General features: G+C 62.5%; 52 protein-coding genes (2 of these 52 running past the window's edge). 17 read left to right on the top strand and 35 right to left on the bottom strand.

Annotated features, from left to right (window positions below; all coding sequences use genetic code 11):
• Positions 1–1,029: the 3' portion of an acylating sulfoacetaldehyde dehydrogenase gene (gene sauS / locus EK416_RS12275; RefSeq protein ID WP_127077886.1), read on the top strand. It extends 396 nt beyond the left edge of the window; 1,029 of the gene's 1,425 nt are visible here — the last part of the coding sequence; its start codon lies beyond the left edge, outside the window; its stop codon occupies positions 1,027–1,029.
• A 339-nt stretch (positions 1,030–1,368) separates the two neighbouring features.
• Positions 1,369–1,908, top strand: a complete 540-nt coding sequence (locus EK416_RS12280; RefSeq protein ID WP_164730009.1) for a hypothetical protein — start codon at positions 1,369–1,371, stop codon at positions 1,906–1,908.
• Positions 1,909–1,938: 30 nt separating this feature from the next.
• Here the strand turns inward: EK416_RS12280 and trmD are convergent, their stop codons facing one another.
• The 9 genes from trmD to EK416_RS12325 form a co-directional block, all read right to left on the bottom strand.
• A complete protein-coding gene (gene trmD / locus EK416_RS12285) occupies positions 1,939–2,637 on the bottom strand; it encodes a tRNA (guanosine(37)-N1)-methyltransferase TrmD (RefSeq protein WP_127077890.1) in 699 nt (232 codons plus the stop codon).
• A gap of 1 nt (position 2,638) precedes the next feature.
• A complete protein-coding gene (locus EK416_RS12290) occupies positions 2,639–3,100 on the bottom strand; it encodes a metallophosphoesterase family protein (RefSeq protein WP_127077892.1) in 462 nt (153 codons plus the stop codon).
• The gene (gene rimM, locus EK416_RS12295) at positions 3,097–3,672 is read right to left on the bottom strand and encodes a ribosome maturation factor RimM (RefSeq protein WP_127077894.1); all 576 of its coding nucleotides are present in this window, start codon (positions 3,670–3,672) and stop codon (positions 3,097–3,099) included. The genes EK416_RS12290 and rimM overlap by 4 nt, the downstream gene beginning before the upstream one ends.
• Positions 3,669–3,902: a hypothetical protein gene (locus EK416_RS12300; protein ID WP_127077896.1), complete on the bottom strand. Its 234-nt coding sequence runs from the start codon at positions 3,900–3,902 to the stop codon at positions 3,669–3,671. Before EK416_RS12300 ends, rimM begins: the two co-directional genes overlap by 4 nt.
• Before the next feature lie 96 nt (positions 3,903–3,998).
• Positions 3,999–4,355, bottom strand: a complete 357-nt coding sequence (rpsP, locus tag EK416_RS12305; protein WP_127077898.1) for a 30S ribosomal protein S16 — start codon at positions 4,353–4,355, stop codon at positions 3,999–4,001.
• Positions 4,356–4,447: 92 nt separating this feature from the next.
• Positions 4,448–5,965 carry a signal recognition particle protein gene (ffh, locus tag EK416_RS12310; RefSeq protein WP_127077900.1) on the bottom strand — a complete coding sequence of 506 codons (1,518 nt, stop codon included), beginning with the start codon at positions 5,963–5,965 and terminating at the stop codon, positions 4,448–4,450.
• Positions 5,966–6,239: 274 nt separating this feature from the next.
• The gene (locus EK416_RS12315) at positions 6,240–7,511 is read right to left on the bottom strand and encodes a multidrug effflux MFS transporter (RefSeq protein WP_127077902.1); all 1,272 of its coding nucleotides are present in this window, start codon (positions 7,509–7,511) and stop codon (positions 6,240–6,242) included.
• Positions 7,512–7,641: 130 nt separating this feature from the next.
• Complete coding sequence (locus EK416_RS12320; RefSeq protein ID WP_127077904.1) at positions 7,642–8,994, bottom strand: EipA family protein; 1,353 nt, start codon at positions 8,992–8,994, stop codon at positions 7,642–7,644.
• Positions 8,995–9,245: 251 nt separating this feature from the next.
• Positions 9,246–10,637 (bottom strand): carotenoid oxygenase family protein, encoded by a 1,392-nt coding sequence (locus EK416_RS12325; RefSeq protein ID WP_164730010.1) that lies wholly within the window; start codon positions 10,635–10,637, stop codon positions 9,246–9,248.
• Between the two features lie 126 nt (positions 10,638–10,763).
• On the opposite strand from EK416_RS12325, the gene EK416_RS12330 reads away from it, so the two are divergent.
• A complete protein-coding gene (locus EK416_RS12330) occupies positions 10,764–11,273 on the top strand; it encodes an NUDIX hydrolase (RefSeq protein ID WP_127077906.1) in 510 nt (169 codons plus the stop codon).
• Between the two features lie 15 nt (positions 11,274–11,288).
• Here EK416_RS12330 and EK416_RS12335 read toward each other — a convergent pair whose 3' ends face one another.
• From EK416_RS12335 to EK416_RS12410, 16 genes are all read right to left on the bottom strand, one after another.
• Positions 11,289–12,542 carry an acyl-CoA dehydrogenase family protein gene (locus EK416_RS12335; RefSeq protein ID WP_127077908.1) on the bottom strand — a complete coding sequence of 418 codons (1,254 nt, stop codon included), beginning with the start codon at positions 12,540–12,542 and terminating at the stop codon, positions 11,289–11,291.
• An 8-nt stretch (positions 12,543–12,550) separates the two neighbouring features.
• A complete protein-coding gene (locus EK416_RS12340) occupies positions 12,551–14,353 on the bottom strand; it encodes a DUF262 domain-containing protein (protein ID WP_127077910.1) in 1,803 nt (600 codons plus the stop codon).
• A 34-nt stretch (positions 14,354–14,387) separates the two neighbouring features.
• Positions 14,388–15,437, bottom strand: a complete 1,050-nt coding sequence (locus tag EK416_RS12345) for a phosphotransferase (protein WP_127077912.1) — start codon at positions 15,435–15,437, stop codon at positions 14,388–14,390.
• 5 nt (positions 15,438–15,442) lie between these two features.
• Positions 15,443–16,216 carry an SDR family NAD(P)-dependent oxidoreductase gene (locus EK416_RS12350; RefSeq protein WP_127077914.1) on the bottom strand — a complete coding sequence of 258 codons (774 nt, stop codon included), beginning with the start codon at positions 16,214–16,216 and terminating at the stop codon, positions 15,443–15,445.
• A 97-nt stretch (positions 16,217–16,313) separates the two neighbouring features.
• Entirely contained in the window at positions 16,314–18,401 is a 2,088-nt protein-coding gene (locus EK416_RS12355) for a 3-hydroxyacyl-CoA dehydrogenase NAD-binding domain-containing protein (protein WP_127077916.1), read from the bottom strand.
• A gap of 178 nt (positions 18,402–18,579) precedes the next feature.
• Entirely contained in the window at positions 18,580–20,250 is a 1,671-nt protein-coding gene (locus EK416_RS12360; RefSeq protein ID WP_127077918.1) for an ABC transporter ATP-binding protein, read from the bottom strand.
• Between the two features lie 4 nt (positions 20,251–20,254).
• Entirely contained in the window at positions 20,255–21,397 is a 1,143-nt protein-coding gene (locus EK416_RS12365; RefSeq protein WP_127077920.1) for an ABC transporter permease, read from the bottom strand.
• Between the two features lie 3 nt (positions 21,398–21,400).
• The gene (locus tag EK416_RS12370) at positions 21,401–22,504 is read right to left on the bottom strand and encodes a microcin C ABC transporter permease YejB (protein WP_127077922.1); all 1,104 of its coding nucleotides are present in this window, start codon (positions 22,502–22,504) and stop codon (positions 21,401–21,403) included.
• A gap of 442 nt (positions 22,505–22,946) precedes the next feature.
• Positions 22,947–24,806 (bottom strand): extracellular solute-binding protein, encoded by a 1,860-nt coding sequence (locus EK416_RS12375; RefSeq protein ID WP_127077924.1) that lies wholly within the window; start codon positions 24,804–24,806, stop codon positions 22,947–22,949.
• Positions 24,803–26,722: an extracellular solute-binding protein gene (locus EK416_RS12380; protein ID WP_127077926.1), complete on the bottom strand. Its 1,920-nt coding sequence runs from the start codon at positions 26,720–26,722 to the stop codon at positions 24,803–24,805. Before EK416_RS12380 ends, EK416_RS12375 begins: the two co-directional genes overlap by 4 nt.
• A gap of 150 nt (positions 26,723–26,872) precedes the next feature.
• Entirely contained in the window at positions 26,873–27,646 is a 774-nt protein-coding gene (locus EK416_RS12385) for a ferredoxin--NADP reductase (protein ID WP_127077928.1), read from the bottom strand.
• Positions 27,647–27,802: 156 nt separating this feature from the next.
• Positions 27,803–28,420, bottom strand: coding sequence for a TPM domain-containing protein (locus tag EK416_RS12390; protein WP_127077930.1), 618 nt, complete (start codon positions 28,418–28,420; stop codon positions 27,803–27,805).
• Between the two features lie 12 nt (positions 28,421–28,432).
• Positions 28,433–29,398 (bottom strand): TPM domain-containing protein, encoded by a 966-nt coding sequence (locus EK416_RS12395; RefSeq protein WP_245434039.1) that lies wholly within the window; start codon positions 29,396–29,398, stop codon positions 28,433–28,435.
• Between the two features lie 9 nt (positions 29,399–29,407).
• Positions 29,408–30,037, bottom strand: a complete 630-nt coding sequence (locus EK416_RS12400) for a LemA family protein (RefSeq protein ID WP_127077932.1) — start codon at positions 30,035–30,037, stop codon at positions 29,408–29,410.
• A gap of 332 nt (positions 30,038–30,369) precedes the next feature.
• A complete protein-coding gene (locus EK416_RS12405) occupies positions 30,370–31,116 on the bottom strand; it encodes an outer membrane protein (RefSeq protein ID WP_127077934.1) in 747 nt (248 codons plus the stop codon).
• Between the two features lie 322 nt (positions 31,117–31,438).
• Positions 31,439–32,164 carry an outer membrane protein gene (locus EK416_RS12410; protein WP_127077936.1) on the bottom strand — a complete coding sequence of 242 codons (726 nt, stop codon included), beginning with the start codon at positions 32,162–32,164 and terminating at the stop codon, positions 31,439–31,441.
• A 669-nt stretch (positions 32,165–32,833) separates the two neighbouring features.
• Between EK416_RS12410 and EK416_RS12415 the strand changes: the two genes are divergently transcribed.
• The 4 genes from EK416_RS12415 to EK416_RS12430 all read left to right on the top strand — a co-directional run bounded on the left by EK416_RS12415 (position 32,834) and on the right by EK416_RS12430 (position 36,609).
• A complete protein-coding gene (locus tag EK416_RS12415) occupies positions 32,834–34,090 on the top strand; it encodes an efflux RND transporter periplasmic adaptor subunit (protein WP_127077938.1) in 1,257 nt (418 codons plus the stop codon).
• A gap of 143 nt (positions 34,091–34,233) precedes the next feature.
• A complete protein-coding gene (locus EK416_RS12420) occupies positions 34,234–35,013 on the top strand; it encodes an ABC transporter ATP-binding protein (RefSeq protein WP_245434040.1) in 780 nt (259 codons plus the stop codon).
• Complete coding sequence (locus EK416_RS12425) at positions 35,010–36,218, top strand: ABC transporter permease (protein WP_127077940.1); 1,209 nt, start codon at positions 35,010–35,012, stop codon at positions 36,216–36,218. The genes EK416_RS12420 and EK416_RS12425 overlap by 4 nt, the downstream gene beginning before the upstream one ends.
• 115 nt (positions 36,219–36,333) lie before the next feature.
• A complete protein-coding gene (locus tag EK416_RS12430; RefSeq protein ID WP_245434041.1) occupies positions 36,334–36,609 on the top strand; it encodes a hypothetical protein in 276 nt (91 codons plus the stop codon).
• An 84-nt stretch (positions 36,610–36,693) separates the two neighbouring features.
• On the opposite strand, the gene EK416_RS12435 is transcribed toward EK416_RS12430, so the two are convergent.
• The 5 genes from EK416_RS12435 to gloB form a co-directional block, all read right to left on the bottom strand.
• Positions 36,694–37,494, bottom strand: a complete 801-nt coding sequence (locus EK416_RS12435; protein ID WP_127077944.1) for an MBL fold metallo-hydrolase — start codon at positions 37,492–37,494, stop codon at positions 36,694–36,696.
• Complete coding sequence (locus EK416_RS12440; protein ID WP_127079754.1) at positions 37,491–38,291, bottom strand: TatD family hydrolase; 801 nt, start codon at positions 38,289–38,291, stop codon at positions 37,491–37,493. Before EK416_RS12440 ends, EK416_RS12435 begins: the two co-directional genes overlap by 4 nt.
• A gap of 91 nt (positions 38,292–38,382) precedes the next feature.
• Entirely contained in the window at positions 38,383–39,954 is a 1,572-nt protein-coding gene (gene metG, locus EK416_RS12445; RefSeq protein ID WP_127077946.1) for a methionine--tRNA ligase, read from the bottom strand.
• 49 nt (positions 39,955–40,003) lie between these two features.
• Positions 40,004–41,068 (bottom strand): DNA polymerase III subunit delta', encoded by a 1,065-nt coding sequence (locus EK416_RS12450; RefSeq protein ID WP_127077948.1) that lies wholly within the window; start codon positions 41,066–41,068, stop codon positions 40,004–40,006.
• 55 nt (positions 41,069–41,123) lie between these two features.
• A complete protein-coding gene (gene gloB, locus EK416_RS12455) occupies positions 41,124–41,927 on the bottom strand; it encodes a hydroxyacylglutathione hydrolase (RefSeq protein ID WP_127077950.1) in 804 nt (267 codons plus the stop codon).
• A 92-nt stretch (positions 41,928–42,019) separates the two neighbouring features.
• On the opposite strand from gloB, the gene EK416_RS12460 reads away from it, so the two are divergent.
• Together EK416_RS12460 and EK416_RS12465 are read left to right on the top strand one after the other, a co-directional pair.
• Positions 42,020–42,811 carry a methyltransferase domain-containing protein gene (locus EK416_RS12460; RefSeq protein WP_127077952.1) on the top strand — a complete coding sequence of 264 codons (792 nt, stop codon included), beginning with the start codon at positions 42,020–42,022 and terminating at the stop codon, positions 42,809–42,811.
• 185 nt (positions 42,812–42,996) lie between these two features.
• A complete protein-coding gene (locus tag EK416_RS12465; protein WP_127077954.1) occupies positions 42,997–44,400 on the top strand; it encodes a hypothetical protein in 1,404 nt (467 codons plus the stop codon).
• A gap of 64 nt (positions 44,401–44,464) precedes the next feature.
• Here EK416_RS12465 and EK416_RS12470 read toward each other — a convergent pair whose 3' ends face one another.
• Entirely contained in the window at positions 44,465–44,710 is a 246-nt protein-coding gene (locus EK416_RS12470; RefSeq protein WP_127077956.1) for a cysteine rich repeat-containing protein, read from the bottom strand.
• 75 nt (positions 44,711–44,785) lie between these two features.
• On the opposite strand from EK416_RS12470, the gene EK416_RS12475 reads away from it, so the two are divergent.
• The 3 genes from EK416_RS12475 (at position 44,786) to EK416_RS12485 (ending at position 47,741) form a co-directional block, all read left to right on the top strand.
• Entirely contained in the window at positions 44,786–46,354 is a 1,569-nt protein-coding gene (locus EK416_RS12475) for a S10 family peptidase (protein WP_127077958.1), read from the top strand.
• A gap of 130 nt (positions 46,355–46,484) precedes the next feature.
• Entirely contained in the window at positions 46,485–46,805 is a 321-nt protein-coding gene (locus EK416_RS12480) for a hypothetical protein (protein WP_127077960.1), read from the top strand.
• 99 nt (positions 46,806–46,904) lie between these two features.
• Complete coding sequence (locus EK416_RS12485) at positions 46,905–47,741, top strand: class I SAM-dependent methyltransferase (protein ID WP_127077962.1); 837 nt, start codon at positions 46,905–46,907, stop codon at positions 47,739–47,741.
• Between the two features lie 24 nt (positions 47,742–47,765).
• Here EK416_RS12485 and bluB read toward each other — a convergent pair whose 3' ends face one another.
• The 3 genes from bluB to EK416_RS12500 all read right to left on the bottom strand — a co-directional run bounded on the left by bluB (position 47,766) and on the right by EK416_RS12500 (position 49,489).
• Entirely contained in the window at positions 47,766–48,416 is a 651-nt protein-coding gene (bluB, locus tag EK416_RS12490; RefSeq protein ID WP_245434042.1) for a 5,6-dimethylbenzimidazole synthase, read from the bottom strand.
• Positions 48,417–48,424: 8 nt separating this feature from the next.
• Complete coding sequence (locus EK416_RS12495) at positions 48,425–48,925, bottom strand: protein tyrosine phosphatase family protein (protein ID WP_245434043.1); 501 nt, start codon at positions 48,923–48,925, stop codon at positions 48,425–48,427.
• A 147-nt stretch (positions 48,926–49,072) separates the two neighbouring features.
• Positions 49,073–49,489, bottom strand: coding sequence for a protein tyrosine phosphatase family protein (locus EK416_RS12500; protein ID WP_127077967.1), 417 nt, complete (start codon positions 49,487–49,489; stop codon positions 49,073–49,075).
• A 276-nt stretch (positions 49,490–49,765) separates the two neighbouring features.
• Between EK416_RS12500 and guaB the strand changes: the two genes are divergently transcribed.
• The 4 genes from guaB (at position 49,766) to guaA (ending at position 55,299) form a co-directional block, all read left to right on the top strand.
• A complete protein-coding gene (gene guaB / locus EK416_RS12505; RefSeq protein WP_127077969.1) occupies positions 49,766–51,262 on the top strand; it encodes an IMP dehydrogenase in 1,497 nt (498 codons plus the stop codon).
• A gap of 431 nt (positions 51,263–51,693) precedes the next feature.
• Positions 51,694–52,992: an RsmB/NOP family class I SAM-dependent RNA methyltransferase gene (locus EK416_RS12510; protein ID WP_127077971.1), complete on the top strand. Its 1,299-nt coding sequence runs from the start codon at positions 51,694–51,696 to the stop codon at positions 52,990–52,992.
• Positions 52,993–53,240: 248 nt separating this feature from the next.
• Positions 53,241–53,453: a hypothetical protein gene (locus EK416_RS12515; protein WP_245434044.1), complete on the top strand. Its 213-nt coding sequence runs from the start codon at positions 53,241–53,243 to the stop codon at positions 53,451–53,453.
• A gap of 268 nt (positions 53,454–53,721) precedes the next feature.
• Positions 53,722–55,299 (top strand): glutamine-hydrolyzing GMP synthase, encoded by a 1,578-nt coding sequence (guaA, locus tag EK416_RS12520; RefSeq protein ID WP_127077973.1) that lies wholly within the window; start codon positions 53,722–53,724, stop codon positions 55,297–55,299.
• 208 nt (positions 55,300–55,507) lie between these two features.
• Here guaA and EK416_RS12525 read toward each other — a convergent pair whose 3' ends face one another.
• Positions 55,508–56,545 (bottom strand): LysR substrate-binding domain-containing protein, encoded by a 1,038-nt coding sequence (locus EK416_RS12525; protein ID WP_245434045.1) that lies wholly within the window; start codon positions 56,543–56,545, stop codon positions 55,508–55,510.
• Between EK416_RS12525 and EK416_RS12530 the strand changes: the two genes are divergently transcribed.
• A protein-coding gene (locus EK416_RS12530) for an MFS transporter (protein ID WP_127077977.1) crosses the window boundary here: on the top strand, positions 56,537–57,342 show its 5' portion. It continues 376 nt past the right edge of the window; the window shows 806 of its 1,182 coding nt (coding positions 1–806); its start codon is at positions 56,537–56,539; the stop codon falls past the right edge of the window. The two genes, EK416_RS12525 and EK416_RS12530, sit on opposite strands and share 9 nt — an antisense overlap.

A 57,342-nucleotide genomic window follows, 5' to 3' on the forward strand; every position in this document is an offset into this window, starting at 1 on the left:
AAGGGAATGATGGCGATCAAGGGCCGCAATGCCATGATCGTCGCGCCGTCGCCGCTCGGCTACACGACGACCGCGCGCGCCGTGGCCCTCATGCGCGAGGGACTCGCGCGCATCGGCCTGCCGGAAGATCTGCTTCAGGTCTTGCCGCAGCCCGTCACCAAGCATCTCACGCAAGCGATGATGGAGGCGGTCGACCTCGTCGTCATTACCGGCTCGCAGGACAATGTGCGGCGCGGCTACATGAGCGGGACGCCCGCCATCGGCGTCGGCACGGGCAACGTGCCGGTGATCGTGGACGAGACGGCCGATCTCGACGCGGCGGCGGCGAAGATCGCGCAATCGAAAATCTTCGACAATTCCACGTCCTGCTCGTCGGAAAACGCGGTTGTGATCGTCGACGCGGTCTACGAGCGCGCGATCGCGGCGCTGGAGCGGGCGGGAGCGTATCTCTGCGCGCCGGGGAAAAAAGCCGATATCGAAACCGCGCTATGGCTGGGCCACAAGCTCAACCGCCATCTCATCGCGAAGGATGCACGCGTGCTGGCGCGTGCGTTCGGCCTGCCTCGCGATGCGGACGCAGCGCGGTTTTTTCTCGTGGAGGAAACCGGCATCGGGCCCGATTTTCCGTTGTCGAGCGAGAAGCTCTCGCTGGTGCTGACGGTCTATCGCGCGCAAGATTTCGCGGACGCGAAGGATATCGTGCGGCGCATTCTCGATCATCAGGGACGCGGTCACTCGCTCGGCATCCACACCGCGAACATGGACCGCGCGCGCGAACTCGCCGCCGACCTCGACGTGGTGCGCGTGCTCGCGAACTTCGCGCACACCTTCGCGCATGGGGGCTCGTTCGATTCCGGGCTGCCGTTCACGCTCAGCATGGGCTGCGGGAGCTGGCAGAAGAATTCGATCTCCGAAAATCTCAATTACAAGCACTTCCTGAACATCACGCATCTCGTGACGCCGATCCCTGAAAGGCGGCCAACAGAGGCGGAGTTGTTCGGCCCGCATTGGGAGAAGTACGGGCGCTAGCGGTCCGATTCCGTCGTTTGCTCGCAAGCGTGCTGCAAACGGATGCAAATGTCGGAATCGAAAGGACCACTAGCAACATCATGATTCTAGTGGAGCTTTTGAATTTGACATTTGAGCGAGGGCTCGCAGCCACCGGGACTCAAATGTGAAATTCGCTCCACTAGCGAGTCTGTGCGTCCAGCAACGTTGGCGGGTCCGCACCCGGGGCGCGGGCCTCTCGCCCGCGTGGCGAAATCGTGGCGCGGGGTTTCCATTTCGATTGGCTGACGCGCAGAAATTAGCTACAATCAAGAGTAGGGGCAATTCAATCTCGCCGGCTTCGATACGGAAGGGGAGATTATGAGGCTTGTTATTGTTATCGTCGTATTTTTAATTGCACTGCCTCAAGGATCGTACTCGGCTGAAGCCGACGATTTTTTTCATGACAGGATCGATGCGGTCGCATTGCGATTTTCGTCTCTGAATATACCAGATCTTGAGAAAATTCAACTTCCGCAGGCGCAGGCTGACGGATCGCTTATATTCCTTTATGTCTGGCTGCCGAGGACGCGCGCCCCCACGCCCGCATCCTTCGAAGCCAATATCGCCGATTATTTCGACATCACGGCTCCGCTCGGAAATGCTTTCGCGGGCTGGTGCTATCTGCGCAAGCCCGAAACCTACGTCCTCAAGACCGATACGGGCGAGATCGCGGTGCAGCGCATATGGGCTCGGGCATTCCGGGGGAGATCGCCGCTCACGCGCTGCCACGGCGGCATGCCGGGCGCCGCGGGACGGCTCGGCCAGACGCAGGTTTTCGTCGATCCCCGTTCAGGCGTGAAGTCGATGATGAGATCCGGCCATCCCACGCGGTTCCCGCTCGTGGCGCAGGTGCAGTGATCCGGTGTCAAGTGGCGGGATGCCGCCCCATCATTCATCGCGCTTGAGCCGCGCGGCGAGGTCCGGGCGCCGCTCGCGCGTCAGGGCTTCCGACTGCTCGCGGCGCCAGCGTGCGATGCGGGCGTGATCGCCGGACAGCAACACTTCGGGGATTTCGCGTCCCTCAAACGTGCGCGGCCGCGTGTAATGCGGATATTCGAGGAGGCCGTTTTCATGGCTTTCCTCCCCGAGTGACGCCTCCGCGCCGATGACGCCCGGCAACAGTCGCACGCACGCATCGAGAAGCACCATCGCCGCAAGCTCGCCGCCCGAAAGGACGTAGTCGCCGATGGAGATTTCTTCGAGCTGACGCGCCTCGATGGCGCGCTGGTCCAGCCCCTCGAAACGCCCGCAGAACAACAGCACGCCCGGTCCCGCGGCAAGAGCGCGTGCGCGTGCTTGCGTCAGCGGTGTGCCGCGTGGCGAGAGATAGATGCGCGGCAGGTCCGGCGCGTCGACGCTGGCCGCGTCGATAGCCGCCGCCGCCACATCCGCGCGAAGCACCATGCCCGCGCCCCCGCCTGCCGGCGTGTCGTCGACCGAACGGTGCCTGTCGGTCGCGAAGTCGCGGATGTTGCGCGTCGAGAGCCTCCACAGCCCATCCGCAAGACCGCGCCCGGACAGGCTCAGACCGAGCGGACCGGGAAACATTTCGGGAAACAGAGTCAGAACGCTGGCATGCCACACCATTTCAAACGTCCAGCATCTTGAGCCGGGCTTCGGGCTTTTGCCCGCGCGCCAGCCTCAGAAATCCTACCGACACGGGCAGCGCAAAGCGGCGCGGTCCGGCGCTGCCGGGGTTCACATAAAGCACGCCTTCCTTCTCCTCGATCAGCGGCTTGTGCGTATGCCCATGGACCACCACCGACATACCCGCTGCCGCCGGGTCGATCGCGATATCGCGCAAGATGTGCACCACGTAAATATCGACGCCGTCGTGGCTCGCAACCGTATCGAGCGGCAGCGATGCCAGTTCGTAACCGTCGACATTGCCGCGGACCGCGAACACCGGCGCGATGCCGCGCAGCGTCGCGAGCACATCCGGCGCGCCGACATCGCCCGCGTGAAGGATCGCGTCCACGCCCGCCAGCGCCGCCGCGGCTTCGGGGCGAAGCAGGCCGTGCGTGTCGGATATGAGGCCGAGGACGGTCATCGGGGTGTTTCGCTCTCGTCGCCGACGCTGTTTTTCTTCGCAGCGCGCCCCTCCCCTTCCCCGCCCTCATAGGAAGGCCGGACCACTGTCACGCGCCCCCCGCCGAGATCGACATGCGGCACGTGCGCGTTGTCGAACGGGATCAGGACCGGCTGGCGATCGCCGTCGAAACGCACTTCGATGAGATCGCCCGCGCCGAAATTATGCACGCCGATGACCTTGCCAACGACGTCGCCATCCGGCGAAACGGCGGCAAGTCCGATAAGGTCCGAATAATAAAACTCGTCCTTGTCGTCGGGCGGCGGGAGCGCGTCGCGGGAAACGTAAAGCTCGATGCCGTTCAGCGCCTCGGCCTGCGTGCGGTCGGCCACGCCCTTCAGCCGCGCGATCACGGAACCCGCCGATACGGCGCGCATGCCGGAGATTACGAACACCCGCGTGCCGTCGGCGCTCGAAAGCGGTCCGTAGGCCGTGATGTCTTCCGGCGCGGCGGTAAAGGTTGCGATTTTCACCTCGCCGCGCAAGCCATGCGCGCCACCGATACGGCCGAGCAGAACCTTGTCATCTGTCATGCGCTTTGCCTTTTGACGCCAAGGCGGCTGCGGAAGCGAGCGAGCGCGACGACCGACCAGATCGCCTCAACAAGCCCGAACGGCCACGCGCCTTGCAGGAAACCGTAAGCGCTGGCGAGGAGGCACGATCCCGCAAAGGCGAAAATGAACCACGGGCTTCTCTCTTCGAGCGCATAGAAGAGCAGCATCAGCGACACCGCCAAGAGACCGAAAAAGGTCAGCCCGTCCATCGCGGCTCCTATAACAAGCGGAGCGCCTCCGCGAATGCGGCAGGCGCTCCGATAAGTCTACATCCCGCATGAAGCGGGCGTAAAGAAGCGAGCGGCTTACGCGGCTTCGCTCGTCTCTTCGGCCTTTTTGCGCCGCTCTTCGGCACGCTCGACGGCCTTGGTGCCCGGCTCGCCCTTCTGCGGGTTGTTGCGCTCCGGGCGCTTCGCGAGGCCGCGCGCGTCGAGGAAGCGGAGCACACGATCCGTTGGCTGCGCACCGACCGAGAGCCAATGCTTCACGCGGTCTTCGACAAGCGTCACGCGGTCGTTATGGTCCTTCGGAAGCAGCGGATTATAGGTGCCGAGCTTCTCGATGAAGCGGCCATCGCGCGGGGCGGTCGCCTCTGCGACAACGATGCGGTAGTACGGACGCTTCTTCGCGCCGCCGCGGGACAGTCTGATCTTCAGGGGCATGTTCGTCTCCGTTAACTGTTCGGTCTCTGATCTTGCGAAAATTCTGTTCTGCACGAGCCTCGCCCGCGCGGTTGACAGCACTCTTAGCGCTCTCATTTCTTTTTCCCTGGCAGGCCGGGAAGGCCGCCGAAGCGTCCGCTGCCCGGCATGCCCGGAAGGCCCGGCAAACCGCCGCCTCCGCCTCCGAGAATTCCCGGCAGCTTCATGCCCGGCGGGAGCTGCATCTTGCCCGCCTTCGCTGCTTCAATCATTTCGGGCGTGGGTTCCGGCATCTTTCCACCGATGCCGAACAGCTTCGCAAGTCCGCCCTTGCCCTTGCCGACGACCTTCATCATGTCGGCCATCTGCCGGTGCATCTTGAGAAGCTGGTTCACCTCCTGCACGGTGGTGCCGGACCCGGCTGCGATGCGGCGCTTGCGGCTCGCTTGCAGGATTTTCGGGTTGCGGCGCTCCTGTGGCGTCATGGAGGAGATGATTGCGGTCTGCCTTTTGAGCAGTTTTTCGTCGAGATTGGCGGCTTCGAGCTGCTTTTTCATCTTGCCGATGCCGGGCAGCATGCCAAGCACGCCCGACATGCCGCCGATCTTCTGCATCTGGCGGAACTGGTCGGAGAGGTCTTGCAGATCGAACTGGCCCTTGGCGAGCTTCTTCGCCATGGCCTGCGCTTTTTCCTGATCGATGGTCTCGGCCGCGCGCTCGACGAGGCTCACCACGTCGCCCATGCCGAGGATGCGGCCCGCGACACGCTCAGGGTGGAAGTCTTCGAGGCCGTCGAGCTTTTCGCCGGTGCCAAGCAGCTTGATCGGCTTGCCGGTGACGGCGCGCATGGAGAGCGCGGCGCCGCCGCGTCCGTCACCGTCGATGCGGGTCAGCACGATGCCGGTGATGCCGATGCGCTGGTCGAAGGTGCGGGCGAGGTTGACCGCGTCCTGACCGGTGAGGCTGTCGGCGACGAGCAGCGTTTCGTGCGGTTGCGCGATGTCGCGCACCTGCTCGGTTTCGCGCATCAGCTCGTCGTCGATATGGAGACGGCCAGCGGTGTCGAGAATGACGACGTCATAGCCGCCGAGCTTCGCCGCCTGCATGGCGCGCGTCGCGATCTGCTGCGGCGTCTGGCCCTTGATGATGGGGAGCGTATCGACGCCCGTCTGCTTGCCAAGGACTTCGAGCTGCTCTTGCGCGGCGGGGCGGCGGGTGTCGAGCGAGGCCATCAGAACCTTGCGCTTGTCGCGGTCGGTGAGGCGCTTCGCAATCTTCGCGGTGGTGGTGGTTTTACCGGAGCCTTGCAGGCCGACCATCATGATCGGCACGGGTGGTACGGACTGGAGGTCGATGGGGTCGGCTTCCGCGCCGAGCGTCTTCACGAGTTCGTCATGGACGATCTTGACGACCATCTGGCCGGGCGTCACCGAGCGGACGACTTCCTGACCGACGGCCTTTTCCTTAACGCGGTCGGTGAAGCTTTTCACCACGTCCAGCGCCACGTCGGCCTCGATCAGCGCCCGGCGGACTTCGCGCATCGCTTCCGAAACATCGCTGTCGGTCAGCGCGCCGCGTCGGGTGAGCTTGTCGAAGATGCCGGAAAGGCGGTCGGATAGGGATTCGAACATAGGAGGCTTTCGCGTTTCGCTCGGTTCTGGGGAGGTCCGGTTTATTTGTCATCGGCGCGTCGCTCGCGCCCTCAAACGAATTGTCTCGGTCCTGTTTCCTTCAATGCCGACGCTGTGGGCATGTTCCAACACAAAACGCACCCGCGGGCGAACTCTCGCTGGCGGGTGACGGATATGTAATGCAGCCTCCGTATAGACGATTACAATTGCTCTTTCAAATGCGATTTTAGGCGAAATGACGACATTGTGAAATTCAGCTAAAAGGCTGACGCCTTTATGCCGCCTTCACTTTCACGTCGGGCGCATCGCAATGTTTCATGAGGCGCCCGCGCTCCGTAACCAGCACGGTGACGAGCACGGCCGCGAATTGCAGGGTGATGCCGATGCAGAGCGGGCGAACCGAACCGTCGAAGGAATGCCCCACGATCGCGCCGAGCGCCGTTGCCGCGACCGTGGTGTAGAAACCGATGAGCGAAGAAGCGGTGCCCGCGATGTGCCCCATCGGTTCCATGGCGAGCGAATTGAAATTCGCCGACATGAGGCCGAAGCAGAGAAATACCGCCGACATGAAGATGCCGAACGCCCAGAGCGGCGGCTTGTCGGGAAAGCCGAAGGCCGCCATCACCCCGCAAACGGCCAACCCGCCGATGATCGCGCGGTGAGAGACACCGCGCATGCCCACGCGGCGCACGAGTTTCGCATTGAGGATCGAAGCGGCCGCCAGGAACGCCGCGATGAGGCCGAAGGCGATCGGAAAGTCCGCGCCGAGCTCGTAAACATCGACGAAGATCTGCTGCGACGTGATGATGTAGGAGAACAGCAGGCCGAATGAAAAACCGAGCGCAACTGAATAACCGGCGGTCTGTCTCGTGGTCGCAACCACCGCGCATGCCCTCCAGATGGTGCGGGCATTGAAGGGCAGACGGTCGTTCTGATGGAACGTCTCCGGCAGCCGAAAGCCGGACCAGAGCGTCGCCACGAGCCCCATGGCCAGCAGAACCCAGAATATGATGTGCCAATCCGAAAACCGGACGATGGCTTCGCCAAGCGTGGGCGCGAGGATCGGAACGATCACGAACACCATTGTCACGAATGACATGATGCGCGCCATCTCGCGCCCGGCGAAGCGGTCGCGCACCACGGCGATGGCCACGATACGCGGAGCAGCGGCGCCGAAACCCTGAAAGGCACGCGCGAAAAGCAGCATCGCAAAGGAGGTAGCCACGATTGCGAGCACCGTTCCGATTGTGTAGAGCGCGAGGCCGAACAACAGCGGATTGCGCCGCCCATAGGAATCCGAGAGCGGCCCGAAAAGGAATTGCCCGGCTGCGAAGCCCGCGAAATAGACGCTCAGCACGAGCTGGCGCTCGTTCTCCGTCGTCGCGCCCAGCGCGCTGGCGATCTTCGGGAGCGCCGGCAACATGATGTCGATGGAAAGCGCCGTCAGCGCGGTCAGAAGCGCGATGAGGGTGACGAATTCCGGGGTGGACAAGGGAAATCGGGCCGCCTGGTGGGGCTGGGAGGCGTCGTCGGACTTTACAAGCATCTGGTGTGAACTCGGCGGACCTGGATTGGTTCGGTACAAAAAACAAACAGCGCCGATCTGGATAACCGGCGCTGTGCTCGATCGTAAATGCGGAACTTATCTCTGATTGTATCGCGCGTTTGCCGCGATGTCAGAACGGGTTCAGGCTCGCACGCTCCGTGAACTTGAGATAGGCGACGCTGGCGCCGATCCGAAGGCCAAGCCCGGTGCGGATCGGCACGATGAGCGTGTCGCCGTTCTTGTAGACTGTCAGCCCGACGCCGCCCGCGACATAGGCCGAGCCGTCGAGCCCCGGGAAGCGTCTGTAGAGAGTATGCGCACTGTCCAGATTGTAGACGAGAAAAAGCGCGCGCGATCCCGTCGCGCCGATATCGGCGCCGAGTGACGGCCCCTGCCAGAAGATTTTCGTCGGGCCGCTTTCAACCCCGTTCACCCGCGAATAGAGCTTGCCATCGCCGTAGCGCAGCCCCGCGAGGAAAGCGCCGCCGCCCTCATCACCCACGATATAGGCGTTCGGCTGGCCGAACTTCTGAAACGCGTAGTTCATGACGGCGGCAAGCTCAGCGGTGACCGAGCCGAACACGCCCCTCCCCGCGTCGCGAATTTCCTGCACCGAGTAAACGGGAACGGATGGCGGCGGCGAATATGAAGGAGGCGCGTATGACGGCGGCGGCGACGTGACCGTCACAGGCGGGAGGGTATCGCGAGGCGGCGTCAGCGCGGCGACCTTCTCTTCCTGCTTTGGCGTTGGCTTCAGCGACAGCGGCGCGTTTGGATGCGGCGCGACGGACGTCGCATTCGCGGCGGCGGGACGTGTCTGCGGTAAAGGCTGCGGATTGCGCAACGCCTGCGAAACGTTAGCCGACCACGGCACATCCGTGGGAGACGTGTCGGGCGCCACCGGCGAATTTTCGCGCGCCGCTTCCGCCGTTTGCACAGGGTCGGGGGCGATCGGAGTCGCTGAATTGGTTTGCGGCAAGGCGTCTGCCTTCGGCAGAGCGTCGCTCTTTCCGCCGGCTCCCGCAATCTTGTAGGGGTTCGGCGCCGGCTTTCCCGCCTCGGCTTCGAGCTGCGCGAGGATGAAGCCGGCCTTCTGCCTCATCACGCCGATGAGCTTGTCGTTGATCGATCTGAGTTCGTTAAGCCGGTCGCAGGAGATTTCGTTCTTCGGCGTGGCGTTGAGCGAATCAAGGCGCCCGACCAGATCCTCGATGTCCGAATTGAAGGATTCGAGCTTGGTATCATCCATCGCGGCTGCGGCATGATCTGCCCGCTCGCTTTCGCTCCAGCCCTTCGCTTTTGCGATGGCCATCAAGCGATCCTGAAAACGCACCTCGCTGTCGCGGTTAAGCGTACGGAGTGCCTGCGCGGTCTGATCGATCTGTTGACTGAAGGCCCTTGCGTCGCAATTCTGCGCGGCGTGGCCCGATGCAGGCAGGATTGCAACAAATGCGGCGACTGCAAAATAATATCTGAAAGTCATGGCTGCCCTCGCGCTCTGGTGGCATCCCCACCTGCGCACAATGAAGCGATTCGCGCCTCGACCCTAAGGCAAACAATGGCAGCCTCCCGCGTTCTCAAGAGCTTATGCGCGGGTATTCGATGCCCATCACTTATGCAAATCGCGTCTCCGAACCTTTAACCCGGCGCGACCATTGCTCAAGGGCTGGGCGTTTTCAAGGCGGAACTGCGAATGATTCCAGGGAGCAAATATGCCTCCCCGATCAGGTTGGCTCAATTTGATCCGATCCAGCTCCAAGGAGAGGCGGCGGTGCCGCGCTGCCGGGGCTCCGATGCGATCCATGTGCCGTGAAAGCCCTGCGGCACGCGAACGGGGAGGCGAACGCGCGCGACGGGTTTGCCCCCGATGTCGCCCGCATCGAGGATGACGAGATCGCTCCTGGCGCTCGCACGGTCGTAAACATAACCCATGAGCCAGCCTTCGTCCTCCCCCGCAGCCTCTGCTGGGGAAACCATCGTGAACTCGCTCGGGAGTTCGCCGTCGAACGGGCGCCGGTCTGCGCGGCCGCTTTTCAGGTCGTATTTCAGAAGTTCGGTAAAGACGCCATCGGCAAGGCTCCCTTCGGTCGCGAGCGCATAGACGATGCCATGCGCAAGGCCCGTACGGCGATCGTCGATGCGGGGGAACTCGACGCTGCGATCGTCGAGGCACGTTTCCTCGGCGCGCGTCGCTCCCGGCGGAATACGCCAGCGCGTGAGCGCGGCAGTGTCGAAGGCATTGCGCTTGGGGCCGCCGCGCCAATGTTCGTCATAGCGCGCCACGTCGAGAACGATGGCGCCGTTCGCCTCCTCGAAGGCGTTCGCGACATGATAGACATAACACGGCTCGATATCGATCCAGCGCAGCGTATCCGCGCCGCTCCCGCGCGGAAGCACGCCGAGTCTCGCGCCATGGCTCTCGCTCCAGTGAAACGGCATCGTGCTGCCAGTCATGGCCGTCGGCATGTCGAACACCACTGGCAGGTCCATGAAGATCGCGTGACGCGCCGTCAGCGCGAAATCATGAATCATGGTCGCGGCCTTGACCGGGATTTCGACGCTGCGGACGAGCGCGCCCGCCGCATCCGCCACGTGGTAGGTGAGGTAGGGCGGGACCACGCGATAGCCGAAGAAATGCATCTCGCCCGTAACCGGGCAGATCTTCGGGTGCGCGGTGCAGGACGTCGCGAGGCGCCCGCCGAAATCGTTGAAGCCACGCGTTTCGAGTTCGCGCGAAATCTCCATCGGCAGCGCGTTTTCGACGAGCGCCATGATGCGGTTCGCATGGGCAACCACGCTCGTGTTGGAGAGTGCATAGCGAATGTCGAGGCCGGAAAGCAGAGTGCGCGGCGCGCCTTCGTAGATCGGCGTGCGCACATAGCGGTTGCGATACCACTGCGCCTTGCCGCCCTCGATCGCGATGCCGTGGAGCATGCCGTCGCCTAAGAACCAGTGGCTCGACTGGCCGTGACGCGGATTCGCGCCGTTTCGGATGTAGAGGCCGGAAAGCTCCGGCGGTATGGCGCCGTCGACCGGAAGGTCGAATGCGGTGATTTCTTCCGTCACCGGGGCAAAATTGCCCTGCATCCAGAAGGGCGGCTCGACTCGATCTTGCATCGGCTTCATGTGTCTCCCGCACATTCAACCTGCCGTGCAATGCGATTGTTCCGCCCGTGCAATGAAACGGGAAGCGCGTCAAGAACTGTATAAGTATGTCTTGAGAAACGGGTCGCCCTCTGCTAAACGATCCGTATGCAAACGGATGAGATCCTCGACCTCGTCGACGAAAATGACATCGTCGTCGCAAGCAGGCCGCGTTCCGAAATCTATGCGGAAAATCTGCATAATTTTCGGGTGATCAACGCTTTCTTGGTCAACGGCAACGGAGAGATCTGGACTCCGCGGAGAACGGCGCACAAGCGCATCTTTCCGCTCGCGCTGGACATGAGCGTCGGCGGCCACGTCGAAAGCGGCGAAACCTACGATGAAGCCTTCGCCCGCGAGACGCTCGAAGAACTCAGGATCGATATTGCAGAAGTGCCTTGGAGGCTTCTTGCCTACCTCACGCCGGCGCCGGGCGGCGTTCGCCCGCGCCAGTTCATGAAGGTTTACGAGATTAGCGGCGACGAGACGCCGGACTACAACCGGGACGATTTCATAGAGTCATTCTGGCTCAGCCCGCGCGAAATCCTCAACCGCATCGAGGCGGGCGAGGCCGCGAAGGGCGATCTTCCGGCGCTCGTGAAGCGGTTCTACCTCTAAGCCGCGCGATTACGGTCAATCCGCCGACTGCTTCCGATGCCGCTCGACGCCCGGATCGCGATATTTCCGAAGCTCGATCTTCGCGACGTGGTTGCGGTGCACCTCGTCCGGGCCGTCCGCGATGCGAAGCGTGCGGATCGTCGCGTAATCGTAGGGCAGACCGAAATCGTCGCACACGCCCGCGCCGCCATGCGCCTGGATCGCCCAGTCGATCACCTTGCACGCCATGTTCGGCGCGACGACCTTGATCATCGCGATTTCCGCTTGCGCGGCCTTGTTGCCGACCGTGTCCATCATATAGGCGGCCTTGAGCGTGAGGAGCCGCGCCTGGTCGATCATCATGCGGCTTTCGGCGATGCGTTCCATCCACACTGTCTGATCGGAGATGCGCTTGCCGAACGCGACGCGCGCATCGAGCCTGCGGCACATCTTTTCGAGCGCGCGCTCGGCCCGCCCGATGGTGCGCATGCAGTGGTGGATGCGGCCCGGACCGAGGCGGCCCTGCGCGATCTCGAAGCCGCGTCCCTCGCCGAGGATCACGTTCTCCTGCGGCACGCGTACATCGTGGAAGGAGAGTTGCCCGTGGCCGTGCGGCGCGTCGAGATAGCCGAACACCGGCAGCATGCGCTCTTTCTTCACGCCCGGTGTATCCATCGGCACGAGGATCATGGACTGCTGGCGGTGGCGGTCTGGATTGTCCGGGTCGGTCTTGCCCATCAGGATGAGGATCTTGCAGCGCTTGTCGCCCGCGCCGGACGTCCACCACTTGCGGCCATTGATGACGTAGTCGCCGCCATCCTTCACGATGGAAATCGCAATGTTGGTCGCATCCGACGACGCCACTTTCGGTTCGGTCATCGCAAAGCCGGAGCGGATCTTGCCGTCGAGCAGCGGCTTCAGCCAACGCTTTTTCTGTTCTTCCGTGCCATAGCGGACCAGCACTTCCATGTTGCCGGTGTCGGGCGCGTTGCAATTGAAGATTTCCGGCCCCCAGTGCGAGCGGCCCATGATCTCGGCGAGCGGCGCGTAGTCGAGGTTCGAGAGGCCCGCGCCAAGCTCGCTGTCGGGCAGGAACAGGTTCCAGAGCCCCTCCGCGCGCGCCTTCGCCTTCAGTTCCTCCATGAGCGCGAGCGGCTCCCAGCGATCTTCCTGCGTATCCGCCGTCTCGAACAGCGCCGCCTCGCTCGGATACACATGCTCGTCCATGAAGCGTTCGAGCCGCGCCTTGGTGTCGGCCGCTTTCGGCGAGAGTTGCAGGATGTCAGCCATTTACTCAGCTAGCCGCCAGCCAGATAACGTCGAATGAACTGCGACAATCGATCATTAGAAACGACATCCAATTGATTTCCTCGCCGATCATAGAATTCACCATCATAGTGGCTTACGTCTTCCTGTCCCTCGGTCTCAAATACGTACACCGTCTTATCATAATACTGAACCGACTTGATATGTCTGGCGATATATTCCTTAAGTGGGCTTGAAAGTTTTGAATTTGTAACCTTGTCAGTTATCATTTGAAACATTTGGTCAGGCGTCTTACCCAACGCCGTCCATTCATGGTTCACGCCCACCACAGAAAATCCAAGCTGATGCCTGGAGGTTATATTATACTGTGTGAATATCCTTTCGGTCGTATTTTGCTTGTCAGAAACGCCAACGATTACGTACCCTTTTCGCCCTTTCCGAATGCAAGCTATTGCAGCGCACGTCTTCAGCATTTTCTCGAAGCTTTCTTCGTCGAAAGCATGATTTCCATCAAGGCGCAAAAAGCCCTGCTTAAAGTCGAAATACGATTGCTCGGTGAGCGATTGCGAGAGTAAGTTGTTTAGCTGTGTAATCCAATGGATTTTTGCAGGATCACTATCGCCGCTCGCCGGTTCGAATGCTTCCCTGTATAGACCAGAAATAGATTGAACTTTTGCATGCCGATCATCCCCGCCCCAGCGTCCTCCCTCGGGAATCGTGATGTTGTTAGCGCCGTTATTCATCCTTGATATAAGCAGATCTCTGTTCGTCACTTCAAGTGCATCTCTAATAATTAACTTGTAAAAAGCGAGAAACACAACCTGAAAATACCTAGGCGCTCTATCTGGCCGTTGTTCAAACATCAACTGTCCAAATGTTCTTTTCGACGCCTCCAGCGTAACACGCAATTCATCCAGAGCACGCCTGAAGTCGTGTATCACAAGTTCCACGGATCTTTGTTGTACAGCGGCTTCGATTTCCGAAAATCTTTTCTGAGATGCATCAGATTTTGTTACGCCGTAAAAATCATCAAAATGTTCAGAGCGTGATGCAGGAGGTTGGGGTAACACCATATACGCCACAATATCGGCAATTATCTCCTCGTCTCGACTCTCCCTAACTTGTTCTTTTGTAAGTATATTTTGATTGACCCAGAAAATATCTTCAACTGGTATGCCATAATCTAAGTCTCTATTCGTAATGCTGACCTTGGCCATCTTATTTAGGCTAAGGGAGTCCGAATAGCTCTCATCTCCTCGAACCTGCGCAGCTATCTTGCGCACGGCCGTTGCAAAATGACCCGTTGCGCCTGCTGTGCGCAGCTCCTGCCGGGAGAGTTTTCTACCTCCGGAGTTGATCCTTCGAAAAACTTCGTCGACAGCGGATGGTTCGCTGAATTCAAAAATAGATACAGGCAAAGAATAAGTGGCTATCTGAACGCAGATATTTCTATCTAATGCCGGTGTCTTTTGTTTTATTAGATTTTTATCTAGTAATTCTTTTGTGCCAGCCATCGCATTCAGGTCGAAATAAAAGCCATCTACTGAGAATTCGTTCTCCAAGAACGACACTATTGAATTTAATCGCTGCATGCCGTCTATGATTTCGTAAGCCGATGGGTCACGCCCGGCATTCTCCGCGAGTAAAATTATCGGAACGGGATATCCTCTTATAATTGAGTCAATAAAGCTTCTCTTCTCATCAAGAGTCCAAATCAATTTCCTCTGGTATCGACGATTTACCCAGTATTTCTCGCTTCGGTAGTTGCGATATACAGTCTCTATTGTGTCACCCTTGACAGTCAACTCCTGTGTGGCACTCAATTTAATGGTCATTGCAAAGCCCTATAATTTTTTCGAATTTAGAATTCTAGATATTTGCGTTCGCCGCGATCTTCCAACCCTCCTGCGCGAGCACTTGCGCGGCCTGCTCGGCGAGCGGCGCGCGCTTGTCGGCGGCGTTGCCCTGCAGGAAGCGCGCATAGACGCCCTGCGCGATGGCGGCGAAGCGGAAGAACGACAGCGCGATGAAGAAGCTGAGATCCGGCACGCGGTCGCGGCCCGCCCGGCGGCAATAGGCGGCGACGATTTCCTCTTCAGACGGGATGCCGAGCGCGGCGAGGTCGACGCCCTTCAATCCCTTCAGCACCGGCAGATCCTTCGGCGTCCGGTAGGCCATGCACACGTAACCCAGGTCGGCGAGCGGGTTGCCGAGCGTCGAAAGCTCCCAGTCGAGCACCGCAATGACATGCGGCGCATCGACTTCGAACATCACGTTGTCGAGCCTGTAATCGCCATGCGTGAGCGCGGGGGCATCCTCCGCAGGCAGGTTCGCGTCGAGCCACGCGATGAGATTGTCCATCGCCTCGTTCGGCCCGGTTTTCGACGCCTCGTATTGCTCGGTCCAGCGCTTGAGTTGGCGCGCTGCGTAGCCATCGGTGCGCCCGAAATCGGCGAGCCCCAGCGCGCGGAAATCCACCTCGTGGATCGCGGCCAGCGTCTCGGCGAAGGCAATGTAGACCTCGCGGCGCTGGTTCTGACCGAGTTCCGGCAGCTTGCTGTCCGCGAAGATGCGGCCGGGGTAATAGTCCATCACGTAGAACGGCGTGCCGATCACGGACGGGTCTTCGCAGAAAAGCTGCATCGAGACGACCGGCACGGGCGTGTCCTTCAGCGCCATCTGCACGCGATATTCGCGGTCGATGGCGTGCGCGGACGGCAGGAGCTTGCCCGGCGGCTGCTTCCGCAGCACATACTTTCGCGATGCGGTCGTGATGAGGAAGGTGGGGTTCGACTGCCCGCCCTGGAATTGCTGGATCGTCGGATCGCCTACGAAATCCGCAAGATGCCGCTTGAGGTAGTGCCGGAGTTTCGCCTCGTCGAAACGATGGCCTTCGGGAATGTCGATGAGTTCTGCCATGATGATCACCCGATGGGGGTAAAGATGGATGCGCCGCCGTCCACGAGGAGGAACTGGCCCGTGATGTAGCGTGCGGCGTCGGACGCGAGGAACACGGCCACGCCCGCGATGTCCTCAGGCTCGCCGAGGCGCTTGAGGCACGTCATGTTCGCCACCGTCGCCGCCGCCTTTGGATTTTCGTACAAAGCCTTTGCGAAATCGGTCCGCACCACGCCGGGCGCGATGGAATTGATGCGGATGCCGCGCGGTCCCCACTCCACGGCGAGATTGCGCGCGAGTTGCGCTTCCGCCGCCTTCGAGATCGCATAGACGCCGATATTGGCCGCGCCGACGGTGGCCACGATCGACGACAGCAGGATCACCGAGCCGCCGCCGTTCTCCGCCATGCCCGGCAGCGCGAGCTGGCACAGCCAGTTGGTCGCGGTGAGATTCGTGGTCAGAACCTTGTTCCACACCTCATCCGATACTTCGGAAGACGGGCCATAGGCGGGGTTGATGGCGGCATTGGGTATGAGAACGTCGATGCGGCCATATTCGCGAAGCGCATGCGCGACGAGCGTTTCGAGATCGCCCTTCACGCCGACATTGCAGGCGACAGCCGTCGCGCGGCCGCCGCTTTCGCGGATTTCATCGACGACGCGCTGGCAGGCGTCGAGCTTGCGCGACGAGACCACCACGCTTGCGCCCGCTCGCGCCGCTTCCAGCGCGATGGCACGGCCAATGCCTCGCGACGATCCGGTGATCACCGCGACGCGGCCAGTCAGGTCGAACAGACCCATGACGCTTCCCCAATGTTGAGGCGGTCTTGCGCCGCCGCTTCATTATTTGTGCGAAGCGGCGTCTGCGCCGCTCAAACATGCGTTTGCCGCTACATCGTCAGCGCGGCCATTTCGGCTTGCGCGCCGTGACGAGCGATTTCAGAAGCGGTGCTGGCTTCCAGCGGTCGCCGAACCGCATATGGAAGATGTCGAGATCGGAGAGGACCTCGGCGAGGCCACGCAACTCCGCATATTTCATGGGACCGCCGCGCCAGGCGGGGAAGCCGTAGCCATTGATGTAGATCGTGTCGATGTCGCCCGAGCGATAGACCACGCCCTCGTCGAGGATATTCGCGCCCTCGTTCACGAGCGCATAAATCGTGCGCTTCACGATCTCCTGTTCGGAAACCGACTTCACGCGCGGGCCGACTTCCCGGCGATACGCCTCGATGATGGCGTCCGCCTCCGGGTCGGGAAGCGGCGCGCGGCTGCCGGTCTCGTAGCGGTAGAAGCCCTTGCCGGTCTTCTGTCCGAAGCGCCCGGCGTCGTAGAAGCGGTCGAGCAGTGCCGAACCGTAGGGCTTGCCCTGATTGAGGCGACGCTGGCGGATATGCCAGTTGACGTCGATGCCCGTCAGGTCGAAGACGGCGAACGGCCCCATGGCGAGACCCCAGCGCGTCAGCGCCGTGTCCACCTCGGCCGGCGTTGCGCCCTCTTCGAGGATGATCATCGCTTCGGTGACGTATTTCTCCAGCATGCGGTTGCCCGCGAAGCCGTCGCAATTGCCGACCGCGACGCCGATCTTGCCGATCTTTTTCGCAACCGTCATGGCGGTGGCGAGCACGTCAGCGCTCGTCTGCTTCCCGCGCACAACCTCGACGAGGCGCTGCACATTGGCGGGCGAGAAGAAATGCATGCCGATCACGTCGCCGGGGCGGCGCGTGAAGCCTGCGATTTCGTCGATGTCGAGGGTTGATGTGTTGGATGCGAAAATCGCGCCCTTCTTGCAGGCGCGGTCGAGGTCGCGGAACACCTGCTCCTTGATGCCGATATCCTCGAAAGCGGCTTCAACCACGAGATCGACGTCGGCGAGATCCTTGTAATTGACCGTGCTGCGGATCGCGCTCAGGCGCTTGTTCATGCCCGGCTGATCGAGACGGCCGCGCCGTACCATGCTTTCATAGTTTTTCGCGACGACGGAGAGCCCGCGCGACAAGGCCGCCTGATCGCGGTCGAGCACGATGACCGGGAAACCCGCATTGGCAAATGCCATGGCGATGCCGCCGCCCATGTGGCCCGAGCCGACGACCGCCACGCTTCTGATCTCGCGCGGCGCTACGTCGGTGCGGAAGCCGGGGATCTTGGCCGCCTCCCGTTCGGCGAAGAACGCGTGGATCAGCGCCTTGCTCTGGTCGTCGTCGAGCGCCTCGTTGAAAAGCTCGCGCTCTCGCTTCAGCCCCTGGCTGAACGGGAGATGCACCGCGCTTTCGATGGAATCGACGCAGCGGAACTGCGCATGCTGAAACGGCTGGCGGCGGCGGAGTTCGTCGCGACGCTCCTCGAACAGATGCGATCCGCGATCCGGCGCGATCCTGGCGCTCAATTCGCGGGTTTTCGGATGCTTGGAAAGGACGGACTTCGACTTCGCGAAAGCAATGGCGGCGTTGAGAATGTCGCCGTCGACCACCTCATCGACGAGGCCGATCGCCTTCGCCTTCGCCGCCGGGACGAGGTCGCCGGAAATGACGATGTCGAGCGCGGCCTTCGCGCCGACGAGACGCGGCAGCCGCTGCGTACCGCCACCGCCCGGCAGAAGCCCGACCTTCACCTCGGGCAGGCCGAGGAAAGCGTCCTTCGCGGCGATGCGGTAATGACAGGCGAGCGCGACTTCGAGACCGCGCGCAACGGGCGTGCCGTGAAGCGCCGCCACCACGGGTTTCGGCAGATCTTCGAGAGCCGCGCCGATGTCGTTGATGTCGGCGCCCGAGTAAGGATGCGTCAGCTCGTAAATGTCCGCGCCTGCGGCGAAATTCCGCCCCTCGCCGATCAAGACGACCGCCTTCGCGACAGGGTCCGCCTCTGCCTTGCGGATGGCGAGCATGAGCCCGTCGCGCACTTCGTTCGAGACGACGTTCAGCGGCGGGTTGTCGACGGTAATGACACCGACGCCGTCCTTCGTTTCGTATCTTACGGGACTTCGGGCCATCATTTCTCCCGGGGGAATCGTTATGTTCGTTCTATTGTTCGGCCACTCTGAACATTACCGGTTGCGGGAGGGAACCGTCAACGTCCAACGGGTCGCGTCAGAGGTCGCGCCAGCGCATGCCACAAAGCCGGCGGCCAGGATAGATAGACCATGCGCGTAGAGCGGGCGGCGCCGTTCTCTAGGCCGCCTGAACGGCGAGCGTGCGGTGATCGAGCGCGGCGGCGATGAGCGCCTTCGTGTAGTCGCTCTTCGGGTGTTCGAAAATCTCCCGCGTCGGCCCCTCCTCCACCACCACGCCGTTGCGCATCACGATGACGTAGCTCGCAAGCGCGCGCATCACCTTGAGGTCGTGGCTGATGAAGAGGTAGGCAAGGCCGCGTTTTTTCTGGAGGCCGCTCAAGAGGTCCACGATCTGTGCCTGCACGGACACGTCGAGCGCGCTTGTCGGCTCGTCGAGCATGAGAAAGCGCGGCTCCAGGATCATGGCGCGCGCAATGGAGATGCGCTGGCGCTGGCCGCCGGAAAACTCGTGCGGGTAGCGGTCCTGCCACTCGGGCTTGAGGCCGACTTCATCCAGCGCGGCGGAGACACGCGCGCGGCGCTCCTCGCGGCTCATGCCGGGGTTCTGGATGAGAAGTCCTTCCTCGATGATCTGGCCGACCGAAAGGCGGGGGCTGAGGGAACCGAACGGGTCCTGGAACACGATCTGCATCTCGCGCCGAAGCGGGCGCATCTCGCGCGACTTCAGCCCGTCGATGCGCTTGCCCGCATAGACGATCTGCCCTTCGCTCGATATGAGCCTCAGCATGGCGAGGCCGAGCGTGGTCTTGCCGGAGCCCGATTCGCCCACGATGCCGAGCGTCTGCCCGGCGCGCAGTTTGAACGAAACGCCGTCCACCGCCTTGATGTGATCGACCGTCTTTTGCAGGAAGCCGCGCTTGATCGGAAACCACACCTTCACGTCGTCGGCTTTCAGCACGACGGGCGCGGTTTCGTCGAGCGGCGGCGCTTCGCCCTTGGGCTGCGCGGCGAGAAGCTGTTTCGTGTAAGCGTGCTGCGGATTGGTGAACACCTCCTCCGCCGGGCCGCGCTCGACGATCACGCCGTCCTTCATCACGCAGGTGCGGTCCGCCATCTTGCGGACGATGCCGAGGTCGTGCGTGATGAGCAGGAGCGCCATGCCGAGTTCGCGCTGAAGGTCTTTCAGAAGGTCGAGGATCTGCGCCTGAATCGTCACGTCGAGCGCGGTTGTCGGCTCGTCGGCGATGAGCAGGTCCGGCTCGTTTGCAAGCGCCATGGCGATCATCACGCGCTGCCGCTGGCCGCCGGAAAGCTGATGCGGATAGGCGCCGAGGCGGCTTTCGGGGTCGCGGATGCCGACCTTGGTGAGCAGTTCGAGCGTGCGCTTGCGCGCCGCCGTATTCGACATGCCCTTATGGACCTTCAACACCTCGCCGACCTGCTTCTCGACCGTATGCAGCGGATTGAGCGAGGTCATCGGCTCCTGAAAGATGATGGAGATGCGGTTGCCGCGCACGCGGCGGATGTCCGCCTCCTTCGCCTTCAGGAGATCCTGCCCCTCGAACCAGATTTCGCCGATGGGGTTCGTCGCATCGCCGACCGGCAGAAGACGCAGGATCGAAAGCGCCGACACCGTCTTGCCGGAGCCGGACTCGCCCACGAGCGCGAGCGTCTCGCCCCTCCTGATGTCGAAGGAGACGTCGCGCGCCGCGAAGACGTCCGGCGCGGTTCCGTTGAACTTCACGGCAAGGTTGCGCACCTCGATCAGGGGCGCTTCGGCGGGCACGGATTCGGCCGGGGCCGCTTGCGTCGCTTGCGTGTCGGTCATGGGCCTAGCTCCCCGTCGCGATATGGTTCACGCGCATCGTCTTCCTCGGGTCGAGCGCATCGCGCACGGCCTCGCCAACGAAGACGAGCAGGCTCAGCATCAGCGCGATCACGAAGAACGCGGTGAGGCCCAGCCACGGCGCCTGAAGGTTCTGCTTGCCCTGCTGGAGGAGTTCGCCGAGCGAGGGCGAGCCGGGAGGCAGGCCGAAGCCGAGATAGTCCAGCGCCGTCAGCGCCGTGATTGCGCCGCCGAGGATGAACGGTGCGAAGGTGACGGTCGCAACCATCGCGTTCGGCAGGATATGCTTGAACATGATCTGCACGTTAGACAGGCCGAGTGCACGCGCCGCCCGCACATATTCGAAATTGCGCCCGCGCAGGAACTCCGCGCGCACGGGGCCGACGAAGGCCGTCCACTCGAACAGCAGCATGATGAACAGGAGCCACCAGAAACCCGGCGCAAGGATCGCCGAAAGGATCAGAAGGATGTAGAGTCTTGGCAGCGATCCGATGATCTCGATGAAGCGCTGCATCAAAAGGTCGGTCCAGCCGCCGAAATAGCCTTGGATCGCGCCGAGCGTCACGCCGATCAGAGCGGAGAAGATGGTGAGGAACAGGCCGAACAGCACCGATATGCGGAAGCCGTAGATGACGCGCGCGAGCACGTCGCGGCCCTGATCGTCGGTGCCGAGCCAGTTTTCCCATGACGGCGGCGCGGGTGCGGGCACCGGCAGGTCGAGCTTGATCGTGCGATAGCTGTACGGGATGAGAGGCCACACCATCCAGCCGTTCTTTTCCTGGATCAGGCGCTTCACTTCGGGGTCTCGGTAATCGGCTTCGGTTTCGAACTCGCCGCCGAACTGCTTCTCCGTGTACATCTTGAAGATCGGCGTATAGATCGCGCCGTCATATTTCACGAGAAAGGGTTTGTCGTTCGCGATGAACTCGGCGAACAGCGTCACGAAGAACAGGATCGTGAAGAGGATGAAGCTGTAGAAGCCTCGCTTGTTCGCCTTGAAGATGCTCCAGCGCCGCCGGTTCAGCGGCGACAGGTGGAACAGGCCACGTTTCTCAGTCACGGGAGCGGCGGCTTCCAGCGGCGCGGTTTCTTCGGGCGCGTCCGCCGCGCGTTCGACACGAATGTCCATGGCCTAGACCTCCCTCGTCTCGAAATCGATGCGCGGATCGACCCATGTATAAACGAGGTCCGACACCAGGTTGAGCAAAAGGCCGATGGCCGAGAAGATGTAGAGGGTGGCGAACACCACGGCGTAGTCTCGGTTCAACACGCTCTCGAAGGAGAGGCGGCCGAGGCCATCGAGCGAGAAGATGGTCTCGATCAGGAGCGCGTTGGTGAAGAACGCCGAAATGAACGCCGCCGGGAAGCCCGAAATCACGAGCAGCATCGCGTTGCGGAACACATGCCCGTAAAGCACGCGCGTCTCGGTGAGTCCCTTCGCCCGCGCCGTCATCACATATTGCTTCCTGATCTCGTCGAGGAACGAATTCTTCGTGAGGAAGGTGATGGTCGCGAGGGACGAGATAACCATTGCGGTGATCGGCAGCGCAAGATGCCAGAAATAATCGAGGATCTTTTCGGGCCACGAGAGCTGCGAGAAATTGTCGGAGACGAGGCCGCGCAGCGGGAACCAGTCGAGGAAGGAGCCGCCCGCGAACAGTACGATGAGGAAGATCGCGAACAGGAAGCTCGGGATCGCGTAGCCGATGATGACGACGGTCGACGTCCACACGTCGAAGCGCGAGCCGTCCTGCACGGCCTTGCGGATGCCGAGCGGGATCGAAATCAGATAGGTGAGCAGCGTCAGCCACAGGCCGATGGAGATGGACACCGGCAGCTTTTCCTTGATGAGCTGAAGGACGCTCACGTCGCGGAAATAGCTCTGGCCGAAGTCGAAGGTGAGGTAACTCGTCATCATGTGCAGGAAGCGCTCGACGGGCGGCTTGTCGAAGCCGAACTGCTTTTCGAGGCTTTTGATAAGTTCGGGATCAAGGCCGCGCGCGCCGCGATAGGAGCCGCCGCCCGCATCCTGGCCCGGCGCCGCCATCTTCGAGAAATCGCCTGTGGACGAACCGCCGATGCGCGCGGTGGCGTCGACATTCGTGCCCTGCAATTGCGCGATGATGCGCTCGATCGGGCCGCCGGGTGCGAACTGGATGATGATGAAGCTGATCAGCATGATGCCGAGCAGCGTGGGGACCATCAGGGCCAGGCGTCGGACGATATATGCGGTCATCTTTCCCTGTTGTTTGCTGGAGCACAACCTCCGCCGGCGCGACTTCGTTCGCGGCTCTGCGGCGGATCGCGCTCGCCAGAATTTTCAAGGCCGTGACGGCCCGTTCACGGGTGGCGTCACGTGGCGCGCATCGGTTACGCGTTCACTGCCATGGTGCGATAGGGCGCTTGCCTCTTCCTTTCGGCCTGAGGCGCTTGGCATGGCGCGGGATTATGTCCGCTAATCATGGCATGCGCCCCATATATCTCCACTATGGTAAATGACGGTAATATCCCCTTAACGATTTTCGGTGTCTTGCAAGCATGAGCTGAAGCATTATCGTTTTCGGCTATCCGCAGATCAGATAGCGTATGAAACGATGCCCGCGATCGCAAGGGATAGACTTGCCTTTTAGGGGAGTCGCCGCAACCCTGTCGCAGGCCGGACTGGCTTATGCTTCCGTTTATCCTCCGAGCTTTGCCGCCTTCTCCGCGTCGTACCACCACGTATCGAGAATGGCCGGATCGTAGGCGGGCTTCACGGCTGGACGCGCGAACTTGTCCCACATCGCGATGTTATGAGCTGCCTTGTACCACTGCGGCACCCAGAAATGCCCGGCGCGAAGCACACGGTCGAGCGCGCGGCACGCGGTGCGAAGTTCGTCGCGGCTTTTGGCGGCGAGAACTTTGTCGATCAGCACGTCCACGACCGGATCGGCGATGCCGGAAAGATTATAGCTTCCGTCTTCCTTGCCCGCCTCGCTGTTCCAGAAGGCGCGAACCTCCGGGCCCGGCGTCTGCGAGAGGGAATAGCGCTGCGTGCTGATGTCGAAATCGTAGCGCCTGATCCGCTCCTGCTCCTGTGTAGGGTCGACGCGGCGCAGCGTCGCCTTCACGCCGAGATCGGACAGCCTGCCCGCGTAGGGGCCGACGATGCGCTCGGTGACCGGATCGTCGATCAGGAACTCGAATTCGAGTATCTCGCCCTTCGCGTTTTTCCTGACGCCGCCGTCGAGCTTCCAGCCCGCCTCGTCGAGAAGCCGGGATGCTTCGCGGATGCTCGGCCGGAAGCGGCCCGAACCATCGGTGACCGGCGGCGTGTACGGTTCGCCGAACACCTCGGGCGGAAGCTTGTCGCGGAACGGTTCGAGCAGCGCGAGTTCGGCGTCTGTCGGCTTGCCCTCGGCCTTCAGGTCCGAGTTCTCAAAGTAGCTTGCCGTGCGGGTGTAGAGGCCGAAGAACAGCGCCTTGTTCGTCCATTCGAAATCGAAGGCGTAGTCGAGAGCCTTGCGCACGCGGCTGTCGGCGAACTTCTCGCGGCGCATGTTGAGGAAAAAGCCCTGCGCGCCCGAGGGGCGGCCATCGGGCAGCGTCAGCTTGACGATCTTGCCTTCGCGGACGGCGGGCACGTCATATTCCGTCGCCCAGCTTTTCGAGGTGAATTCCTCGCGCAGATCGTAGGCTCGGGCCTTGAAGGCTTCGAGGCCCACGGCGCGGTCGCGATAATATTCAAAGCGGATCGTATCGAAATTGTACCGCCCGCGATTGACCGGCAGGTCGGCGGCCCAATAGTCCTTGCGGCGGTTGTAGCTGACGAAGGTGCCCTGCCGGAACTCGCCGACCTGATAGGGGCCGGAGCCGAGCGGCGGGTCGAGGCTTTCCTTCAGGAAGTCGTTCGCGGTGTAGAATGCCTTCGAGAAGATCGGCAACTGCGCCACCGTCAGCGGCAGATCGCGCAGGTTTTCGCCCTTGAAGGTGTAGCGCACCGTCTGCGGGTCGACCGCCGTCGCGCTCACCACATCGCGCAGCAACATCTGATAGCGCGGGTGGCCATCCTTTTTCAGCTTGTCGAGCGTGAAGACCACGTCTTCGGCCGTGAGCGCGCTGCCGTCGCTGAACCGCGCCTCGGGGCGAAGGTAGAACGTCGCCGACAGCCTGTCGTCCGCCACTTCGGCTGCATGCGCGACGAGGCCATACACAGCGTCGGGCTCGTCCATCGCGCGCGCCATCAGCGAGTCGAACAGGAGGCTGACGCCTTCCGCCGCATCGCCGCGCAAGATATAAGCGTTGAAGTGGTTGAACGTGTTGATGGAACTCGTCGGCATCGTCGCGAGCCGTCCGCCCTTCGGGGCGTCCGGGTTCACATAATCGAAGTGCTTGAAATCGGCGGGGTATTTCAGCGTGCCGAAGGAGGAAAGCCCGTGCGTGCGTTCGGCGGCGAAGGCACCTTCCGCGAACAGAAGCGCGGCCGTTGTGAGGAGCGCGGATAGCAGAACATGTCCGCGCCAGCCTTTTGTGTGCCTGCGAGCCTCGTAAGTCCTCATTTCAACCCGTTCTTTGCGGCGAGTTCAGCGTCGAACCACCAGACATCCGGGAAGCCGACCGTGAGCTTCGGCAGCGGATCGGGCGACCCGAACTTGTTCCAGTAAGCGATGCGGGACGTCGCCGAGTGCCATTGCGGCACGACGAACGCGCTCCATAGCAGAACGCGGTCGAGCGCGCGGCAGGCCGTGACGAGCGCATCGCGGTTCGACGCAAAGATGACCTTGTCGACGAGTGTGTCGACGGCAGGGCTCTTGATGCCGATCACATTGCGGCTGCCGGTCTGGTCGGCGGCGGCCGAACTCCAGAATTCGCGCTGCTCGTTACCCGGCGATTCCGACTGCGCGAAGACGCCCACGATGATGTCGAAGTCGAACGTGTCTTCGCGGCGCTTCATCTCGGTGGAGTCCACCATGCGCACATTGGCATCGATGCCGAGCCGTCGAAGGTTTTCGACGTAAGGCAGGATGACGCGCTGGAACGCCTCGGACTCGATGAGGAATTCGACCGTGAAGGGCTGACCCTGCGCGTTCACCAGCTTGTTGTTGACGACGTTGTAACCCGCCTCCTTGAGAAGGCGCGCGGCCTGACGCAGGTTATTGCGGAAGTCCGCCGGATCTTTGTTCACCGGGTTCTTGAATACCTCAGTGAACACTTCCGGCGGGATCTTGTCGCGCAGAGGTTCGAGAAGCTCCAGCTCGGCGGGCGAAGGCAACCCCGTGGCGGCCAGTTCCTGCCCCTCGAAGAAGCTGTTCGTGCGCGTGTATTGCCCGAAGAACAGGTTCTGGTTCGTCCACTCGAAGTCGAAAGCGAGGTTGAAGGCGCGGCGGACGCGTATGTCCTCGAATTTCGGGCGACGGATATTGAACACGAAGCCCTGCATCGGTTTCGGTGTCTCAAGCGTCACCTCGCGCTTGACCACCTTGCCATCGCGCAATGCCGGGAAATCATAGGCCGTGGCCCAGGCCTTTGCGCTCGATTCGGTTCGGAAGTCATACTGCCCCGCCTTGAACGCCTCCATCGACACGTTCAGATCGCCGTAATACTGGAATTCGAGCGTGTCGAAATTGTTCTCGCCGGCGCGCACCGGGAGGTCGCGGCCCCAATAGGCGGGCACGCGCTCGAAGGCGATCCACTCGCCCGGCCGTGTCGCCTTGACCTTGTACGGGCCGGAGCCGAGCGGTGGTTCGAGCGAGGTCTTGGAGATGTCGCGCGCCTTGCCGCTTTCGTCGCGGCCTTCCCACCAGTGCTTCGGATACACCACGAGTTCGCCCACGATGAAGGGCAGTTCGCGGTTGCCGGAGACGTCGAAGGTGAATGTCACCTCACGATCGCCGGTCTTCTCGCCCTTGACGACATTCTTGTAATACTGCGCGAGCAACGGCTGCCACGGCGCGCCGGTCTCGGGATCCTTGCCCTTGGCGACGTCCATGCTGAAGATCACGTCTTCAGGGGTGATGGCGACGCCGTCGTGCCAGCGCGCGCCTTCGCGCAACTTGAACGTGACGGACGAGCGATCCTCAGGGAAACTGACCCACTCGCACAGGAGGCAATATTGCGTTGAGCCCTCCTCGCGCGACGCAACCATGAGCGCTTCAAAAACGAGGTCCGCGCCGCGCGCCACACCCGGCGCGATATTGCCGCGAAAGACCGCCGGATTGAGATTGTCATAGGGCGCGGCTGAGGAAAGGCGCACCGTGCCGCCCTTGGGCGCGTTCGGGTTCACCCCGTCGAAGTGCTTGAAATCCGCCGGATATTTCGGCTCGCGCACGAGCGAAAGCGCGTGGTGTTTTTCCGGCTCGGCGAACGCGGGCGCAGCGAGGCAAAGTCCGATCAGCGCGGCGAAGAACAAATGCACCAAATGAGGCATGAGGCTTGCGACCTTCTTTTCACATTTTTTGAAGGTAGCACGCAGCATGCCCTCTTCCACTTAAAGATCCTTCATGCGGGGCGAGGACTTGCAAAGTCTGTGGACGGCCGCCGCCTGGTGGGGCCGAGGCATGAAAAAGCCCCGAGGCGCAAGCGCTCCGGGGCTCTGGAAGATAAGGGCGAGGAGCAAGCGCAGGCCCTACTTCTCGACGAACGCCTTTTCGAGCACGAAGTCGCCAGGCTCGCCGTGGTTGCCTTCGTCCCAGCCGAGGCCGAGAAGCAACGCCTTGATGTCGGCCAGCATCGCCGGGCTGCCGCACATCATGACGCGGTCGTCCTCGCGGCAGAGCGGGGGCAACCCGATGTCGCTGTAAAGCTTGCCGGATGTCATGAGGTCGGTGATGCGCCCCGTGTTGCGATAGGGTTCGCGCGTAACCGTGGGATAATAGACGAGCTTGTCGCGCACGACCTCGCCGAGGAACTCGTCGCGCGGCAGCTCGCTCGTGAGCCACTCATTATAGGCGAGGTCGTTCACCTGACGCACGCCGTGAACGAGAACGACCTTCTCATACGCCTCATAGGTTTCCGGGTCGCGGATGATGCTGAGGAAGGGCGCGAGGCCCGTGCCGGTGCTGAGCAGATACAGGTGCTTGCCGGGCTTCAGATTGTCGATGACGAGTGTGCCGGTCGGCTTCTTGCCGACCAGAATCTGATCGCCTTCCTTGATATGCTGAAGGCGCGAGGTGAGCGGGCCGTTCTGGACCTTGATGCTGAAGAATTCGAGCGTGTCGTCGTAGTTCGCGCACGCCATGCTGTAGGCGCGCAGCAGCGGCTTGCCGTCGACCTTGAGGCCGATCATCGTGAATTCGCCGTTGCGGAAGCGAAACGTCTGATCGCGCGTCGTCCGGAAGGTGAAAAGGTCGCCGTTCCAATGTTTGACGGCCAAGACTTTCTCTTCGTAGAACGCGCCCATTTGCAGAACTTTCCCTGTGGAGATGATGTCGGTCTCGTTGATTGAGCCATATTACATGGCTGTCAATTCCATGCCGCGCCGCAAATAGCATGGCAGCTATGCGGAGACAATATGGCGGCAAGAATTTATCGCTGCGACGAATGCCGCTCGCTGGAATTAGTCTGCATTTAACATGACGAGGTGATTGGGCAAAAGGTTTTCCTTTGTCGCATCAGGAGGGAAATGAGTTGCAAGATGACCCCCGATCTCGTGAACCGCTTCCTTCAGAGCCGCCGCCGGCTCGCCCCTTCCGATTCTGTCCGTAAGCCGGTCGACGATTTTTTTCCACTCGGCATCGGGCACTTTCTCGTGAATGCCCGCGTCGACGAGAATTTCCGCGCGGCGCTCCGCGACCGAAAGGAAGAGCAGCACGCCGGTATGTCCGGCTGTGGTGTAGATATCCTGCGCGACGAATTGCTGCGCCGCACGCTGATGCACGCGCTGGCGGCGAACGCTCCCCGGCACCAGCGCATAGCGGAGCGGCGGATAATGCAGAAAGAGTGCGAGAGCCGCGAAAACGCCGAGCTGGATGATGTAGATCGTCTGCACCGGCATCCAGGTCCAATGGATGAGCGGCCATGGCACGACAAGCGCGACAAGCGCGGCCCACATATACGGCACATAATAATAATCGGCGCTCGCCCGCGCGATCACGACCACGATTTCGCCCGAGGTGCGCGCTTCTTCCTCCGCGATGGCTTTTTCGATGGCTTTTTTATCCGCGTGCGAAATCATGAGTCTGCCTCCCTACCAGTCGCCGGATGCGCCGCCGCCGCCGAAATCGCCGCCACCGCCGCCCGACCAGCCGCCTCCTCCGCCGCGCCGTCCTCCGCCCCAGTCACCGGGGAAGACGATCGGGCCGCCATAGCCGCTGCGGCGGTTGAATGGCCCGGAGGTCGAAAGCGGCTGGTTTCCCTGCTGCGATTGCGCCCAGGCGATGAAGATGAAAATCGCGAGGAGGATGAAAAACGCGACCAGAGCCTCGGTCTCGTCCGCGTCGCGCCGCTCGGTCGGACGCTTGGCCACGCGCTCCTTCACGGCCTCGGCGTCGCCCAGCATGACGTCGCGGATGTCGGTCACGCCCGCCTTGATGCCGCCCGCGAAGTCGCCCCGCTTGAAGCGCGGCAGGATGGTGTTGCGGATGATCTGCGCCGAAAGCAGGTCGGTGAGCTGCGGTTCGAGCCCGCGCCCGACCTCGATGCGCACCTTCCGCTCGTTCGGCGCGACGATGAGCAACACGCCGTTGTTCGTGCCCTTCTGGCCGATGCCCCACGCGCGGCCGAGCTGATAGCCGTAATCCTCGATGGGATAGCCTTGCAGCGACGGCGTGGTGACGACGACGAGCTGGTCGCTCGACTTCGCCTCAAGCGCCGCGAGTTCGGCGTCGAGCGCGGCCTTGTCGGCGGGGCTGAGAAGGTGCGCGTTATCGACCACGCGGCCGGTGAGCGGCGGGAAGGCCGGCGCAGCGCGGGCGGGCCCGAGTGCCGTGGCGATGAGCGCAAGCAGCACGAGCGCCGCAACGATCCGCGCCAGCCCCCCTGCATCGGCCAGCGTCAAACAGGCAGCGATCGGACGCCCGGGCGCTGATCGACACCACAAATCGACGGCGTCGCGCCGCGCCCGATATACGGCGAGACGCTGTGGAAGCGCCACCCCGGCGGCGGCACGGGGCCGCTCCGGGACGCCATGTTCACCCCGCCGCGCGATGCTCATGATGACTCGCTACGGCTTCGGTTTGTTCGTTCCGAAATCGACCTTCGGCGTTTGCGTCTCTTCGACCGGCACCTCGAACGTCGCCATGTCCTTCGCGTTGGAATAGAGCACCGCCTTCCAGATGCGGCCGGGGAACGTGTTCAGCTCGGTATTATAAAGCCGGACGGCCTGAATGTAATCGCGCCGCGCGATGGCGATGCGGTTCTCGGTCCCCTCGATCTGATTTTGCAGCGCGAGGAAGTTCTGGTTCGATTTGAGGTCGGGGTAATTCTCGACCGTCGCGAGCAGGCGTCCGAGCGCCCCCGTAAGCTGCGCCTGTGCCGCCTGGAAGTTTTTCAGCGCCTCGGGGTTGGTAAGCACGTCCGGCGGCAGGTTGATCTGCGCCTGCGTGGCCTTGGCGCGCGCCTCGACAACGTCCGTCAGCACGGATTTCTCTTGCGCGGCGAAGCCCTTCACGGTCTCGACGAGGTTCGGGATCAGGTCGGCGCGGCGTTTGTACTGGTTCTGCACCTCGGACCACGCGGCCTTCGCCTGCTGCTCGTATGACGGAATGGTGTTGATGCCGCAGCCCGACAGCACGAGCGCGACGGCGATCAGCGCGGCTGCTGGCGCGAGCCGGAATATCGAACGGTTAAGCATCGGCCTCCCCTGAAAAACTGTCTCGAAGCAAGAGCTACGTAGTGCAGCCAAGGGTACGCTTCAATTCGGAAGAACCCGTTTCTGTCAGAGGCGTCGTAATTTGATCGGCAAAACGGTCTCTGGCTTAAGAAATAAAGCCGTATCCACGCATCAGGTTGAATAAAGCTGAGCGCATCGGCCGGATTATGCCCCGAAGCATCGAAATACTTTTTGCGGGTGCGGACGTCGGCGGGCGGGGTGTCGCTGCGAAGCCCGCGAAAGCCACGAAGCGCTCCGGCTTTCGCAGGAGCGCTTCGCAAACCGCGGGGACGGTTCTTCGCCGAGAGCGGCGACTACTTCAGCGGAGCGACGGAGGCGCCGAACAGGTCCGCCTTGTAGGAGAGCACGAGACGAGCCGTCTGCACCGAGGTGTCGATGGTCGCACCAAGCCCGTCTTCTTTATCGCCCAACAGGATGGCGCTGTTTTCACCGAACTCCGTGAAACGGTACTCACCCTTCAGGTACCAGTTGCCGGAAAGACGCGCTTCGAGACCGCCGCCGACCGTCCAGCCGCCGAAGGTCCCGTCCACCGAGCCGAACCCGGGAAGGCCGAGTTCGAAGGTCGATTCGGTATAGCCGCCAAGCACGTAAGCCAGCGTACCCGGATTGATGAGATAGCCGAGGCGGCCGCCAGCGGTCCAGGAATCGGTCTGCTTGGCCTCCACAGTCAAATCGTCGAAACGAAGGCTGCTGCTGACGTTGTCGCCGAAGTCGTAATTGAAGAATACGCCCGCGACGATGTTGCCGAACTGGCGATCGTAACCGACTTCGACCGTGCCGATCACGCCCGTGCCGCTGATGCCGTTCAACTCGCCGATGGTGTATTTGTCACCGGCATCATACTCGGTCGCAGAGAGATCGTGGTTCACCGCTTCGCCGCCGACGCCGAGACCGATGTAGAAGCCGGTCCAGGTGGGTTCCGCAACGAGAACCGGAGCGTCCTTGTAGCCGCCCTTCGCATAGAGGTCGCCGGCGAGCGCGGAGCCGCCCATCGCGAAAATCGCAGCCGCCGACGCAGCCGCCACAAAAGTCTTTTTCATTTTAGGAATGATCCCCCAAAAGTTGCAACGCGAACGCAACGCCTACGGGAAAGCCGGACCCAAAAGCATGGTCGGACCTGAAAACAACGACCTACTCTTAGAGCAGATTCGAGTGCATTACACGCAATTTCAATTATAGGTTGCACAACCTGAGGCAATGTTGCGGGGGTGCAACAGCCTATGGCGGCGGGGGAGCGCAAAAAAAAGCCCCGCTTTCGCGGGGCAATCGCCGATCCGTCCCCTGAAAAACCAAAGCGCTCCGGCTTTCGCAGGAGCGCTTCGCTGACCTGATGGGGGACGGTCAGTGCGCTGAGAGCGGTGACTACTTCAGCGGAACGGGAAGTTCGCCGCCGAAGAGGTCCGCCTTGTAGGAGAGGACGAGGCGAGCCGTCTGCACCGAGGTGTCGATGTCGATCTTCGTGCAGCCAAGCTTATAGGTGTTCGTGTCGAACTCGGTGTAGCGATATTCACCCTTCAGGAACCAGTTGCCGCCGAGCTTGGTTTCAAGACCGCCGCCGACTGTCCAACCCGTGAAGTCATCGCTGCCGAGGTGATCGACTTCAACGCTCGCTTCGCTATAGCCCGCGAGCACGTAAGCGAGCGTGCTGGTGTTCACGAGGTAGCCAACGCGACCGCCAACCGTCCAGTAGTCCTTGAGCGTGGCGTCGATGGAGCCGCCCTCGCCGAAGAAGCTCGCGCTGGCAGTCGACTTGACGTCGTCGCCGAAATCGTAGTTCGCAAACACGCCGACGACAAAATTGCCATACTGGCGATCATAGCCGACTTCAACCGTTCCAAACACGCCGGTGCTGCTGACGCCGTCGAGTTCGCCGGAAACATAGCCACCGAAAGCCGACGCGCTTATGTCGTGGTTCACCGCAGCGCCGCCGACGCCGAGGCCGAGGTGGAAGCCGGTCCAGGTGGGTTCAGCAACGACGACGGGAGCGTCCTTGTAGCCGCCCTTGGCATACAGATCGCCAGCGATTGCCGAACCGCCCATGGCGAAGAGAGCCGCAACCGAAGCGGTCGCGATGAATGTCTTCTTCATTTGTTTGTAGTCCCCTAAAATTGCCCAGAAACTCGACGCAGCACCAACGCGTGCGAGAAAGCCTCGATAGGATTTCTCAAGTTCTTGCATCGCCCGACACTGTAGAGCTAGCATCGATTCGAGCGCGTGTATCTGGTCGACAATAGACTTATTTGAAGTTGGGCGAGATCTGTATCCGGCATGCCACAGATTTACTATCTTCGGTTGCAATTATGCGAGATAATACACGCATTGAGTGTCGCCGTTACTCGAACAGGTGCAAATAACGTGTGGCGGGATAGTCGCGGGCAACGCTAACCAACGGAAAACTCGAACTATATTCGAATACGCGAATAGATCGTCGCCTCAGGCTTGGCTCTTGCGCATTTGGAGCGGGATAGCGGCGCTACCGGAAGCTTGTGAGAGCAGGATGCGCAATGCCTGATTGCGGTGCGCGCTGGGTTGGATTCTTCCGAGGTCATATGCACCTCTTCGACGGCGTTTTTGATAAACCAAGGTAACGCGCCGATAACATAGCCGAAGCATCGATAGCGCATTCGGAACGCGATGGTCGCCCGCTACCTAAAATTGTCGATTAGACCTTCACTTTGATACTTTGGAAAAAGTTTAAGCTCTGAAGCGTATACCCGGTTTTGTGGGTACTGGTTTTGCGTAAGCTTGGGCACGGCCATGAACGTTATCGAAAGACCGCCGGAAGCCGGTGATATCCGCGCCGTTCTCGGCGTCCGGAGAAGGCGGCGTTCTTTCCGGTGGCTCTGGCTGCTGCTTGCAGCCCTCGCCTTGGGCGGCGGTTATTACGCCTATGCGCACAGGAACGGGACGAGCGGCCCCCTCTATGTCACGGAACCCGCCGCAAAGGGCGATCTCACCGTGACCGTCACCGCCACCGGTACCGTGTATCCCACCAATCAGGTGGATGTTTCCAGCGAGCTTTCCGGCATCATCCGCAAGGTGCTCGTCGATCACAACGACACGGTGAAAGCCGGGCAGGTCGTGGCGGAACTCGATACGGTTACGCTGAATGCGATGGTCGAGCGCAGCAAGGCGGCGCTCGCCGCCGCGAGGGCGCGCGTCATTCAGGCCGAGGCGACCGCGCTCGAACGCTCGAAAAACTTCGACCGGCAGAAGGCGCTGAACGCGTCGCGCTACACCTCCGACACCACGCTCGACTTCGCCCGCGCCGATCTTGGCCGCGCCGCCGCGACCGTCGACAGCGCGAAGGCCGACGTTCGTGTCGCGGAAGCCGAACTGAAGCAGAACGAAACAGCGCTTTCCAAGACCAAGCTTTATTCGCCCGTCGACGGCGTCGTGCTGAAGCGCAGCGTGGAGCCGGGACAGACCGTGGCGGCGAGCTTCCAGCCGCCCGTGCTTTTCGTCATCGCGGAAAATCTGAAGCGCGTGGAATTGCGCGTGGATATCGACGAGGCCGATGTCGGCAAGGTGCGCGTCGGCCAGAAGGCGACATTCACGGTGGAAGCCTATCCGGGGCGGCGCTTTCCGGCGCGGATCGAACAGGTTCGCTTCGCATCGGACACGACCAATCACGTCGTCACCTACAAGGCGATCCTGCGCGCGGATAATCCCGACCTGGTGCTCAGGCCCGGCATGACGGCCACGGCGGATATCGTCGTGGACGAGGCGAAAGACGCGGTCCTCATACCGAATGCGGCGCTGCGGTTCGCCCCGCCTCCGCCGCCGAGGAAGGAACGCGGCGGCTTCTCGCTGTTCAAGATGCCCCGCATGCAGCCGTCGACGCCTGTAACCGATACGAGCACGAACGAACGACGCGTCCATGTGCTGAAGGATGGCAAGCCGGTCGCGCTCCGGATCCGGGTCGGGCCGAGCGACAAGTCCGTGACGCAGGTCAAGGCAGGGCTCGAAGCGGGCGAGGCCGTCATCACCGATCTTGAGGACGGCACGAACTAGGGGTCCGATTCCGACATTTGCATCCGTTTGCAGCGCTTGCGAGCAAATGTCGGACTCGCAGCAACCGGGCCTCAAATGTCAAATTCGCTCCACTAGGCCAAACCCGAGGCCTCTGGATCAAACCTCGACGGAGACCCGACCGCATGCCCGGCGAGCTTGTTCTACCCATACCGGCGGCGCGGCCCTGGCACCTCGCACCGGCCGGCCCCGCAAAAGAGGGCACGGTGGAAACTGTGGCCGAGTTCAGGCAGGTGTCCAAGATCTATGGCAGCGGCGAGGCGGCGGTGCGCGCGCTCGACCGGATGGACCTTTCCATCGCGCGCGGCGAGTTTGTCGCGATCATGGGGCCGTCTGGCTCGGGCAAGTCCACCGCGATGAACATTCTCGCCTGCCTCGATACGCCGACGAGCGGCGAATATCTGTTCAAGGGCATCGATGTCGGGGCACTCGACCGAGTGCAGCGCGCATTGCTTCGCCGCCATTATCTCGGCTTCGTCTTCCAGGGCTTCAACCTTCTGGCGCGCACGAGCGCCATCGAAAACGTGGAAATGCCGCTCATCTATCGCGGGATGCGCCGTTCCGAGCGGCGCGAGCGCGCGCGGTCGGCGCTTGCGCTCGTCGGCCTTTCCGGGCGGGAGAAGCATACGCCCGCCGAGCTTTCCGGTGGGCAGCAGCAACGCGTCGCCATAGCCCGCGCGCTCGTCTCCGAACCGTCGGTTCTGCTTGCCGACGAACCGACCGGCAATCTCGACAGCGCGCGCAGTCGCGAAATCATGGACCTTCTGACCGCGCTCAACCGCGATGCCGGCTTGACGGTCATCCTTGTCACGCACGAGCCGGAGATGGCGGTTTACGCATCGCGCATCCTTCATGTGGAGGACGGGCGCGTGAGCCGCATCGAGGAAAGGGCGACCGCGCGGTGATCTGGGAAACGATCAAGCTCGCGTTGCAGGCGATCCGGCGCAATCTGATGCGCTCGTTCCTGACGACGCTCGGCGTGGTGATCGGCGTCGCGGCGGTCATCACCATGGTGACGCTCGGTCAGGGCTCGACGCACAAGATCACGCAGGACATCGCCAAGCTCGGCACGAACCTGCTGGTGCTGCGCCCGGGTCAGGCGGTCGGGCCAGGCGGCGTGCAGGACGTGGCGCGTCAGCTCGAAATAGCCGATGCGGACGCGATCCGCCGCGAGATTGCGGGCACCCGCGCCGTCGCTCCCGCCGCGACGCGGGCCGCGACCGCGATCGCCAACGGCAAGAACTGGAGTACGAACGTCACCGGCGCGGAGACGACCTACCTCACCGCCCGCGAATGGCCCGTCGCCGAAGGCCGCGCCTTCAACGACGGTGAACTGCGCGCGGGCCGCTCCGTCTGCCTCATCGGCAAGACCATACAGCGCGAGGTGTTCGGCGGAGGCGACGTCATCGGCCAGTCGATGCGCGTCGGCAAGATAAGCTGCGAGATCGTCGGCGTTCTCGCCGAAAAGGGCGAATCCGCCTTCGGACAGGATCAAGACGACCTCGTCGTGATCCCGCTTCGGACATTCCACCGCCGCGTCGCTGGCAATACGGATGTGGGCTATATCTACATCGCGGTAGACAGCCAGCACTCGACCGCCAAGACCCTCAAGGCCGTGGAGCTTCTCATGCGCGAGCGTCGCCGCATCGGGGCCGGCGATCAGGACGATTTCTTCGTGCGTGACATGAAAGAAATCACCGCCACGCTCACGGGCACCTACATGGTGTTGACCGGGCTTCTATCCGCCGTCGCCGCGATCAGCCTCCTTGTCGGCGGCATCGGCATCATGAACATCATGCTCGTGTCGGTGACGGAGCGCACGCGCGAGATCGGCACCCGGCTTGCCATCGGAGCGCTCGCCGGGCAGGTGCTGACGCAGTTCCTCATCGAGGCCGTGGTGTTGTCGCTGTTCGGCGGCCTGATCGGCGTCGGGCTCGGGCTCGGTCTGTCGTGGCTGCTCGCGAGCGCGATCAAGGTGCCGATGACCATCGACCTTTCCGTGATCGCTCTGGCATTCGGCTTTTCGGCTGCGGTGGGGGTGATTTTCGGCTATTTTCCGGCACGCAAGGCGGCGCGGCTCGATCCCATCGAAGCCCTTCGCCACGAGTAGCGGCGGATTTCGGCACGGCGTGGCGACCTTGAGCGGCCTTCCCGTGTTCGGCTTGTTATGGTTAACACATTATTAAAGAGAGGCTTGGATGCACCGGCTCCCTCTTGCAGCGGGATTGGCGATCGCGGCGGCGTTGCTGGCGATCGCCCCTTCATCGGCGAAGATCAGATGCGTCGACGAAGCGCAGGTGATTAACGGGCAGTTGGCGGTGACACCGTGGTGCGAGGACGAGAACCTCGCCAAGGTCGCGCAAGCCTACGGCGCGCGAGTGACCGGTGCTGCAATCCGCGACAATCCGAACCTCAAGGCACAGATTTGCCGCTTCGTCGGCGCCGATATCCGCGTGAAGGACACCTGCGCCGGCTATATCGACTTCGACCGGCGGCGCTGAAGCGCCGCAAAAGTGTGAAGCGGTTCTGCCGACAGCACGCACGACGAGACGAAGCACGCAAAACGAAGCCGGGAGCCGCGCGCTTCAGCTCTCCAGTTCCAGCACCATGCCGTCGACCGAAGGCTCGACATGGGCGGGAAGCCGCGAGGCGAGATCGTCGTAGTCAAGGTCGATGTGCAGATGCGTCAGCAGCGCGCGCCTGGGCTTCATCTCGGCGATGAACGTCAGCGCCTTTTCCAGTGTGAGATGGCTGGGATGAGGCGTGTAGCGCAGCGTGTTGAGGATCCACACGTCGAGATCGCGAAGGATGGGCCGCGACTCGGGCGGCAGGTCGTTCAGGTCGCAGGAATAGGCGAGGCCGCCGACGCGAAAGCCGAGCGAGTCGATGTCGCCGTGAATCTGACGGAAAGGTTGAAAGACGATCGGGCCGCCGGGACCGTCGATTGTGACCGGAGCATGATTTTCTATCACGTGACCTTCGACTATGGCGGGGTAGCTCGAACCGGACGGTGTCTCGAAGCAGTAGTCGAAGCGCTGGCGCAAGAGGGCTATCGTGCGCGCGTCGCCCCAAAGGTCGATGCGGCGGCGCTGGAGATAGGACAGCATGCGCAGATCGTCGATGCCATGCGTATGGTCGGCGTGATCGTGCGTGTAGACGACGCCATCGAGTTGCTTCACGTCTGCATCGAGAAGCTGCACGCGCATGTCGGGCGACGTGTCTATCAGCGCGACGGTGCGTCCGTTCTCGCCGATGCGCTCCACGAGAAGGGAACTGCGCCGCCGCCGGTTCTTGGGGTTCGCCGGATTGCACGCACCCCAGTCATTGCCGACGCGCGGCACGCCGGTTGACGAGCCGCATCCGAGGATGGTGAAGCGAAGCGTCATGATGCGCCACCTCCCGCCGCGGCTTTTGCTTTCGCGAAAAGCCGGAAAAAATTGTCGGTGGTCGCCGCCGCAAGCTCCGCTTCGCTCACGCCCTTGGCTTCCGCCAGCACCCTGGCCGTGAACCTCACGAAGGCCGGCTCATTCGTCTTGCCGCGATAGGGCGGCGGGGCGAGGTAGGGTGAGTCCGTTTCGACAAGCAGGCGTTCGAGCGGCACCGTCGCCGCCAGCTCCCTCAATTCGCCGGATTTCGGGAAAGTGAGGATGCCCGAGAACGAGATGTAGAGGCCAAGTTCCAGCGCTGCTTCCGCGAGCGAGCGGTTGCTCGTGTAGCAGTGCAGCAGCGCCTTGAACGGCCCCTTCGCCATTTCTTCGGTGAGGATCACAGCCGTGTCTTCCTCAGCGTCGCGGGTGTGGATTACGAGCGGCAGACCCGTCTGCCGCGCCGCCGCGATGTGCTTGCGGAAGACGGTTTGCTGATCCTCGCGCGCGCTCTTGTCGTAAAAATAATCGAGGCCCGCCTCGCCGACGGCGACAACACGCGGATGGCGCGTAAACGCCACGATGTCGGGCAGCGGGATGTTGCGTTCCTCGCTGGCGTAATGGGGATGCGTGCCCACTGAGCACGTCACTTCGGGATAGCGCTCGGCAATCGGCAGGACGGAGGACGGAAATTTCCGCACGCGCGTCGAGATGGTGACCATATGGCCGACGCCCGCCTCCCTGGCGCGCGCGACAACCTCATCCCGCTGAGGTTCGAATTCCGGAAAGTCGAGATGGCAATGACTATCGACAAGCATGTCCCAGACCAGTCTCCTGCCGCTGCGGATCGCGCCGGGCGCGGCCAACGCATGCCTCGAATGAGAGCGGCAGGAGCGCCGGTCTCAAGGATCAGCTTGCGGCTGCGGCCTTCGCCGCTTCTTCCTCAACATAGCGCGGGAAGACGCCTTGTGGAGTGGCGATTTTCGTCCCAGCCTTCAGCGGATGCGCGAGCGCGTCGAAGCTGCGATCTTCGGCCGCGACGCCGAGCTGGTCGAGAAGCTTCGCCGATGATGCCGGAATATAGGGTTGCGCGAGGATAGCAACACGCCGCACGATTTCCGCCGTCGTCCAAAGCACGGTGCCCATGCGCGCGGGGTTCGTTTTCTTCAACGCCCACGGTTCCTGCACGGCGAAATATTTGTTCGTTTCGGCGACCACTTTCCAGATTGCGTCCAGCGCCTTGTGTGGCGCCTGCTGGTCGATGAACTCGCGGTTTGCATCGAGGAGAGCGGCGGACGCGGCAAGGATCGGCTCATCGTCGGCCGCAGGTTCGCTCGGTTCCGGGATGGCGCCCGCGCAATTCTTCGCGATCATCGACAGCGAGCGCTGCGCGAGATTGCCGAGGTCGTTCGCGAGGTCGGCGTTGATGCGGTTTACCATCTGCTCGTGCGTGATGTTGCCGTCCTGGCCGAACGGCACTTCGCGCAGGAAGTAATAGCGCACCTGATCCACGCCGTAAGTGTCGACCAGATCCTTCGGCGCGACGACGTTGCCGACCGACTTCGACATCTTCTCCCCGCGATTGTACAGGAAGCCGTGGCCGAAAACGCGCTCGGGCAAAGGCAGTTTCGCAGACATCAGGAACGCGGGCCAGTAGACCGCGTGAAAGCGCGTGATGTCCTTGCCGATGACGTGCACCTGCGCGGGCCAGCGCTCCTTCCACGTCTTCGAGCGGATTTTCGGAAAGCCCGCGCCGGTAATGTAGTTCGTGAGCGCGTCCACCCAGACGTAGATGATGTGGCCCGGCGCGTCCGGCACCGGGATGCCCCAGTCGAGCGTCGTGCGCGAAATCGACAGATCTTGCAGACCGCCCTTGACGAAGCTGACCACCTCGTTGCGGCGCTCCGGCGGCATGATGAAGCCGGGGTTTTCCTCGTAGAACTTCAGCAGCTTCTTCTCGTACTTCGACAGCCGGAAGAAATAGGTCTGCTCCTCGGTCCATTCGACGGGGGTGCCCTGCGGCCCGAGGCGGACGCCGTTTCCGCCGAGCACCGTCTCGCTCTCGGCATAGAACGCCTCGTCGCGCACCGAGTACCAGCCCTGATAGCCGGAAAGATAGATATCGCCCGCCTTCTCCATGCGACGCCAGATCTCGGCCACCGCCTCGTAATGGCGCGGCTCGGTCGTGCGGATGAAATCGTCGTGGGAGACGTCGAGCAGGGCGAGCATCTCCTCGAATTTCGGCGTGTTGCGGTCGGCAAGCTCGGTCGGCGTGATGCCTTCCTTCGCCGCCGTCTGCTTCATCTTGAGACCATGCTCGTCCACGCCGGTGAGGAAGAACACCGGGTGCCCGTCGAGCCGCTTGAAGCGCGCCATCGCGTCCGTCGCCACCGCCTCATAGGCGTGGCCGATGTGGGGCTCGCCGTTCGGATAGGAAATGGCAGTGGTTATCGTGTAATGCGGTTTTTGTTGTTCTGTCATGGCGCAATGGTCGGGATGGCGGGGAAAGGTACGTTGGACTGGCGGAAGCTCACGCCTTTCTGGCAATACGTTCCATATCGGAAAATGCAGCCAACAGAAAGGCTCCTTTATCGAGATTGAGCACGTCGGTCTCGATTCGACGCTCGCGGAAGCCCTGCCACGCGACGGCCCACAGCGCGGCTTGCGTTGTATTGCCCCTTCCGCCTTGCGCCGCGCTTTTCGCGCGCGCCTCGATGCGCTCCTCGATCAGGTCGCAAAGCCTCTCGAACTTGTCGGCGTTCTTTGCGCCGCTCGCCGACTGGATGAGATCGTGGACGGCGGCGTGGTCGAGCCGGGGAAGTCTGTCGATCACGCGCTCAAGCTTGTCCGCCAGCGTGAGGAGGCCGCCGCCGATGAGGTCGAGCGCGCGCCCCACCGAACCGCTCGAAAGCGCGTGAAGCCGCTGCATCTGCTCGGCTTCGGGGATGTCCAGGCGGGCACGGGCGCAGGCTGCCTCGACCGCGTTCGCGAACGGCTCCGCGTGGAGCGGATGCAGCGTGAGCTTGATGCAGCGCGAGCGGATGGTCGGCAACACGGCGGCGGCGCCGTGGCTGACGAGGAAGAACACCGTGCGGGGCGGCGGCTCCTCGACCGCCTTCAGGAGCGCGTTCGCCGAGGCGATGGTGAGGTCGTTCGCCGGATCGACGATCATGGCGCGCCAGCCGCCGGGACTGGTGAGGCCGAGGAACGCGCGCAACTTTCGCACCTCGTCCACGCCGATGGTGGAAGCGCCGGAAACCTCCAGCGCGAACAGCGAGGAATGGGCGCCCGCCGCGATCTGGCGCGCGGCCGGATGGGTCGATGGCGCGTCGAGGGTGGTTGCGGGGGCGAGGTTCGCCGTTGCGTTCTCGCCGTGACGGCTCAGAAGGAACCGCGCGGCGCGCCAGGCGAAGGTCGCCTTGCCGATGCCGCGCTCACCTGTGACGAGCCACGCATGATGCAGAGCGCCCGCGTTGTATGAGCGCAGAAACATCGCTTCCGCTTCTTCGTGGCCGAAGAGATCGTCGGCAAGCCGCGGGTGCAGCGGATCGCCCGCCGCTTCGGCTTCGTTTTCGCTCCCCTTGCGCCTTGCCATGGTGCCTCCAGAAACGTATCGGCGGAAGCGCGCGGGCGCGCTCGGTGCGGTGTCCTCAGAAGCGGTCCTTGCGCCGCCGCAATTCCTCGAACACGGACTCGTCGGACACGTCCGGGCCGATGCCGAGCGATTTGCGGATTTCAGGACTGAACGGCCGCAGGAACGGGTTCGTCTCGAGCTCCTTGGCAAGCGTGACCGGCAGCGTGGGTTTGCCGTCGGCCCGGAGCCGGTCAACCTCCTCCTTGCGCTTGTGCAGCGCGATGTTCTCCGGCTCAACCGAAAGCGCGAATTTGATGTTCGACTGCGTGTATTCATGGCCGACATAGAGGAGCGTGCGCTCCGGCAGCCGCATCAGCTTTTCGAGCGAGTGCCACATGTCGGAGTAACGACCGTCGTTCACGCGGCCGCATCCGACTGAAAAAAGTGTGTCGCCGACGAACGCCAGCCCGCTTTTCTGGCCTGCGATCTCGGCCTGAATGGCGTCGGGGATGAAGTAGGCGACATGACCCGGAGTGTGGCCCGGCGTTTCGATCACCTCCACCTCGAACCGCCCGAAGGGCACGCAATCGTCCTGATGCACCTCGACATCGAGAACGGGGATTTCGGCGGCTTCCCGGGCGGGGGCGTAGACGATGCAGTTCGTGCCCCGCTTCAGGGCTTGAAGTCCCTGGATATGATCCCAATGATGATGCGTGACGAGAATATGCGTCAGCGTCCAGCCCGCGCTTTCAAGTTCCCTGCGAACGGCGTCATCGTCGGGCGCATCGATGGAAGCGGTGACCCCCGTAACCGGATCGTGGATCAGAACGCCGTAATTGTCGCTTAGACAGGGGAACAGTCGAACTTCTAGATGGGACATTGCTGCACCTGATCACAAATATGGGTCACCCCAGACTTAAGATAAACCATCCGCGCGTTAAACCCGGTTAGACGAAATGCTGGTTCGTTTTTATGTATGATGATGTCTCGCACCTCAGGGATTTTTACGCTTCGCCACTCGGGCAACTCGCGCGCCGCATCATCACGCACCGCGTGCGTGCGCGGTGGGATAATTTAAGCGGGCTGGATGTCGTGGGGCTTGGCTACGCGGCTCCTTATCTTCGCGCGTTCGACGGAGAGGCGAGAACCACGGCCGCGCTGATGCCTTATCGGCAGGGCGCCGTGCAATGGCCGAGCGAAGGCCCTTTCCGCGCGGCCCTCGTCTCCGAAACCGCGCTGCCGATGCGAGACAAGTCCGTGGATTGCATGCTCGTCGTGCATGGCCTCGAACATGTGGACGCCCGTCACGATTATCTCCGCGAAATCTGGCGCGTGCTGATGCCTCGCGGCCGGCTGATCCTCGTCGCGCCGAACCGCCGCGGCGCGTGGGCACGCTTCGAGTCCACGCCCTTCGGGCATGGGCGGCCCTACAGTCTCCGGCAGATCGAAGACCTGCTGCGAGATGCGCTGTTCGAGCCCGTGGGCGTGACGCCGTGCCTGTTCGCGCCGCCCTTTCGCGCCCGCCATCTGCCGTTTGCCGCAACCGCGTGGGAGCGTGTCGGCGCCAGGCTCTGGCCCGCTTTCGCGGGGGTGCTGATCGTGGAAGCGGTCAAGATGGCTTATGCCGAGGTGCGCGTTTCGGTGAAGAAGCGCGCCTTTGCGTCGATGCCGGCGTTGAACGGCCTGAGCCCTGCCCATCGTCGCCCCGGCGACGGGCGCAAGCCTCGCTCGCCCGCTTTCCGCGGCGATTCAACCGGCGATTGATCCGTCCTTAGAGCCATCTCGCACACGCCGCTTCCATGCGTATCGTGCCCCGACACGCCCGCCCGCCATCTATAGACGCGCGGCAACATCATCCGCGAAGATAAGCAGCTACAAGCGCAGGCGTTGCTTGCGCGAGGCCGTTCAGGTTGCTAACCCAAATGCGGGGCAACAGAGGGGACGGACGCATGCATTCGGCGGCAGAAGCAGGCGTTTCTCTGGCAGTTTGGCAAGGATGGGGCGTGATCTCCGTGATGGCCGCGCTCATCGCGCTGCTCGCAACGGTGCTTGCGTGGCTCCTGCCGTTTCCCGACCGGGCGCTGTCGAGCCAGCTCGCGAGCTATCCCGACCGGATAGCGCTCAAGGACCGCCTCGGCGCCGCGTCGCCTTTCAACGCCTGGCTCGTGACAGTGCGGCGGCTGGGAGAATGGCTCGACGAGTGGTTCGGTGCCCCTTTCAGCGGGCAGGCCTTTGAACGTTGCCTCGCCATCGCCTTCATTTTCCCGATCTCGCTTCTAACCCTCACGCTCATTACCAACGGGATCGCGATCGAAAAGATCTCGTGGCTTCAGGTGCTTGTCTTCGCCGCGGCTTTCGCGGTGATCGCGTCGGTCATCCTCGTCGCATTCCGCAACCTCGTGCGCCTCATTGAGCACGCCTGGACCACATTCGGCGGCGACAAAGCGCTGGCGCAAACCATATCCCGCCTCGTGCTCGGCGGTTTCGCCTTCATGATCGCGTTTTCCATCGCTTTCGCGGTGGCGTCCGCCTTTTCCGGGCATCAGAACAACGCGACCTCGGTGCTGGGTGCGATGGCGGGCGGCTTTGCGCTGGCCTTCGCTCTTACGATGGCGTTCGCGCTGGCTGGCGCCGTGCTATTCTCGATCACGGTCGCGGTTCTCGCTGGCGCGGCACTGGCCTTCGCGAGCGAATTCACGTTTCTCCTGTTTCTCTTCTTTATTCTGCTTCCCATCACGAACGCTTCGGTGGACTGGCTCTCGTGGGCTGTGACGCGCTCTCTCATCCGCAAGGAGGAAACCGCCGAACCGAACCTGAAAGGCCGCTTCGCCGTGATCGGCGTCGTCGCCGGCACGTTCCTGTCGGGCGTGCTGCTCATGATCGTTCTGGCGCTGCTGCTGCCGAACACGCTCGAAGTGCTGAACCTTGCGCTCACCTCCGCCGATCTTCCCCGCTTCAACTGGGAAGCGCTGATGAACAAGGCGCTCTATGCGCCGTGGTCGGAAGGTTTGTTTGTGACCGGCATGCTGATGACGCCGCTCGTTCCGGCTGCCGTGCATCTCATCATCGGGTTGACCGGCGTGCTGGCGCGCTTCACGCCCGGCGCGCGGACGGCGGCGCAGAGCATTTCGGATCACCCCGAAGTAGGTCTCACGGAACAAGAACAGGGCCCGGTGAAGATCACGCTGATCCTTGCGCGGCTCTGGTATCTCGTCGCGGCGGCGGCGACGGTCGCGGTCATCACGGGGACGGGCGCGCTTCTCTCGCTGACGCACGCTCCCGTGGGACAATTCCTGTCGAACGCCGCTCTGTGTGCGACGTCATGGAGCCACGGCAAGTGTGGCTGGCTTTGATCGGCTCGCAATAGGCTTCGCCATCGGACGAAACTTCTGAAGATTTGTCCCGAACGGCCGCGCTTCAGCGCCGTTGTTCGCCTTCTTTTCTTGCGTCCCGTTCCTTGAGTCCGGCGGCGCAAGCGGGCTGCAACTCTTTTTCATGGCTTTTCAGGCAGGCGATGATGCGACCGCCACCCGGCGTCACGTCCGAACAGAATTTCGAATAATCCGCCTTGCAGACCGCCTTGAGGTCGGCTTGCGCGACGGCTTGGCCGGAACCGAGAACCGCAAGCGCCATCATTACCGCGCAAATCCTGAGTTTTGGCATGATTTCTCCCTCGAATTGAAATGCCTTGGCTAAGCGCCATCTTAGGAGACGGTGTGACGCCAAGGGGGCTTTCGCGTGTCGGTTCGCAATAGAAGCGTAACAAGCTATCTCAAGGCCTTGATCGGCGCTTTGGCATTGACCGGGCTTTTCAGTCACGCTGCTGCCGCGCAGGATCTGCCTCCAGGTCACCCCCCTCACGGCGGGGCTACCGATAACAAGCGCGAGGCATCACCGGCGCCGTCGCAAGCCGGAGGCGGCTTCGCACAGCATCTGCCCGCCGACAGCGTCACGCAGCACACGGTCACGCTCGACGGGAAGCCCTTCGCCTACAAGGCTACGGCTGGCACGCTGCCGCTTCTCGGCCCGCAAGGTGATGTGGCGGCAAAGATGTTCTACGTCGCCTATCAGGCGGCCAACGCCCCCGCACGCCCGACGACCTTTGTCTTCAACGGGGGCCCCGGCGCGGCATCGGCCTTCCTGCATATCGCGGCGCTCGGGCCCCGCATCGTTCCGTTCGCGGAGAACGGGGCAGCGCCGCTCCGGCCCGTCCGCTTCGTCGACAATCCCGCCACATGGCTCGCCTTCACCGATCTCGTCTTCATCGATCCCGTCGGTACGGGCTACAGCCGCGCCACTGGCGGCGGCGATGACAAGGAGGCCGCGTTCTGGGGCGACGAGAAAGATGCGAACTCCGTAGCCACGTTCATAAGGGGCTGGCTCTCGCGCAACGGACGCAGCCTCGCGCCGGTCTATCTCGCAGGTGAAAGCTATGGTGGCCTTCGCGCCGCGATCCTCGCCGAAAAGCTGCTCGATGCCGGCCTTGACGTGCAAGGCGCGGTGCTGATCTCGCCCGCGCTCGACTTCCCGCTTCTGCGCGGCAATCGGTTCAACGTTCTGCCGCTGGCTTTCGACCTCCCTTCCCTCGCGGTCGCGGCCGCCGAGTTGAAGGACGGCACGAAGACGACTGTGGAGAACATCGCGCGCGAGGCCGAAGCCTTCGCAGCGACCGATTATCTCGTGCATGTCGCGCGCGGGAGAGTGCCAAGCGAGGCCATAACGGCTAGGGTTTCGCAACTGACGGGGCTTTCCCCGGAGATTGTCGCCCGCAACCAGAGCCGCGCGCCCGACGACGTCTTCTTCGACGAATATGAGCGCGCGACAAACCGGAGGCTGAGCCGCTACGATGCCACCGTCAGCGCTCCGCTTCCGATGCCCGCGAAAAACGACAGGTTCGACGTGATCCTCGACGGCGCTTCGAGCGTGCTGGCACCGGCGGCCGCGACCTACATCGCGCAGGATCTCGGATTTCGCACCGACCTCGATTATCGCCTGTTGAACGAAACGGCCAATCGCCGCTGGTCGGGGGACAGGAAGCGGGCTCACGAGGCGAGCGGCGTCGAACTCATCGAGCGGGCGCGCACGCAGAACCCCGCGCTCAAGGTTTTCATCGCCCACGGTTACACGGATCTCGTTACACCATACGCGCTGTCCAGATACCTGATCGGGCAGCTTCGGCCCATCGAAGGCGCGGCCCCGGTGGAGCTGCACGTCTATCGCGGCGGCCATATGATGTATTTCCGCGGCGCCTCGCGTGAGGCGCTCACTCGCGATGTGCGGCGGATGTATGAGACTTCGCAAAGATAGGGGCGCGTTCTGGTGCCAAAAACATCACAATGACGACCGAAAATTACGCGATGCAGGCTATTTTCATACGATTCGATAGAATCCCGCATTTTCTCCCTTTAAATTATGCCGAATATAAGGGAGGTGGGGCATGAAAAGAATTGTGCTGACAAGCGTCGTTTTGGCTGTGGCGGGCGCGACGGAAGTGAACGCTCAGGCGTCCGGCAGTTTTTATGGCGGCGCTGTCAACCGCAGCAGCATTTCGGGCGCATCCGGCGCGGGCCACGGTGCGGCAGCTGGGTTCGGACTTCTCGCGTCGCGCGGCTGCTGGGCCGATGCGAATGTCGGCTGTAACGCAACGCCCATGGCCGGGTATCAGGAAGAAGCGGCGGCGCCCGCCGTGTCGACCGAGGATCCTCCGGCGGCCACCCCGGCAGCCGATGCGAAGCCCGCGAAGAAGGCCGCCAAATAGCCGGGAAAGTGACGCGCGCGGTCTTTTGATCGCGCGCGATGAAACGCGGCGCGCGCCTGGGCGTTGGCAGCACAATCAGCCAGCCGCCGCGAGGTCTTCATGATCTTTCCGAATGCCGATCAGACGAGCGCCGCCGTGGCGCTGCACTACAACGAACTCGACGGATTTTATCGCGAAATCTGGGGCGATCACGTCCATCACGGCTATTGGCGCACCGGTCGCGAGACGAGCGCGGAAGCCGCCGAGGCACTAAGCGCCCTCGTCGCGGAGAGGCTTGGCCTCACCCGCGGGATGCGGGTTTGCGACATCGGCTGCGGCTATGGCGAAACGGCCCGGCTGTTCGCTTCGCGATACGGCGTGGCGCTCGACGGCGTGACCATTTCCGAAAGCCAGTTTCGAATGGCGGCGGCGCGAAACTCACCCGGCGTCTCGATCGCGCTGTGTGACTGGCTGGAAAACGGCTTCGCGGACGAGAGCTTCGACCGCGCCTATGCCATCGAAAGCTCGGAGCACATCGCTGACAAGGCGCGCTTTTTTGCCGAGGCGCATCGCGTGCTTCGCCGCGACGGGCGGCTCGCGGTCTGCGCGTGGCTGGCGAAAAGCGGTTCGCTCGGGAGTGTCGACAGCCTCCTTCTCGAACGCATCTGCCGCTATGGGCGGCTGCCCGGCATGGGCACGGAGGAAGATTATCGCGCGCTGGCCGAGAGCGCGGGCTTTCGCGTCGCTCGCGTGGACGACATCAGCGGGCAGGTGAGACGAACCTGGGCGATCTGCATCCGGCGCAGTCTCGCCAAGCTTGCGAGCGACAGCCGCTATCGGGCGTTCCTGTTCGGCGGCGGCGCGCATAACAAGGCATTCGCGGCGACGCTGTTTCTCATCCTCTCCGCCTACCGGACCGGCGCGATGCGCTATTGCGTTTTCACCCTCGAGAAATGAGCGGGAATTGTGCGCGAGCGGATCTCAGCGCCTGATCACGAGCGTCGCCGGATCGCTTCGCCGCTCCCAGTTCACGCGTTCAAGTTCCGGCGTGCGCGCCTCTTCCAGCGGGTAGCCGATGCAGAAATAACCGATAAACTGCCAGTGCGGCGGCACATCTAGGTCGCGCGCCGCGCGAACGGGATCGAGGATCGACACCCAACCCATGCCGATGCCCTCCGCGCGCGCGGCAAGCCACAGCGTGTGCATCGCGCTCACGACCGAATAGGCGACGGTTTCCGGCATGGTCCGACGGCCCACGGTGCGGCCCTTCTCTGGGTCCGGCTCCGCGAAGGCGGCGAGTTGCACCGGGGCCTCGCGAATGCCTTCCAGCTTCAGCGAGGCGTAGAGCGACGCGCGGTCGCCGGTATAGGACGACAGCGCCTCAGCATTCGCGTCCTCGAAATTGGCGGCGATCAGCCTGCGCTTTTCGGCGCTTTCCACAAGCACGAAGCGCCACGGCTCGCTGAGCCCGACGGAGGGCGCGAGGCAGGCGAGGCGCAACAGGCGTTCGATGGCGCCCTCGGGCAGCGGGTCGGTGCGGAAGCGTCGCACGTCGCGTCGCCATATGATAAGATCCTCAAGCTTCGTACGAAAGGTCTCGTCGAACACCGGCACCTCCGTGTCTTGCATCATGGCGGCGCTCACTTCGCGAGACGCGGGAGGATCGGGCTGACGTCGTAGCCAGCTTGCGCCGCTGTTTGCGCGATGTTGAGAGCGGAGCGTTTACCCGCTTGGGAGAGAGACCAAAGCAGCGTGCTGCGCGTGCCCGACCGACAGAAAGCCAGCGTCTTGCCCTTGCTTTCATCGAGCGCTTTGCCGAAGGCCGCCGCATCGGCTTCCGAGATAGCGCTGGCGCTTTCGATGGGAAGGTAAATCGCCGTGATGCCGTTCGCCTCTGCGGCCTTCTTTATCTCCGCGAAGGTCGGTTGGCCGGGGGCTTCGCCGTCGGGTCGGTTCGCAATGATGGTCTTGATGCCTTGCGCGGCGTAGGCCGGAATGTCTTCGACGCGGATTTGCGGCGCGACGGAGAGCGATTCCGTGAGTCTGGCGGAGGCGGCGGCCCTGTTGTCCGCCACGAAATGAACGTCGGACGGCCGCGCGAGGTCGGGCTGAGTTGCGGTCGCAAGCAGATAGATCCCCAAACAGGCCTCACAGATCACGGCGTGACTCCCCTTTTCAATGCGCGGTCTGCTTTAATATAGCGCGCTTCGAAGAGGTAACCACAGTGCGCGAGGCGGCCATGGGACGCAGATCGGGGCCGAAGCCCCGTCTATGCGTCACTGCCAGATCTACTTTTCGAGACGCGGATAGACCGGGCTGATGTCGTATCCCGCACGCATGGCCGTCAGCGCAATCTGCTGGGCGGGAATTTTGCCGGCTTGCGAGAGCGACCAAATGAAGGTGCTGCGCGTGCCGGAGCGGCAGAAGGCGAGCACGGGCTTTTCCGCCTCGGCCATTTCCTTCTCGAAGATCTCCGCGTCGGCGTCGCTGATCGCATTGGCGGCGCGGATCGGGTGATAGATCGTCTTGATGCCGTTGGCCTCGGCAATCTTCTCGATCTCGCTGAAAGCCGGCTGTCCGGGCGTCTCGTTGTCCGGCCGGTTGCAAATAATCGTCTTTATCCCTTTTGAGGCGAGTTCTGGAATATCCGACACCTCGATCTGTCCTGCGACGTCGAGATCATCCGTTAGCCTGTGCAGTTCCATGCAATAATTTTCCTTCCCTAGAGCCGTTCAGCGCTCGAAAGGAAAACATATGCCCTGTCTTTGCCAATCTCAACTCTTTTGAGGCATGACAAAGGCGAATCTGCGTGATCGCTAGCATTGAGCGATGCCCGCTAATGGCGGCGTTGCAATCGGCCTTGGGAAACGGCGGGCGCCGCTCCATTTTACAGATCGACGCGGGAATGCTAAACCGCTGGAAATTTCACGCAAAACGGCAGCGCCGGACTCCTCCGATCCCCGGCGCGCAAGGATTCATAGATGGCCATTATCCGGCAGAAGACGGGGCTTACCTTCGACGACGTGCTATTGAGGCCCGGACACTCCGAAGTACTGCCTTCCGAGACGAACGTCACAACGTTTCTCACGCCCACGATTCGGCTCAACATCCCGATCATCTCGTCCGCGATGGACACCGTGACCGAAGGGCCGCTTGCCATCGCGATGGCGCAGGCGGGCGGTATCGGCGTCATCCATCGTAATCTCAAGCCGGAAGAGCAGGCGCAGCATGTCCGCCAGGTGAAGAAGTTCGAGAGCGGCATGGTGGTGAACCCTGTCACCATCGAGCCGACCGCCACGCTGAAGGACGCGCTTGAACTGATGAAGGCGCATGGCATCTCCGGTATCCCGGTGGTGGAAGGTCTCGCGAACGGCAATGGCGCCCCGCAAGGCAAGCTCGTCGGCATCCTCACCAACCGCGATGTGCGCTTCGCGAGCAACCCCTTGCAGCCCATCCATGAGCTGATGACGAAGGAACATCTCATCACGGTGAAGGACGGCATCCCGCGCGACGAGGCGAAGCTTCTGCTTCACAAACACCGTATCGAAAAGCTCATCGTGGTGGACGACAAGTACCGCTGCATCGGCCTCATCACCGTGAAGGACATCGAAAAAGCCGAGAGGCACCCCTACGCCAGCAAGGACGAACAAGGCCGCCTTCGCGTGGCCGCGGCGTCGTCCGTCGGCGAGGACGGCTTCGCGCGGAGCGAAATGCTCATCGACGCGGGCGTCGACGTGCTTGTGATAGACACGGCGCACGGCCATTCGCAGCGCGTGCTCGACGCGGTCGCCCGAATCAAGAAGCAGACCAATTCGGTGCAGATCATCGCGGGCAACGTCGCAACGGCGGAGGGCACGAAGGCGCTGATCGACGCGGGCGCGGATGCGGTGAAGATCGGCATCGGGCCGGGCTCCATTTGCACCACGCGCATCGTGGCAGGCGTCGGCGTGCCGCAGCTCACCGCGCTGATGGAAGCCGCCGAAGCGGCCGACAAGCACGGCATTCCGGTCATCGCAGACGGCGGCATCAAATATTCCGGCGATATCGCGAAGGCGCTTGCTTCGGGTGCGTCGTCGGTGATGATCGGCTCGCTGCTCGCGGGCACGGACGAGAGCCCCGGCGAGGTCTATCTCTATCAGGGCCGCTCCTACAAGGCGTATCGCGGCATGGGGTCGCTCGGCGCGATGGCGCGCGGCTCCGCCGACCGTTATTTCCAGGCCGAAGTGAGCGACACGCTGAAACTCGTGCCCGAGGGCATCGAGGGCCAGGTGCCCTACAAGGGCCCGGTCGCGAGCGTGCTGCATCAGCTCGTCGGCGGGCTCCGCGCGGCGATGGGCTACACCGGCACGCGAACGATCAAGGATCTTCACGAGAAGGCGGAGTTCATTCCGATCACCAACGCGGGCCTGCGCGAGAGCCACACACATGACGTGACCATCACGCGTGAATCGCCGAACTATCCGATCGGCGCCCATTGATCAGCTGCATCAAATCCGATTTGGGGCAGAGATGATCGACATCTGAAACATATAGCGTCGTGCCGTGTCCGACTTGCGGCACGATGCTGTTCGAGCACGACCGGCAAGGCAGGATCGCCCTGCCCGGCTTTTGTCCAGCATCGCGCGATTTGCGGCGGCGGGGCGTTATCGAGGCGTCTCGGCCGCACGGCTTCTGGAAAATTTTGCTCACATTCAAAGTCATGGCGGGATCGCGTTTTCAATTGACTGTCGATGCCGTTGTCGGGCGTCAGCAACCCGAGGTTCCACTTCACCTTTCCCTCACTGCCAGCGCGCATTCATAGTCCTCAGTTGATCGAAAGTTTTCCCCACAACTCCGGCTTTTCCTTGTTTTCCATTTGCTTATCGGCAAATCTCCGCGAGCCGACGAACACTTTTGACCAAGGGACAGCATGCAGCCCGGTGCGCGACTTCAAGCAGCAATCGAAATCCTGTCCGAGATCAGGGACCGAGGCAGACCGGCGTCGGTCGCGCTGGCAGACTGGGGGCGCGCGCACCGCTTCGCCGGATCGGGGGATCGCGCCTGGATCGGCAACCTCGTTTACGACAGCCTCCGGCGCAAGGGATCGCTTGGCTACCTCATGGAGAGCGACGAGCCGCGCGCGGTGGCGCTGGCGGCGCTGCGGCGCTCCTGGGGGCTTACGACGGATGACATCGCCGCCCTGTGCTCAGGCGACGTGCATGCGCCGGAGACGCTGACGCCTGCCGAAATTGCCGGGCTTGAAAGGGACGATCTTTCCGCGGCACCTGCTCACGTGCAGGGCGATTATCCCGAGTGGCTCACCGCGTCTTTCGCCGCGGCCTTTGGCGCGCGCGCTGCGACCGAGGGGCTGGCGCTCGCGAACCGCGCTCCGGTGGATCTCAGGGTCAACACGCTGAAGGCCACGCGCGACAAGGTCCTGAAGGCGTTCGACCGCCATCATGCCGTTGAAACGCCGTGGTCTCCCATCGGCGTGCGGCTTCCCCCGCGCGAGGGCGGCGCGCGCAATCCGAATGTCGAAGCCGACCCGGCGCACGGCAAGGGCTGGTTCGAGGTTCAGGACGAAGGCAGCCAGATCGCGGCACTCATCGCCAACGCGGAACCCCGCATGCAGGTTGCCGATATCTGCGCGGGCTCCGGCGGCAAGACGCTGGCGCTCGCGGCGCACATGCAGAACACAGGCCAGATATATGCCTATGACGCGGACGCGACGCGCTTTCGCCCCATCTTCGAGCGGCTGAAACGGGCAGGCGCGCGCAACGTGCAAACGCTGCAACCGGGCGAGACGGCGGCGCTCGATGCGCTGGCGGGGCATATGGATCTCGTGCTGGTCGATGCGCCCTGCACCGGCACGGGCGTCTGGCGTCGCAAGCCGGACGCGAAGTGGAGGCTTTCGCCCCAGCAGCTTGAGGAGCGTGTCGCGACGCAATCGGCGCTTCTCGACATCGCGGCCACCCTCGTGAAGCCGGGCGGCGTGCTCGCCTACGTCACCTGTTCGGTTCTGCCGGAAGAGAACCAGCTTCAGATCGAGGCTTTTCTCGCTCGCGCGCCGGGTTTCGTGGCCGTCGATGTCGCCCGCCGCGCGAAGGAGGTTCTCGGCCATACGATCGAGACGGCCTATGCGGGCGACGGGCATGGGCTTCTTCTCACGCCTGCCCGTCATGAAACGGACGGTTTCTTCATCGCGCTGTTGACCAGACGCGCGGCATAAAAGCGTTCTCGCGAAAAGGCACAAAATTGCCTAAAATTTGCCCCGGGACGGTGTCCTAGCTCGCCGCCGATCCGCTAACGAACAGTCATAATACGGATCTATCGATCCTCACGCATGGGCCGCAACGGCAAGCCGTATCGACGACCGCAGCATGCGCGGGATGCAACTGCCGCGCGATGCCCCTTCGTCCGAAGAGCACCGCGCCCCGGTTCGACAACCGTTCACACTCAGGACAAGCGAGTTCCACCATGGGTTTCCTCAAGGCCATCGTTTCATTGGTTCTCTTTGCCATCATCGCCGTCGCCGGCTATTGGCTCGTCGCCTCCTACACCACGAAGGGCGAGTTGCCCTACTGGGCGGAGATCAACGGCAATCTCCCCGATCCGCTCCGCGATTTCGCCTGCGCGAACATCAAGAAGACGGACGCGACCGCCGTCGTGCCGAGCTGTCCGGCGATTTAGAGCGGCGGATCTGAAATCGGTCTCACCCTGTGTGCGCGGGCGTCGCCGATTTCAAATTCTTAAGCCGCTCTACAACCTCGATTTTCAGAGCGCGTTATGGACGTAAAGCCGCTGCTCCTCCGTGGCACGCACTAAAAGGCAGGCGCTTTAAGCCTCGCGGCGGGTTTGCGGCCGGAATGCTTTACGCGCGCAAAAACAAGGCTATGTTAGGGGTGGGTTCGCGCTTGCGCGGACCCATTCGATTTTCTGGACAGAAGTGGAGCTTCTCTTGACCGGTCTTCCCGCTACGGATGCCGTTCTCATTGTCGATTTCGGCAGCCAGGTCACGCAGCTGATCGCCAGGCGCGTGCGCGAAGCCGGTGTCTACTGCGAAATCCATCCCTATCAGTCGGCGGCTGCCGCCTTCGAGACGTTGAAGCCAAAGGGCGTGATCTTTTCAGGCGGCCCCGACTCGGTAACGCGCGAGGGAAGCCCCCGCGCGCCGCAGGCCGTATTCGATAGCGGCGTTCCGATCCTCGCCATCTGTTACGGCCAGCAGACGCTGGCCCTTCAACTCGGCGGTGATGTCGAGGGGGGCCATGCCGCCGAGTTCGGCCGCGCCGATGTCGAGATCCTGAAACCGTCGCCGCTTTTCGACGGCATCTGGGAGGTCGGTCAGCGCTATCCGGTGTGGATGAGCCACGGCGATCGCGTCACCCGCGCGCCCGAGGGCTTCGAGGTGATCGGCGTATCCGAGAACGCACCCTTCGCGATCCTCGTCGACGAATCCAGGCGCTATTACACGACCATGTTCCATCCGGAGGTGGTGCACACACCGGACGGCGCGAAGCTCCTCTCCAACTTCGTGCACAAGATCGTCGGCCTGAAATCGGACTGGACCATGTCCGCCTACCGCGCCGAGATGATCCGCAAGATCCGCGAGCAGGTCGGCAAGGAGCGGGTGATCAGCGGTCTTTCGGGCGGCGTCGACTCTTCGGTGGCGGCCGTGCTCATCCATGAGGCCATCGGCGACCAGCTGACCTGCATCTACGTCGACCACGGCCTCATGCGCCTCGGCGAGAGTGAGCAGGTCGTCGGCATGTTTCGCGGCCATTACAATATTCCGCTGGTTCATGTGGATGCGTCCGACCTCTTCATCGGCCAGCTCGAAGGCGAGGCCGATCCCGAAAAGAAGCGCAAGACCATCGGGCGCCTGTTCATCGAGGTGTTCGAGGCAGAGGCCAGGAAGATCGCCGCCGACGGCTGCGGCGCGCCGACCTTCCTTGCACAAGGCACGCTCTACCCGGACGTGATCGAGAGCGTCAGCTTCTCCGGCGGTCCGTCGGTGACGATCAAGAGCCATCACAATGTCGGTGGGCTGCCCGAGCGCATGAACATGAAGCTGGTGGAGCCCCTGCGCGAACTCTTCAAGGACGAAGTGCGCGCGCTCGGCCGCGAACTCGGCCTACCGGAGAGCTTCATCGGCCGCCATCCGTTCCCGGGGCCCGGTCTCGCCATCCGCCTGCCGGGCGGCGTCACGCGGGAAAAGCTCGATATCCTGAGGAAGGCGGATGCGATCTATCTCGACGAGATCCGCAAGGCCGGGCTCTACGACCATATCTGGCAGGCGTTTTCGGTGCTTCTGCCGGTGCAGACAGTGGGCGTCATGGGCGACGGGCGAACCTACGACCGCGTGCTCGCGCTGCGCGCCGTCACCTCGGTCGATGGCATGACCGCCGACTTCTTTCCCTTCGACATGGGCTTTCTGGGCCGCACGGCGACGCGCATCATCAACGAGGTGAAAGGCGTCAACCGCGTCGTGTACGACGTGACGTCGAAGCCGCCGGGGACAATCGAGTGGGAATGATTCGGGGCTATCAGAACGCCGCCGATAGCACGCAATATCCTCACATAAGTACTGTAATCAAATAATAATTATGCCGCCACCTATCGCCGTCTATCGCGGGGGGACCTGCCTCGAGGTAGACGGTTGTCGCATCGGCAATTGCATATCCGTCGCGGCTTAAGAGAGCTTGTGACGTCTTTTTTCGGCATTACTACCTTGAGACGGCCTTTTACGTGCCGCGTGCTTCTGCGACGAGCCAATCAACGAACCCGTGAACCAGATTCCGGGGATGAGCCTGACGGGGGATAACCGCGACATAGCCGGTCCTCGGAACCCGGATGTCCGGCAAAGGCGTCATGAGTCTTCCGCTGGCAATGTCGATATTCAGCATGGGAAGCGGGCCGATCCCGATGCCAAGCCCGTCTTCCACCGCCTGACGCGCAACGAAGAAATGATCGAATGTCTGACGGGGCAGCCCGGCCAGATGCTGGAGTTCTGCGACTTCAAGCCAATTCAGCCAATCGCCGGGACGGGTTTCGCTGGCAAGCAGCTTGTGCCCCTCGATATCCGCGGGCTTGAGGATCGGGCGCTCAGCGAACAACGCAGGGCTCATGATCAACGTATCCACGTCATCCAGCACCGGAACGACATGATGCTGGGGCCAGACATCATCCCGCGCGACACCACGCCGGATCGAGAGATCCACGCCGCCGCGCAATTCTTCCTGTACGCAGGACACGGTCGTAACGACGACTTCAACGTGCGGGTGAACGGTGTGGTAGCGACCAAGCCGGGGGATGAGCCAGCGCATCGCCAGGCTGGTCGGAGCGCTCACCCGCAGGATGCGGCGCGCGTTCGGGCGCCCGCAGGCTTCCGCTGCGACTGCCAGACGGTCGAAGGAAAGGCCGACCTCAGCAGCGAAGATTTTCGCCGCTGGCGTTGCGACCATGCGCCGACCATCCCGCACGAACAGCTTCTGACCCAGCCAGCCTTCCAACGCGGCGAGCTGTCGGCTCACCGCGCCATGGGTGAGGCCAAGTTCCACCCCTGCCTCGGCATAGCTGCCGGTCCGGGCGGCGACCTCGAATATGCGCAGGGCATTCAAAGGGGGAAGGCGGCGCATCCTGTATCCGTGAGAAAAATGAACGATATACGTGAGCAAATGCATGCTAGTCGATAAAATCTCACACGTATACTCTTTGATGAAAGATCGCCAGGCATGGCAAGACCGTCGGTATTCCGAGCAGAGCAGTGAGAGATGAGCCATAGCAGTCGATGGACCAATCAAAGGCGCAGCCTTGTTGGCGCCAGTCTAACCCACGCCCTGCATGATGGTTACACGGACGCCCTCTATGCTTTCATGCCGGTATGGCAAGCTCAGTTCGGGCTTTCCTACGCAGCGCTTGCCGTTATACGCGCCCTCTATTATGCGACCATGGGCGGCCTCCAGCTCCCTGCCGATCGGCTTCTTCGCAGCTGGTCGCCGCGCGCCGCGCTGATCCTTTCGACAGCTATCGCGGCAACCGGCCTGATGATCATGGCTCTGCCATTGGGGCTGGCGGGGCTCTGTGTCGGACTCGTCGTGGCCGGCATTGGATCGAGCATCCAGCATCCGCGCGCCTCCCTGCTTGTCTCCGACAGCTATGGGGGCGCTGCGCGACGTCCTCTCGGCATCTACAATTTCGCGGGCGATCTCGGAAAGGCCGTGCTGCCAGCGCTTGTCGCGGTATTGCTGACGGTTATGGCCTGGCGACCTGTGCTTGGCCTGATGGCAATGCTCGGAATCGGTTTGATCTTCACTCTGGTTCGAGTGGTGCCTCCCGTTTCCGCCGCCACGGAAAGCAAGAGACAGGCAACGATCAGCCGTCAACGCGGCGGCTTTCATATTCTGACGGTGATCGGCGGCTTCGATACCGCCACCCGCATGGGGTATCTGCTGTTTCTTCCCTTTCTCGTGCAGGGACAGGGGGGCGGCTTGCCAACCGTCGGTGTCGCACTCGCCCTGCTTTTTATTGGCGGGGCGTTCGGAAAAGCGGTTTTCGGCGGCCTTGGCGAACGGCTTGG

It is taken from the genome of Rhodomicrobium lacus, assembly GCF_003992725.1.
GTDB classification, from domain to species: domain Bacteria; phylum Pseudomonadota; class Alphaproteobacteria; order Rhizobiales; family Rhodomicrobiaceae; genus Rhodomicrobium; species Rhodomicrobium lacus.

Excerpts from the sequence above, each read along its gene's own strand:
- ffh (WP_127077900.1), bottom strand. The coding sequence starts at position 5,965 with ATGTTCGAATCCCTATCCGACCGCCTTTCCGGCATCTTCGACAAGCTC.
- EK416_RS12320 (WP_127077904.1), bottom strand. The coding sequence starts at position 8,994 with ATGACTTTCAGATATTATTTTGCAGTCGCCGCATTTGTTGCAATCCTG.
- EK416_RS12350 (WP_127077914.1), bottom strand. The coding sequence starts at position 16,216 with ATGGGTCTGTTCGACCTGACTGGCCGCGTCGCGGTGATCACCGGATCG.
- gloB (WP_127077950.1), bottom strand. The coding sequence starts at position 41,927 with ATGTCCCATCTAGAAGTTCGACTGTTCCCCTGTCTAAGCGACAATTAC.
- EK416_RS12300 (WP_127077896.1), bottom strand. The coding sequence starts at position 3,902 with ATGGACGGGCTGACCTTTTTCGGTCTCTTGGCGGTGTCGCTGATGCTG.
- EK416_RS12515 (WP_245434044.1), top strand. The coding sequence starts at position 53,241 with ATGGGTTTCCTCAAGGCCATCGTTTCATTGGTTCTCTTTGCCATCATC.
- EK416_RS12465 (WP_127077954.1), top strand. The coding sequence starts at position 42,997 with ATGCATTCGGCGGCAGAAGCAGGCGTTTCTCTGGCAGTTTGGCAAGGA.
- metG (WP_127077946.1), bottom strand. The coding sequence starts at position 39,954 with ATGACAGAACAACAAAAACCGCATTACACGATAACCACTGCCATTTCC.
- EK416_RS12375 (WP_127077924.1), bottom strand. The coding sequence starts at position 24,806 with ATGAGGACTTACGAGGCTCGCAGGCACACAAAAGGCTGGCGCGGACAT.
- EK416_RS12420 (WP_245434040.1), top strand. The coding sequence starts at position 34,234 with ATGCCCGGCGAGCTTGTTCTACCCATACCGGCGGCGCGGCCCTGGCAC.
- EK416_RS12370 (WP_127077922.1), bottom strand. The coding sequence starts at position 22,504 with ATGACCGCATATATCGTCCGACGCCTGGCCCTGATGGTCCCCACGCTG.
- EK416_RS12315 (WP_127077902.1), bottom strand. The coding sequence starts at position 7,511 with ATGCTTGTAAAGTCCGACGACGCCTCCCAGCCCCACCAGGCGGCCCGA.
- EK416_RS12335 (WP_127077908.1), bottom strand. The coding sequence starts at position 12,542 with ATGGCTGACATCCTGCAACTCTCGCCGAAAGCGGCCGACACCAAGGCG.
- EK416_RS12325 (WP_164730010.1), bottom strand. The coding sequence starts at position 10,637 with ATGAAGCCGATGCAAGATCGAGTCGAGCCGCCCTTCTGGATGCAGGGC.
- rpsP (WP_127077898.1), bottom strand. The coding sequence starts at position 4,355 with ATGCCCCTGAAGATCAGACTGTCCCGCGGCGGCGCGAAGAAGCGTCCG.
- EK416_RS12405 (WP_127077934.1), bottom strand. The coding sequence starts at position 31,116 with ATGAAAAAGACTTTTGTGGCGGCTGCGTCGGCGGCTGCGATTTTCGCG.
- EK416_RS12390 (WP_127077930.1), bottom strand. The coding sequence starts at position 28,420 with ATGATTTCGCACGCGGATAAAAAAGCCATCGAAAAAGCCATCGCGGAG.
- EK416_RS12460 (WP_127077952.1), top strand. The coding sequence starts at position 42,020 with ATGTATGATGATGTCTCGCACCTCAGGGATTTTTACGCTTCGCCACTC.
- EK416_RS12395 (WP_245434039.1), bottom strand. The coding sequence starts at position 29,398 with ATGAGCATCGCGCGGCGGGGTGAACATGGCGTCCCGGAGCGGCCCCGT.
- EK416_RS12290 (WP_127077892.1), bottom strand. The coding sequence starts at position 3,100 with ATGACCGTCCTCGGCCTCATATCCGACACGCACGGCCTGCTTCGCCCC.
- EK416_RS12510 (WP_127077971.1), top strand. The coding sequence starts at position 51,694 with ATGCAGCCCGGTGCGCGACTTCAAGCAGCAATCGAAATCCTGTCCGAG.
- rimM (WP_127077894.1), bottom strand. The coding sequence starts at position 3,672 with ATGACAGATGACAAGGTTCTGCTCGGCCGTATCGGTGGCGCGCATGGC.
- EK416_RS12435 (WP_127077944.1), bottom strand. The coding sequence starts at position 37,494 with ATGACGCTTCGCTTCACCATCCTCGGATGCGGCTCGTCAACCGGCGTG.
- trmD (WP_127077890.1), bottom strand. The coding sequence starts at position 2,637 with ATGGTGTGGCATGCCAGCGTTCTGACTCTGTTTCCCGAAATGTTTCCC.
- EK416_RS12415 (WP_127077938.1), top strand. The coding sequence starts at position 32,834 with ATGAACGTTATCGAAAGACCGCCGGAAGCCGGTGATATCCGCGCCGTT.
- EK416_RS12400 (WP_127077932.1), bottom strand. The coding sequence starts at position 30,037 with ATGCTTAACCGTTCGATATTCCGGCTCGCGCCAGCAGCCGCGCTGATC.
- EK416_RS12345 (WP_127077912.1), bottom strand. The coding sequence starts at position 15,437 with ATGGCAGAACTCATCGACATTCCCGAAGGCCATCGTTTCGACGAGGCG.
- EK416_RS12500 (WP_127077967.1), bottom strand. The coding sequence starts at position 49,489 with ATGGAACTGCACAGGCTAACGGATGATCTCGACGTCGCAGGACAGATC.
- EK416_RS12355 (WP_127077916.1), bottom strand. The coding sequence starts at position 18,401 with ATGGCCCGAAGTCCCGTAAGATACGAAACGAAGGACGGCGTCGGTGTC.
- bluB (WP_245434042.1), bottom strand. The coding sequence starts at position 48,416 with ATGATGCAAGACACGGAGGTGCCGGTGTTCGACGAGACCTTTCGTACG.
- EK416_RS12450 (WP_127077948.1), bottom strand. The coding sequence starts at position 41,068 with ATGGCAAGGCGCAAGGGGAGCGAAAACGAAGCCGAAGCGGCGGGCGAT.
- EK416_RS12340 (WP_127077910.1), bottom strand. The coding sequence starts at position 14,353 with ATGACCATTAAATTGAGTGCCACACAGGAGTTGACTGTCAAGGGTGAC.
- EK416_RS12330 (WP_127077906.1), top strand. The coding sequence starts at position 10,764 with ATGCAAACGGATGAGATCCTCGACCTCGTCGACGAAAATGACATCGTC.
- EK416_RS12525 (WP_245434045.1), bottom strand. The coding sequence starts at position 56,545 with ATGGCTCATCTCTCACTGCTCTGCTCGGAATACCGACGGTCTTGCCAT.
- EK416_RS12360 (WP_127077918.1), bottom strand. The coding sequence starts at position 20,250 with ATGACCGACACGCAAGCGACGCAAGCGGCCCCGGCCGAATCCGTGCCC.
- EK416_RS12365 (WP_127077920.1), bottom strand. The coding sequence starts at position 21,397 with ATGGACATTCGTGTCGAACGCGCGGCGGACGCGCCCGAAGAAACCGCG.
- EK416_RS12280 (WP_164730009.1), top strand. The coding sequence starts at position 1,369 with ATGAGGCTTGTTATTGTTATCGTCGTATTTTTAATTGCACTGCCTCAA.
- EK416_RS12485 (WP_127077962.1), top strand. The coding sequence starts at position 46,905 with ATGATCTTTCCGAATGCCGATCAGACGAGCGCCGCCGTGGCGCTGCAC.
- EK416_RS12440 (WP_127079754.1), bottom strand. The coding sequence starts at position 38,291 with ATGCTTGTCGATAGTCATTGCCATCTCGACTTTCCGGAATTCGAACCT.
- guaB (WP_127077969.1), top strand. The coding sequence starts at position 49,766 with ATGGCCATTATCCGGCAGAAGACGGGGCTTACCTTCGACGACGTGCTA.
- EK416_RS12470 (WP_127077956.1), bottom strand. The coding sequence starts at position 44,710 with ATGCCAAAACTCAGGATTTGCGCGGTAATGATGGCGCTTGCGGTTCTC.
- EK416_RS12385 (WP_127077928.1), bottom strand. The coding sequence starts at position 27,646 with ATGGGCGCGTTCTACGAAGAGAAAGTCTTGGCCGTCAAACATTGGAAC.
- EK416_RS12480 (WP_127077960.1), top strand. The coding sequence starts at position 46,485 with ATGAAAAGAATTGTGCTGACAAGCGTCGTTTTGGCTGTGGCGGGCGCG.
- EK416_RS12410 (WP_127077936.1), bottom strand. The coding sequence starts at position 32,164 with ATGAAGAAGACATTCATCGCGACCGCTTCGGTTGCGGCTCTCTTCGCC.
- EK416_RS12380 (WP_127077926.1), bottom strand. The coding sequence starts at position 26,722 with ATGCTGCGTGCTACCTTCAAAAAATGTGAAAAGAAGGTCGCAAGCCTC.